We start from the raw sequence: 55,865 nt of genomic DNA, 5'->3' as shown, positions 1-55,865 counted from the left end.
CCCGCAGCGCGTCCGCGACGTTCTGGAAGGCGGTGATCACCGTCGCCTTGTACTGCGCCTGCGCCTCCGTCAGCGATTCCTCGGCGGCGCGCTGGCGCCGGAACAGGGTGCCGGCATCGAAGATCGGCGCCGTCGCCTGCCCGATGATCGTGAAGAACGCCGCGCCCGGACTGGTCACCTGCGCGATCCGCGTGGCGCTGGAGCCGCCCGTGGCGGTCAGGCTGAACTGCGGCAGGCGGTTCGCCACCGCGACGCCGACATTGGCGCTCGCCTGCTGCACCAGGGCCTCCGCCGCCTTCACGTCGGGCCGCTGCTGCACGAGCCGCGAGGGCAGGCTCACCGGAAGCCGGGTCGGCAGGCGCAGGGCGGCGAGGTCGAAGGTCTCGGAGACCTCGTCGGAGGGCAGGCGTCCTGCCAGCGCGGTCAGCAGGTTGCGCTGCTGGGCGAGCGCCTTCTCCAGCGGCGGCAGCAGCTGCTGCGACAGCGCCAGCGCCGCCTGCTGCTGCACCACGTCGGCCCCGGCGATCTGACCCAGCGACAGCTGCTTGTTGTAGAGCTGCAGCACCTCGGTCTGCGCCTGGATCACCTTGCGGGTCGCGTCGATCTGCGCGCGCAGGGACGCTTCCTGGATCGCGGCGGCGACGACGTTGGCGGTCAGGCTCAGGTAGGCCGCTTCCAGCTGGAACCGCTGGTTCTCGGTGGTGGCCTCCAGGGACTCGATCTGCCGGCGGTTCCCGCCGAACACGTCGGGATTGTACGAGACCACCGCCTGCGGCGTGGACAGGCTGTAGAGATACTGGTTCTGGTTGTTGAGGGGCGATTGCAGGTCGAGGCCGGGCGCCTGCGCCCCCTGGATCTGCGGCGTCGCGGTCAGGCTCGGGTAGAGCGTGCCCTTCTGGGCGAGCACGTTCTGCTGCGCCACCCGCAGGGAGGCCTGCGCCGCCTCCAGCGTCGGGTTGTTGGCGAGCGCCTGCTCGACGAGGCGGTTCAGCGCCTTCGAGTGGAACAGGGTCCACCACGAGCCAGGAATATCGGCGCCGGAGACGAAGCTCTGGTCGGCCGAGCCGCCCTGCCGGGTCCGGATCTTGTCGGCCGCGGAGGGATTCTGCAGCGGTTCCTTGGTGTAGCGGCCGACCGGCGGAGCCTCGGGCGCCACGTAGTTCGGGCCGACCGCGCAGGCCGACAGGCCGAGGGAGGCCGCCAGCCACGCGGTCGCCCGTCCGCACCGTCTCGGCGCAAAGCTCACCATCCCGCCCCCGAAAAGCTCACCTCGGTAGAGCGGCGCGACCCGCTGCCAAGTCAATCCGACCGTTCCCAGATGGCGCGCGCGGCGAGGCCTTTGTGGCGCCCCTGCAACGGGCGGGGCCACGACGGCCTCGCCGCGCGCGCTCCTGAGCCGGCTCACGCGGCGGCCCGGTGCGCGGGCCGCGCCTTGGCGTCCGGGTTCGGGCGACGCCGGGAGAACAGGGAGATCAGCACCGGGACGATCACGAGGATCAGGTTCGGCGCCAGGATGATGCCGCCCACCACCACGAGCGCCAGCGGCTTCTGCACCTGCGAGCCGATGCCGGTGGAGACCGCGGCCGGCAGCAGGCCGACGCAGGCCGCCACGCAGGTCATCATCACCGGGCGCATGCGCACCACGGCGGCGTGCCAGACCGCCTCCTGCGGCTTCCAGCCCTCGTCGAGCAGCTGGTTGTAGTAGGCGAGCAGGATCACGCCCTCCATGGTCGAGATCCCGAACAGCGCGATGAAGCCGATCGCCGCCGAGATCGAGAACGGCGTGCCGGTCAGCGCCAGGGCGAAGATGCCGCCGATCATCGCCATCGGGATGACCGACAGGGTCAGCAGCATGTCGGCCACCGACGAGAAGTTGATGTAGAGCAGCAGCGCGATCAGCAGCAGCGTGATCGGCACCACGAGGCTGAGGCGAGCGGCCGCCTCCTTCAGGTTGGTGAACTGCCCGACCCATTCCAGCCGGTAGCCCGGCGGCAGGTCGACCGCATCGGCGACCTTGCGCTGGGCCTCCAGCACGGCGCTGCCGAGGTCGCGGCCGCGCACTGAGAACTTCACCGGGATATAGCGCTGCTGGTCCTCGCGGTAGATGAACGAGGCGCCGGAGACGAGGTCGACGTCGGCGATCTCGGAGAGCGGCACCTGGATCACGCCGCCGTTGGGGTTCTGGGCGCCGACCGCGATGTTGCGGATGCCCGCGAGCGAGGAGCGGTACTCCTTGGCGAGCCGCACCCGCATCGGGAAGTGGCGGTCGGAGCCGTACTCGTAGAGGTCGCCCGCGGTCTGGCCGCCGATCGCCGCCTGGATCGTGGTGTTCACGTCGCCGATCGACAGGCCGTAGCGCGCGGCCTTGTGGCGGTCGACGTCGATCCGCACCGTCGGCTGGCCGAGGGATTCGAACACCGACAGGTCGGTGACGCCCGGGACGGTGGCGAGCGCGGCCTTGACGGCGTTGGCGGTCTTGGTGAGCTGGGCGAGGTCGTTGCCGTAGATCTTGACCGAGTTCTCGCCCTTCACGCCCGAGGCCGCTTCCTGGACGTTGTCCTCGATATACTGCGAGAAGTTGAACTCGATGCCGGGGAATTCCGCCTCCAGCTTCTTGCTGAGGTCCTGGATCAGCGTCTCCTTGTCGAGGCCCTTGCGCCACTGGTCGATCGGCTTGAGCGGCGCCAGGATCTCGACGTTGAAGAAGCCGGTGGCGTCGGTGCCGTCGTTCGGGCGGCCCTGGTGCGACAGGACGGTGGTGACCTCCGGAACCTCCTGGAAGATCTTGCGCATGCGCTGGACGTAGGCGTTGCCGGCCTCCAGCGAGATCGAGGACGGCATCGTCCCGCGCACGTAGAGGTTGCCCTCCTCGAGACGCGGCAGGAACTCGAGGCCGAGATTGCGGGCCGTGAGGCCCGAAACCAGGAGCACCGCCAGCATCACGGCGATCGCCAGGACGCGGTTGCGCAGGCCGAAGCGCAGAGCCGCCTCGTGGCCGACGCGCAGCACCCGCACGATCAGGGTGTCGCGCTCCTCGAGCTTCTTCGGCAGCATCAGGGCCGAGAGCGCGGGCGAGACCGTGAAGGTCGCGAGCAGGCCGCCCAGCAGCGCGTACGCGTAGGTCTTGGCCATCGGCCCGAAGATGTGGCCCTCGACACCGGTCATCGTGAACAGCGGCAGGAAGCCGACGATGATGATGGTCGCCGAGAAGAAGATCGCCCGGTTCACCTCGCGGCCGGCGACCGCGATGGTGCCGAGCCGGCCCGTCAGGCCGCTGGGCGGAGCCTCGCCCTTCACGTGGTCGGGCTCGGCGATGTGGCGGAAGACGTTCTCCACCATGATCACGGTCGCGTCGACGATCAGGCCGAAATCGATCGCGCCGAGCGACAGGAGGTTGGCCGAGTCGCCGCGCACAACCAGGATCAGGATCGCGAAGCCGAGCGCGAACGGGATCGTGGCCGCCACGATGATCGCGCTGGTGAGCGAGCCGAGGAACAGCCACTGCACCACGAAGACCAGCACCACGCCGAAGACGAGGTTGTGCATCACCGTGTGGGTGGTGGTGTGGATCAGGCCCGAGCGGTCGTAGATCCGCTCGATCTTCACGTCGGGCGGCAGGATCGTGGAGCTGTTGATCTTGTCGATCTCGGCCTCGACCCGCTCCAGCGTCGGCAGGCTCTTGCCGCCGCGGGTCATGAGCACGATGCCCTCGACGATGTCGGGCTGGTTGTCGTGGCCGACGATGCCGAGGCGCGGGGCGTTCGACACGCGCACCTCCGCCACGTCCCGCACCAGCACCGGGGTGCCGTTGACGAGGCTGATCATCGTGTCCCGGATGTCGTCCATGTCGCGGATCAGGCCGATGCCGCGCACCACCGCCGATTGCTGCCCGACGTTCAGCGTCTGGCCGCCGACGTTGATCGAGGCGTTGTTCAGCGCGTTGGTCAGTTGCACCAGGGTCAGGCCCTGGGCCTGGAGGCGGTTCAGGTCGACCGCGACCTCGTACTCCTTGGCCTTGCCGCCGAAGGCCGTGACGTCGACGACGCCGGGGATCGCCTTGAACCGGCGCTGCAGCACCCAGTCCTGCAGGGTCTTCATGTCCATGGGCGAGTAGCCGGCCGGGCCGACGAGCTTGTAGCGCATGATCTCGCCCACCGGGCTCGTCGGCGAGATCTGCGGCGTGGCGCCGTTGGGCAGCGTCGGGGCCTGCGACAGGCGGTTGAGGACCCGCTGCAGCGCCTGCTCGTACGTGTACTCGTAGTTGAACTGGACCTTCACGTCCGAGAGGCCGAACAGCGAGATTGTCCGGACCACCTGGGCGTTCGGGATGCCGGCGAGCGCCACCTCCAGGGGAATGGTGATGTAGCGCTCGATCTCGTCGGCCGACTGGCCCGGGTTCTGGGTGATCACGTCGACGAGCGGCGGGACCGGATCCGGGTAGGCCTCGATGTTGAGCTGCGTGTAGGCGCCGTAGCCGACGCCGAGCATCACGACGAACAGCAGCACCACCAGCACGCGCTGGCGCAGCGAGAAGGCGATCAGGGCGTTCATCGGACCGGATCCCCGCTCAGGACGCCTTGTCGCCGGTGGCCGCCCGGTCGATGAACAGGGCCCCCCGGGTGACGACCTGCTCGCCCGCGCGCAGGCCCTGCACGACCTGGGCGTTGTCGCCGTTGATCAGGCCGAGCTTGATGTCGCGCGCCTCCACGGCGCCGTCCGGCCGGGCCACCCAGACGTGGGTGCGGTCGCCCTCGTACACGATGGCGGCCACCGGCACGCTCGGGCTCGGCTCGCCCTTGCCGGTGATGATCGTGTAGGTGGCGAACATCTCCGGCCGCAGCACCCGGTCCGGGTTGTCGACCTCGCTGCGCACGGCGAGCCGCCGCGTCGCCGGGTCGAGGCTGGAGGCCATGTAGTTCACCCGGGCCTTGAACACCCGCGCGCCGAAGCCCGCCACCTTCGCCTCGACCTCCTGGCCGATGCGGATCTTCGGGATCTCGCTCTCGCGGACGTTGGCCACGAGCCAGACCGTCGACAGGTCGCCGATCACGAAGACCGGGTCGCTGGAGGCGGAGAGGTACTGTCCGATGCCGACCTTGCGCTGGACGATCGTGCCGGCGATCGGCGCCCGGATCTGCGTCTCGGCGCTCATCGTGCCCTTCTTCTCGAAGGCGGCGATCTCGGCGTCGGTCTTGCCCAACAGGCGCAGGCGGCTCTTCACCGCGTCGAGGGCGCCCTCGGCGGTCTTCAGGTCGCTCTGGGCGGCGATGACGTCGTTCTGCGCCGACTGGTAGTCCTTCAGCGCCGTCGCGTGGGCCTGGAACAGCTCCTGCTGGCGCTGCGCGATGGTCTGGTCGAGCTTCAGGAGCGCCTGCTGCTTCTGGAGGTTGTTCACGGCCGCCTGATAGTCGTTCTGCGCCTGGACCATGTCGGTGGCCTCGAGCGTCAGCAGCACGTCGCCGGCCTTCACGTCGTCGCCGGCGCGGACCAGGACCTTCGTCACCCGGCCGGCATAGGGCGAGACCACCGGGACGTTGTCGTCCTCGTTGAGGGCGATGCGTCCCTCGGCCGTGCCCTCGGGCCGGAACACGAGGTTGGCGACCGGCAGGATCTCGAAGGCGGCGCGCTGCTCCTTGGACGGCCGGAACACCCGCTCCACCGGACCGGCCTTCTCGACGTCGATGCCCGGGTCGGGGTTGCCCGGGGCGAACAGCCCGGTCACCGCCGCGACGAGGTGCGCGACGGTCTCGCGGGTCCGGTCGGGAAACGCGAAGGCGGCGCCGAGGGCGAGCGCGAGCAGCACGACGGCGACCAGCAGGCCGGGCCACCGGCGCCCGCGCGCGGGCACGGTGACGGCCTCGTCCTGGTCCAGCGGATTTCGGGCGTCCATGCGGATGATCTTCTAGGTCCGGGCCGAGAGTCCGGGCTGCGTGACGAGAGTACGATTCGTGACCGGGCGACGCCTACATCAATGCGGTCGCTGGTGCTTTTCTATGGCGCGCCGCGGGAAGATTCCGGCGGTCCCGCGTGCCTAGAGCAAAGCTTGTCAGACAGGCAATCGATCCGGCGCCCCGGTCGCGAAACCGTGTGGCCCCGTCTTCCTTTGACGGGATTTGTTACAATATGACAACGCTCGCGGGTCCAGGCCCGCGCGATCCCGCACCTGCCACCGAAGAACCCGTCATGTCCGATACGAGCAACGCTTCCGTCCCGGCCGCTCCCGGTTCAGCCGCCGGCAAGATCCCGGTCACCGTGCTCACCGGCTATCTCGGCGCGGGCAAGACCACGCTCCTCAACCGGATCCTCACCGAGAACCACGGCAAGCGCTACGCCGTGATCGTCAACGAGTTCGGCGAGATCGGCATCGACAACGACCTCGTCGTCGGCGCGGACGAGGAGGTGTTCGAGATGAACAACGGCTGCGTCTGCTGCACGGTGCGCGGCGACCTGATCCGGATCATGGACGGGCTGGTCAAGCGCCGGGGCAAGTTCGACGCGATCATCGTCGAGACCACCGGGCTCGCCGACCCGGCCCCCGTGGCGCAGACCTTCTTCGTCGACCAGGATGTCGGCGAGGCCGCCCGCCTCGACGCCGTGGTGACGGTGGCCGACGCCAAGTGGCTGTCCGACCGCCTGAAGGACGCGCCCGAGGCGAAGAACCAGATCGCCTTCGCGGACGTGATCCTGCTCAACAAGAGCGACCTCGTCTCCCCGGCCGACCTCGACCGCGTCGAGGCCGAGATCCGCACGATCAACCCGCTGGCCAAGCTCCACCGGACGCAGAACTGCGCGGTGCCCCTCGACGCCGTGCTCGAGCGCAACGCCTTCGACCTCGACCGCATCCTCGACGTCGAGCCCGACTTCCTGGAGGCGGGTCACCACCACCACCACGATTCCGACATCCGCTCGGTCTCGGCGAAGATCGAGGGCGCGGTCGACCCGGACAAGTTCATGCCGTGGATCTCGAACCTGACCCAGTCGCAGGGGCCGGACATCCTGCGGTGCAAGGGGATCGTGGCCTTCCCGGACGAGCCGAAGCGCTTCGTCTTCCAGGGCGTGCACATGATCCTCGACGGCGACGTGCAGGGCGACTGGGGCAAGGACGAGGAGCGGGTCTCGCGGGTGGTGTTCATCGGCCGCAACCTCGATCCGGCGGCGATCAAGGAGGGCTTCGAGGCCTGCCGCGCCTGAACCGGCGGTGCGCCGCCGAGGGGCGCGGCGCGCCGGGAAGGCGATTCTCAACGTTTGGATGGCATCACCGACGGCGCGGGCCAGCGTAACCGGCCCGCGGAGCCCGCGTATCCATGGCCCACACCGCAGCGCCCGCAGGCCCGGTCCCGTCCGGGTCGGTGGGCGGAGTCCCGCTCATCGCGGCCGTCGAGGGGCTGGCCAAGGCGCTGTTCGCGGCGTTCATCTTCTTCGCCTGCTTCGCCTTCTCGGAAACCTCCCCCTACGACGCGGTCGCGATCCCCACGATCCTGCTCTGGCTCTGCCTCGGCGTGCGGCTGCACCGCGGGGCGGTGCCCCTGGTGGCGCTCCTCCTGCTCTACCTCGCGGCCATCGTCACCGCGCTGCTGCCGTACCTGAACGAGGACTTCCCGGTCACCTGGACCGTGCAGCTGATCTACCTCTCGATCACCTGCATCTTCTTCGCCATGTTCTTCGCGGACGACACGCACGCCCGGATGGAGCTGGCGCTCAAGGCCTACACGGCGAGCTGCGTGTTCTCGGCGGCGCTGGGCATCGTCGGCTACCTGCAATGGCTCGGGATCGAGGACCTGTTCTACAAGTACGACCGGGCCTCGGGCACCTTCCAGGACCCGAACGTCTTCGGCTCGTTCCTGACGCTGGGCGCCCTCTACCTGATGCACGGCCTGCTCACCGGCTCCACCCGCCGGCCGCTCGTGTCCCTCGCCGGCCTGCTGGTCATCGTGGCCGGCATCTTCCTGTCGTTCTCGCGCGGGTCCTGGGGCGGGAGCGTCGTCGCGGTGCTCCTGATGGTGGGATCGATCTATGCCGGCAGCGCCTCCCCGCGCCTGCGCCGCCGCATCGTGCTCCTGACCCTCGCGACCCTCGTCCTCGGCACCGCCGCGGTGATCGGGCTGCTCTCGGTCGACCACGTCCACAAGATGTTCGAGACCCGGGCGGCGCTGACCCAGGACTACGACCAGGGCGAGACCGGGCGCTTCGGCAACCAGATCCGCGGCTTCGCCATGCTGCTGGAGCGGCCGTTCGGGATGGGGCCGATGCACTGGCGGCTGACCTTCGGGCTCGAACCGCACAACTCCTACATCGGCTCCTTCGCCAACGGCGGCTGGCTCGGGGGCGCGGTGTTCATCGGCCTCGTGGCGGCGACCGGCCTCGTCGGGTTCCGGCTCCTGGCCCGGCCGTCGCCGGTCCGGGCGCACGCCCAGATCGTCTGGCCGGCGCTGCTGATGTTCTTCCTGCAGGCGGTCCAGATCGACATCGAGAAGTGGCGCCACGTCTACATGATGCTGGGCATGGTCTGGGCGCTGGAGGCCGCGCGGTTGCGCGCGGGCACGCCGCCGCAGGCGGGCGCGCTTGAAACGCGGCGCTAGGCGCGGCATCGCTCGGTGGCGGCCGAGCTGCCGATCGGCACCCGGAGACGGTACGTGAACACACAGCCGGACAGCGAGCGCGACCGGCTCGCGGCCCTCGAGGCCCTCGCGATCCTCGGGACCCCGTCCGAGCCGCATTTCGAGGCCGTCTGCCGGACGGCCCGCCGCCTGTTCGGTGTGCGCACCGCGTTCGTGGCCTTCCTCGACGACACGCATCAGTGGCTCAAGACCCCCTGCGCGGAGGTGCCGACCACGCTGCGGCGGGCGGAGACCTTCTGCCAGCACACGATCCGCAGCGACGCCCTCGTGGTGGTCCCCGATGCCCGGCTCGACGCGCGCTTCCGCGACCTGACCATCGCCGCCGCACCGGGCGGGATCCGGTTCTACGCGGGCATCGCGCTGAGTCTCCAGCCGGGCCTCCGGATCGGGACCCTCTGCCTCGCCGATCCCCGGCCCCGCTTCGATTTCTCCCCCGAGGACGCGGCTGCCCTCCGCGACCTCGCCGAGGTCGTCGTGGCGCATCTGCGCCTCACGGAGGCCAATGTCCGGCGCGACCGGGAGATCGCGCAGGCGGCGATCCGCGAGGCGGTCATCCGGGAGCAGCACCGGGAGATCAACGCGCGGGCCCGCGCCCAGGAGGCGGCGAACCACCAGCTCACCATGGCCGAGCAGCTCGCCAGCGTCGGGAACTGGCGCATCGAGCTCGGGGACGGGCAGCCGGTCTGGTCGGCCAGCCTCTACGCCATCGCGGGCCGCGACCCCGCGACCCCGCCGCCGCACCTCGACGTCTTCGCGGAGATCTACCATCCCGACGACCGTGCCCGGCTGGAGGCGATCGTCGCCGACGCGGTCGCCCGTCGGACCCGGTTCGATTTCGAGGCCCGGCTGCTGCGGCCGGACGGCGAACTCCGCGACGTCGTCGTGCGCGGCATGGCCCGGGGGGAGGGGGCGAGCGCCGGCCTCTTCGGCGTGCTGATCGACGTGACCGAGCGCCGGCGCGCCGAGGACGAGGTGCGCCGCAGCGAGCTGCGCTACCGGGGCCTCGCCGAGGCTCTGCCGCTCCTCGTCTGGACCATGCGGGTCGGGGACGGCCAGGCGACCTACGTGAACGCGCAGTTCCAGGCCTATTACGGGCCGATCGGGCCCGAGCGCGCGGAGCGCCTCGTCCGGAATCACCCGGAGGATGCCGCCGCCATGGAAGCGGCCTGGATCCGGGCCGTCGAGACCGGCACGGGATACAGCGGCCAGTGGCGGATCCGCCGTCACGACGGCGTCTACCGGTGGCACAAGCTCTCGCTGATCCCGATCCGCCTCGATCCGGCGGACGGCGCGGTGGCGGAGTGGCTCGGTACCGCGCTCGACGTCGACGACATCGTCACGGCGCGGCTCGCCGTCGAGGAGGCCCGCGGCCTGCTGGACATCGCCCTCGACGCCGCTGAGGCCGGCACCTGGGACTGGGACATGCGCACGGGGCTCGCCGTCCTCAGCCCGGAAAGCGCGCGGATGCACGGTCTGCCGGATACCGGCGGTGCCCACACGATCTCGGCGTCCGCGTGGACGGCGCTGATCGATCCCGACGACGTGGCCGATGTCTGGACCGAGATCCGGCGGGCGGTCGAGTCCGGCACCCCCTACGCGGCCGAGTTCCGGGTCGGCGCGCGCTGGCTCTACGCGCGGGGCCGGACGCTCTCCGGAGCCGACGGCCAGCCGCAGCGCATGGTCGGCCTCCATCTCGACATCACCGAGCGCAAGGCGGTCGAGGCGGCCCTGCGCACCGCCACGCGGGACGCCGAGGCGGCCCGCACCGAGGCGGAGCGGGCGAGCGCGGCCAAGAGCGAGTTCCTCGCCGCCATGAGCCACGAGATCCGCACCCCGCTGAACGGCATCCTGGGCTACGCCGATCTGCTCCTCGACGGCGACGCGATCCAGAACGAGGACCGGCGCCGCCTGGAGCTGATCCAGAGCTCCGGCGCGGCCCTGCTGACGGTCGTCAACGACATCCTCGACTTCTCGAAGATCGAGGCGGGCGAGCTGACCCTGGATCCGGTCACCTTCCCGCTGGTCTCGATCGTCGACGGCACGGTCTCGATCGTGCGGGGCAGCGCGCTCCGCAGCGGCCTCGCCATCGAGGCCCGGATCGACCCGGCCCTGCCGACCTTCGTGGTCGGCGATGCCGGGCGCCTGCGTCAGGTGCTGCTCAACCTGCTGAACAACGCCGTGAAGTTCACGCCCGAGGGCTCGGTCACGGTGATCGTGGAGCGGGAGGACGCCGGCGGCGCGCCCGGCGGGCGGCCCGGCGACACGGTCCGGTTCTCGGTGGTCGATACCGGCATCGGCATCGCGCCGGCGCAGCAGGACCGGCTGTTCAAGCGGTTCAGCCAGGTCGACGGCTCGATCAGCCGGCGCTTCGGCGGCACCGGCCTCGGCCTCGCGATCTCCCGGCACCTCGTGACGCTCATGGGCGGCGAGATCGGGGTCGAGAGCCGCGAGGGGGCGGGCTCGACCTTCTGGTTCCGGCTGGTGCTGCCCCGCGCCGAGCAGGGCGCCGCGGCCTCGGGCGCCGCGGCCGACGCGGGTGCGCCGCCGCGGCCGCCGCCGGCCGCGGCTCCGGCGGACGGGGATGCCCGGGGGGCGCCGCTGCGGCTGCTGCTCGTCGAGGACGTGCCGCTCAACCAGGAGCTCGCCTGCGCGGTGCTCGAATCCCAGGGCTACGCGGTGGACGTGGCCGGAGACGGCGCCGAGGCGATCACGGCCGTCGGGTCGTCCGTCGCGGCCGGCCGGGCCTACGATCTCGTGCTGATGGACGTCCAGATGCCCCGCGTCGACGGGCTCACGGCCACGCGCCGCATCCGCGCCCTGGCGCCGCCCGCCTGCGACATCCCGATCGTCGCCATGACCGCCAACGTCCTGCCGTCGCAGATCGAGGAGCTGCGCGAGGCCGGGATGGACGATTACGTCGGCAAGCCGTTCCGGCGGGCCGACCTCTTCGCCACGATCAGCCGCTGGACGGCGCCGGGCGCGCGGCGGCCGGCGCGGGCCGAGGAGCCGCGCCGCCTGCCGCAGGTGGATTCGGCGGTGCTCGACGCGGCTGTGCTGACCGAGATGGAGGCGAGCTTCGGGGCCGACCGCGTCGGGGCGCTGCTCGATCTCCTGGCCAACGAGCTGTCCGAACGGTTCCGGCCGAGCGAGACCGACCGCCTGCAGATCGCCCACGACGCGCACGCCCTGGTGGCGGCGGCCGGGCTCCTGGGCTTCGTCGGGCTGTCGAGCCTCTGCCGCGAGGTGGAGGCCGCCGCCCACGCCGGCGCCGACCTGATGCCGCTGATCCGGCGCCTGGAGATCCAGCGAGCGACCGCGCTCCGCGCCATCCGGCAGCTGCGCGCGGCCTGACCCGGTGCGGCGCCCGCCGGCGCCGCACCGCTCTCAGGGGCCTTCCGCCGCGTCGGTCTCGGGCAGCGGGTCGCCGGTCCAGGTCGTCGCGAAGGCGGCGAGCTCCCGCGCGTCGGCGAAGGCCGCCACGGTGACCTCGCGCGCGGCCGGCTCCGCGCCCGGATAGGGCGCCAGCAGGACGCGCACCCGGGCGAGCCGGCCGCCGGGTGCCTTCTCGGCGATCCAGGCCTGCGCCTCCGGCGTGAAGCGCTCCGGGCCGTCGAGGGCCCGGGCGTCGGTGCGCAGCACGACCACGTAGGTGCCGAGGCTCGGATCGGCCTCCTGCACCGCCTTGACGATGTCGATCACGGGTTCTCCGCGAAGTCGTTGAGCTGGACCTGGGCCTGCGCCGAGGTGAAGTTCGGGATGTCGGCGAAGATCTCCTCGCCGTGGGCGGCCACGGCCTTCTTGAAGGCGTCGACCGATTCGAAGGTGAGCAGGGCCATCACCTGGAACGGGGCGGCGCCGCCGTCCGGCGTGCCGGCGCCCTTGACGACCTTCGCGTCGTGGAGGCCGAGGGACGACCAGCGCTCGCGCACCAGCGGCATGTGGTGGCCGAGATAGTAGCCCATGTCGAAGCTCGGGCCGGCCGGGTACATCACGCTTACCAGGATCATGGTGTTTCCTTCCTGTGGCGCGCCCGGTCGATCCGGGCGCCCGTCCTCGGTTCGTACGGCGACGGTCAGTGCAGCTTCACCCGCGGCTCGGTGCGCCGGGTGAGCGCGCGGGCCAGGGTGTCGAGGGCGGTCTTGGCCGTGCCGTGCAGCGCCCGCTCGTGCATCTTGTAGAGCGAGCGGTACATCATCCGGGCGAACAGACCGGCGATGAGCATGTTCTTGCCGCGGACGAAGCCCATCAGGCTGCCCACGGTCGAGTACTCGCCGAGGGAGACCAGCGAGCCGAAATCCTTGTACCGGAACGGCTTCAGCGGCTTGCCGTCGATCTTCGCCTGGATCTGGCCGATCAGGTGGCTCGCCTGCTGGTGGGCCGCCTGCGCGCGCGGCGGCACCGGCGTGTCGGATCCGGCCTCCACCAGGTAGGCGCAGTCGCCGATGGCGAAGATGTCGGGATCGCGGGTCGTCTGCAGCGTCGGCGTCACCACCAGCTGGTTGGTCCGCGTCGTCTCCAGGCCGCCGATGCCCTGCAGGAAGGGCGGCGCCTTCACGCCCGCCGCCCAGACGACCAGCTCGGACGGGATGAAGGTGCCGTCGGCGAGCTGCACGCCGTCAGCGCGCACCTCGGTGACCCGCGCCTTCACGCGCACGTCGACGCCGATCTTGCTGAGGAGCTGCATCACCTCCGCCGAGAGGCGCTGCGGCACCGCCGGCAGGATCCGGTCGGCGGCCTCGACCAGGGTGATGCGGATGTCCTTGCCCGGGTCGATCTTGTCGAGCCCGGTGGAGACGACGTGGCGCAGGGTCCGGTGCAGCTCGGCGGCGAGCTCCGTCCCGGTCGCGCCCGCGCCGATCACCGTGACGTGGAGCTGCCCGGGCCGGACCGGGCCGGCCTGCGTGTGCGCCCGCAGAGAGGCGTTCACCAGACGCTGGTGGAAGCGCACCGCCTGGTCCTGGGTGTCGAGGGCGATGGCGTGCTCGGCGACGCCCGGCGTGCCGAAATCGTTGGTGGTGGAGCCCACCGCCATCACCAGCGTGTCGTAGGGGACGGCGCGCTCGGGCGTGACCTCGCGCCCTTCCGCGTCGTAGCTCGCGGCGAGCTGGATCGTGCGCGCCTCCCGGTCGAGCCCGGTCATCCGCCCGATCCGGTAGCGGAAGCCGTGCATGTGGGCGTGGTGCAGGTAATCCACCGCGTGGTGGCCGACGTCGAGGCTGCCGGCCGCCACCTCGTGGAGCAGCGGCTTCCAGATATGCGTCCGGGCGCGGTCCACGAGGGTGACGTGCGCGCGCTTGCCGCGCCCGAGCTTGTCGCCGAGCTTCGTGACCAGCTGCAGTCCGGCGGCGCCGCCGCCGACCACCACGACGCGATGAAGGCCCGACTCGTTCTCGACGGATGCCATCGACACTCTTTCTCCCCCCGGACCGGGATCAGTCGCCGGCCTCCTTACACGGCCTGGGTTGCCGAATACCACATCGCCGGCCGCGACCCCCGGTCACGAGTGCGACGTCGCGCACCGGGCGGGCGGCGCGCGGAGCCCGGTCACCCCTGCGGGGCGCCCGGCTGGCGCAGCGGGTGTGCCTCCGCGACCGCCGGCAGGGCGAGGCAGGCCTCGGCGATTCGCGCGACCGTCGGGTAGGCCGCCGTGTCGATGCCGAAGATGCCCGTCCCGACCCAGAGGCTGACTAGGCAGAGGTCGGCGTGACTCACCGAATCGCCCTGGCAGAACCGGCCCGTTCCCGGCTCGGTGGCGAGGCGCGTCTCCAGGGTCCGGAGGCCGGTCTCGAAGGCGTTGCGGAGGAAGTCCAGCATGCGCTCCCGTGGCAGGCCGTAATGCTCCATCAGGAAGGTGCGCACCCGGGGCACGTAGAGCGGGTGGGTGTCGCACGCGACCACCTGCGCCAGCGAGCGGGCCCGGGCCCGCGCCCGGGGCTCCTCGGGCAGCAGGCGGACGCCGTCCCGCGTCTCCTCCAGGTAGTCGAGGATCGCCAGCGACTGGGTGAGCGGCGGGCCGTCGCCGTCGAACAGCGCCGGCACCGCGCCCTGCGGGTTGATCCTGCGGAACTCCGGCTTGTGCTGGTCGCCCGCGTCGAGGTCGATGAAGGTCTCCTCGTACGCGATGCCCTTCAGCTTCAGGGCGATCCGCACCCGGAAAGCCGCGGCCGAGCGCCAGTTGCCGTACATGTGCATGGGTGAGCGATCTCCGACGGGGCCGGACGAGCACAGCCGAGTTTGCGGCGGGCCGCAAGGGGGGCGCGGGGGGGGCGCGGGCGCGGCGGCCCCCGGGGGCGACAAGCGGTCCCGCCGGGCCCATATCGGTCTCCCGCACCGGAGAGCCCGCACGATGGCCGATCAGACCGACGCCCGCCGCTTCATTCCCCTGAACATCGCGGTCCTGACCGTCTCCGACACGCGCCGTCCGGAGGACGACCGCTCGGGCGACACCCTGACCCAGCGCCTCACCGAGGCGGGGCACAGTCTGGCGGCCCGGTCCATCGTTCCGGACGAGATCCCGGCGATCCGCGAGCGGGTGGAGGCGTGGCTGCGCGATCCCGGCGTCGACGTGGTGATCACCACCGGCGGGACCGGCTTCACCGGCCGCGACGTCACCCCCGAGGCGCTGGAGCCGCTGTTCGAGAAGCGCATGGACGGCTTCTCGGCCGTGTTCCACCGGATCTCGTACGACAAGATCGGCACCTCGACCCTGCAATCCCGCGCCACCGCGGGGGTCGCGCGGGCGACCTACGTGTTCGTGCTGCCGGGCTCGCCCGGCGCCTGCCGCGACGCCTGGGACGGGATCCTGGCCCAGCAGCTCGACTACCGGCACCGGCCCTGCAACTTCGTCGAGATCATGCCGCGCCTCGACGAGCACCTGCGGCGCGGCGCGAGCCTCACCGTGTGAGGCGGCGCTAGGCCAGATTCCCCTCCTTGCGGCGCAGGACAGAGTGCTTGCGGCCGTAGAAGAAGTACACGACGAGGCCGATCGCCATCCAGATCACCAGCCGCAGCCACGTGTCGAGGGGCAGGCCGATCATCAGGAGCAGGCAGGACAGGATGCCCAGGATCGGCACGACCGGCACGGCGGGCGCCCGGAACGGCCGCTTCATGTGGCGCTCGGCGCGCCGCAGGTAGAGCACCGAGCCGCAGACGAGGATGAAGGCGGCGAGCGTGCCGATGCTGACCATCTCGCCGAGGATGTGGATCGGCACCAGGGCCGCCACCACGGCGACCGCGGCCCCGATGAGCGCCTGGCTGCGATACGGCGTCTGGTAGGTCGGGTGGACGTGGGAGAACATCTTCGGCAGCAGGCCGTCCTGGGCCATGGTGAAGAAGATCCGGCTCTGGCCGTAGAGCAGGACGAGGATCACCGTGGTCAGCCCGGTCAGCGCCCCGAGCTTGATCAGGAGGGCGAACCAGCCGATGCCGATCATGTCGACGCCCTTGGCGATCGGGTCCGGGACGTTCAGCTCCTTGTAGGGCACGAGCCCGGTGAGCACGGCGGCGACGAGCACGTACAGGATCGTGCAGACCGCCAGCGAGCCCAGGATGCCGATCGGCATGTCCTTCTGGGGTCTGCGCGCCTCCTGGGCGGCGGTCGAGACCGCGTCGAAGCCGATGAACGCGAAAAACACCACGCCCGCGCCGCGCAGGACGCCGCTGGTGCCGAAATGTCCGAAGGTCCCGTCGTTCTCGGGGATCAGCGGGCTCCAGTTGGCGGCGTTCACATGGCTCCAGCCGAGAACGATGAAGGCGATCACGACGGTGAGCTTCACCGCGACCATGACGTTGTTGAAGCGCGCCGATTCCTTCGTGCCCCGCATCAGCAGGATCGTGATCAGCGCCACGATCAGCACGGCCGGCAGGTTGAACAGGGCGGTCCCGCCGCCCTCGATCGGCGTGCCCGGCGCGTTGGCGAACTGCGCGGGGATCACGATGCCGACACTCTTGAGGATGCTGGTCATGTAGCCCGACCAGCCGACCGCCACGGTGGCGGCGCCCATGGCGTATTCGAGGATCAGGTCCCAGCCGATCAGCCACGCGAAGAACTCGCCGAGCGTCGCGTAGGTGTAGGTGTAGCTCGAGCCGGCGACCGGGATCAGCGCGGCCATCTCGGAGTAGCAGAGGCCGACGAAGGCGCAGGCGATGCCGCCGAGCACGAAGGACAGCATGATCCCCGGCCCGGCATACTGGGCCGCGGCGGTGCCGGTGAGGACGAAGATGCCGGCGCCGATGATCGCCCCGATACCCATCGCGGTGATCGAGAGGGCGCCGAGCGACTTCGAGAGCTGCTGCTCGCCCTCGCCGCTCTCGACGATGTCGTCGACCGACTTCCGCCCCATCAGGCCCGACGAATCCATGGCACCATCCTTCCAAGTCGGGGAGATTCAGCGCGCGTCGACACGGCCGGAGGCGGCGCCGTTTCTGCCGCGCTTCCAGAGTTGTAGCGGCAGATCGACCGACAACAACGTGAGCCGGCGCAAGATTCGCACGGTCGCGATTCTTCCGGTCAGGCGCGCTCGATCCGGGCGATCAGCGGCCTGACCTTGAGGCGGCCCGCGAACGCGCCCTCGGCCCGCAGGGCCTCGCGCCGGACGACGTCGCCGGCCCGGGCCTGCCGGGCGCCGGCGACGGTCTCCGTGCGCCTGACGAGGCGGCCGAGCCAACCCCCGGCCGGGCGGTGCAGGCGGCCGAGCGCCGTCTCCGGCCGCGCCGTCCCGACGAAGCGGTCGAGGGTGCGGATCCAGCCCTCGGCCGGGACGTCGCCCGCCTCCAGGCACAGGATCCAGTCCCGCCGGGCCGCGACGGCGCCCGCCGCGTAGGGATTGCCGCCCCGGTGCAGCACGAGGGTCGCACCCGTGGCCTCCGCGACGGCCGCCACGGCCTCGCTCTCGCGGCCCGCGACGATCACCGCGTCGCCGACGAGGCCGCCGGCCACGCCGGAGACGAGCACGCTGAGCGTGTCGGCCAGGCGATCGATCGCGTCCGGCTCGGCCGGGTCGGCCAGATAGGTCACGGCGGAGAGCATGAGCGCGCGCATAGACGATTCTGCGGCGCCGTAAACTGCCCTGCCGTCTCCGCGCGGACGCGCCGCTGCCCGGACGGGCCACGGAGCCGGATTTGCCTGAAAAAGAGGCGATCGCCGGCGGTTTGTTCGTTGTATGTTCCGATCGGTTTCCGGAGTGGGGCGAGTCGGGATGGTGGACACGCGCGACGGAACCGCGTCCGGGACCGTGACGCGACTCGGCCCGAGCGCCGCGGATCCGGCCGCCCGGCGCGGGCGCGGCGCGACGGCCAACCCGACCGGCCGGTACGAATCTGCCCGGCGCGAGGCGTTCCACGACGGGACCTGGACGGCGGACCCTCCGGCGCCCCTGCGCACGCAGGTCACGCCGGAGCGGTCCGCCCGGATCATCGCGCGCAACGGCTCGCCCGACATCCCGTTCGATCGGTCGATCAACCCGTACCGGGGCTGCGAGCACGGCTGCATCTACTGCTACGCGCGCCCCACCCATGCCTGGCTCGGCCTTTCGCCGGGGCTCGATTTCGAGTCGCGGATCTTCACCAAGCCGGACGCCGCCCGGCTCCTCGCCCGCGAGATCGCCGCGCCGGGCTACCGGCCAGAGACGATCGCCCTCGGCACCGCCACGGATCCCTATCAGCCGGTCGAGCGGGAGCACCGGCTCACCCGCGGGGTGCTGGAGGTGCTGCGAGAGGCCCGCCATCCCGTCAGCATCACCACCAAGTCGGACCTCGTGCTGCGCGACCTCGACCTTCTGGCCGAGATGGCGGCGGACGACCTCGTGCTGGCGGCGATCTCGCTGCCGACGCTGGATCCGGACCTCGCCCGCCGCCTCGACCCGCGGGCGCCGCGGCCGGACAAGCGGCTCGCGGCGATGCGGGCGCTGAGCGCGGCGGGAGTGCCCGTCATGGTCAACGTCTCGCCGATCATCCCCGGCCTGACCGATCACGAGATCGAGTCGATCCTGGCCGAGGCGCGCGCGCACGGGGCGAGCCGCATCGGCCACGCGCTGCTGCGCCTCCCCGGCGAAGTCGCCGACCTCGTGGCCGACTGGTTCGCCGAGCACTATCCGGAGCGCCGGGCGCGGACCTTCGCACTCCTGCGGGACGCCCGGGGCGGGCGCGAGAACGACCCGCGCTTCGGCCACCGCTTCCGCGGGGAGGGGGCCTACGCGGCGATGATCGGCCAGCGGGTCCGACTCGCCGGCACCCGTCTCGGCTTCGCCTTCGGACGGATGGATCTGAACCGCGACGCGTTCCGCAAGCCCGGCTCGCAGCTTGTGCTGCTCTGAAACGCGACCGACGCGGTGTCGCCCGCGCGCGAGGCGGCGGATCTGCCCGATTACCATATCTCCTCGATAAATTCAGTAGTTGTTCCATGATCGTCGTCAATATATTAAATAGGAGTTATATTTGTTCCGCGGTTGTGAATGTTTTTTATAGCGCGATGTTCTATGATGCATAACCTAGGAACGTAAGGTTGACATCTGTTGTTTTGTGAGTCAAATGCCGGGAATGATGAGCTTTTGTGGTGCATAATGAGTCCGCAAGGATTAATATATTGTATTAATGCAAGATACTGAGGTCGATGCTGTGCGTAGAAAAGGGATTGTGTTCGGCGTTTGTGTCCTCCGATCGCGCCTCTGTACCGCGCGCGCGGTGATCCGGTCGCGGGCGAGCCGCGCTCCGCGGCCCTGCCCGATGCGGCCGGTCGCGGCTGCTGGCCTCCCTTGAGGCGGTGGAGTCTCCGGACGCCGACCTCGATGCCGACCGGGCGCGCTTCCTGTCCGATGACCGGACCGGGATCGCCGGCGAGCCCGCGACCTCGCCGCGCCCTCCGGGCGAACCGGGCCGGCGCCGCGTCGGGGTGCCCCTGGGGGCCGGCCGTCCCCGGATCGCGCGGTCACAGCCCCCGGGGGCCGTCGTGTCGCTCAGCCTTTCCGGCGACCGAGGCCGACCGGCCGCCCTGCTCGAACCGGGCAGCCCGGCGGCGGGCCGCATGTCTCGACGCACTGCGAAGAGAGAACTCAACCCTCATGCTGCGTCTTCCGCGTCCTTCAATCGGCACGATCCTGTGCGCGATCCTGTTCTCACTCAGCGCCCTACTGCTGGCCGCGGGCGCCCGGACGGCACACGATGCCCGCGCGCAGGAGCGGGAGAGCCGCCGCGTGGTCGCGCTCACGGAAGGCAGCCGGATCCTCCTCGAGGTCCTGCTCGCCGTGCGCCTCGAGCGGGCACGGACTCTGCAAGCGCTGATCGCCGCGGGCAGGATCCCGCCCGCCGACGCGGCCCTGATCGCCCGGCAGCGCGCGACCCGGACCGAACGGCTGGAGGCTCTCCTGATCCTGGTGCGCGCGATCGACACCGCCGCGGTGGCGAAGACGGTCGATCCGCTCCGACGCGCGCACGAGGCCGTCACCGGCCTGTCCGCGCGGATCGACGCGGCCCTCTCGGTCCCGATCGCGGAGCGCGCCGCCGCGACGGCGGAGGTCGCCGCGACCGCTTTCCGGGATCTGCTCGACGCGCTCTCGGCGACCAGCGGGGCCGTCGACGTCACGATCCCGCGCCGCGACGCGGCGCTGGCCCGCGCCCTGGACATCAAGCGTGCCGCCTGGATCACGCGGGTCGCGATCGGCGGCAACGTGGCGCGGGCCGAGACGGCCGTGACGCGGGGGACGGGCTGGTCCGAGGAGGAGCGCCTCGCCGAGGCCGAGGAGCGCGGCCGCGTCGCGGCGAGCTGGGCGAACCTCGTCGAACACATGGACGACACGCTGCCGCGGGAGGTCCAGGACGCCTTCGTGAGGGCGGGCGCCAGCAACTTCGAGGGCGAGGTCGCGGCGCGGCGGCAGGCCCTGCGGGCGGCCCTGAGCCGGGGCCAGTCGCCGGGCGTCGCGATCCAGGACCTGCGTGACCGCAACACGCGGGAGGTCAACACCATCGCCGACCTCGCCCAGGCGGCGCTGAACGCGATGGTCGCCCGCGCGCAGGCGCTCGCCGCGGAGGCGGAGGCGACGCTGCTCCACACCAGCCTGTTCCTGGCCGCCTCGGTGGTGCTCGCCGGTGTCGGCGCCGTCACGGTCTTCCGCCGCGTGCTCGGACCGCTGCGGGCCATGATCCGGGCGATGCGGGCGCTCGCCTCCGGGAACGTCGCCGTGGAGATCCCGGCCCGCGGACGGCGGGACGAGATCGGCGCGATGGCGGCGGCCGTGCAGGTCTTCCGCGACAACCTCGTCCGCACCCGCGCCCTGGAGGCGGACGCGGCCGAGGCGGCGCGCGCCGCAGAGGCGCAGCGCCGGACGATGACGCACACGCTGGCGCAGACCTTCGAGGCGGCGGTGGCCGGCATCGTCGGGCAGGTCTCCGCAGCCGCGACCGAGCTGCAGACCACGGCCTGGCAGATGACCACGACCGCCCAGGAGACCGCCAGCCAGTCCGATACCGTGGCCGCCGCCGCCGAGGAGGCCTCTGCCGGCGTCAGGACCGCCGCCGCCGCGGTGGAGGAGCTCGGCACCTCCGTCCAGGAGATCGGCCGGCAGGTCCAGGGCTCGTCCGAACTGGCCCGGATCGCGGTCGGCGAGGCCGACCAGACGGCCGCCCTGGTGGCGGCGCTCAACGCGTCCGTCGCCCGGGTCGACGCCGTCGTCGAACTGATCGCCGGCATCGCCGCTCAGACGAACCTGCTCGCGCTCAACGCCACGATCGAGGCGGCGCGGGCCGGTCAGGCCGGGCGCGGCTTCGCGGTGGTCGCCACCGAGGTCAAGGAGCTGGCCGCTCAGACCGGCCGCGCCACCGACGAGATCGGCCGGCAGATCGGCGAGATCCGGACCGTGACCGGTCAGGCGGTGCGGGCGATCGGCACGATCACCGGCCGGATCGGCGAGATCGACACCGTGGCCGCCGCCATCGCGGCCGCGGTGGAGCAGCAGGGGGCGGCCACGCGGGAGATCGTCCGCAACGTCGCCCAGGCCAGTGTTGGCACGCAGGAGGTGACCGGCAACATCGCCGGGGTGGCGCAGGCGGCCGACCAGACCGGGCGCGCGGCCGACCACGTGCTCACGGCCGCCACCGCGCTCACGCGTCAGTCGGAGGAACTCGCCGCGGAGGTCCACCGCTTCCTGGCGGGCGTCCGGGCCGCGTGACCCGTCTTGCCCGGCTCAGTCGAACCCGCGGGTGAAGCTGAGCCGGTGATGCGCGCTGCGCCCGAGCTGCGTCAGGCCGGCGCGGTGGACGGCCGTCCCGTAGCCGACGTTCCGCTCCCAGCCGTAGCCGGGATGGCGCCGGGCGAGGCGCCGCATCAGCTGGTCCCGGAGCACCTTGGCGACGATCGAGGCGGCGGCGATCTGCGGCACGAGGTGGTCGCCGCCGATCACGGCGCGGCCGGGCAGGCCCGGCAGGGCGTCGCGCCCGTCGACCAGCACGGGCGCGGCGAGGCCGAGCCGCGCCACCGCCCGCGCCATGGCGTCGAGGGTCGCGCCGCGGATGTTGATCCGGTCGATCAGGGCGCGCGATCCCGCCGCTACCGCGACCCGCGCGTGGGCGCGGATCAGGGGCGCCAGCCGCTCCCGCACCGGCTCGGGAACGCGCTTGCTGTCGTCGAGGGCCGCGAGCAGGTCGGGCGGGATCGCCGTCGGATCGAACCAGACCGCGGCCACCACCACCGGTCCGCAGAGCGCGCCGCGCCCGACCTCGTCGCAGCCGATCGCCGCCGGATACGCGGCGGCCCGGGCGGGATCGAACGGGCCAGCGCCCGGGGACCGGGTCCTGACGGACGCGCGCGGTCCGGCGGTCGATCCAGTGGGCGGTCCGGCGTGCGGCTTGGCGTGCGGCTTGGCGAACGATTTGGCGGACGGCATCGCGCCGTCCTGCCATCCCGCGCGGGCGCCGTCACGCGTCAGGCGGCGTCCCGGGTGCTCCGGGCACCGCCATGCGCCTCGACGATGTTGCCGAAGAACTGCCGGGCGCTCACGTTCCAGCCGCAGCGCAGCGCCTCGGCCCGGCACTCGGCGCGCGACAGGCGCAAAGCCGCCAGCGCGGCGACCCGCAGATCCGGGTCGAGCACCCCGACCCGGGTGCCGCCGACGACGTCGTTGGGGCCCGGCACCGGGAAGGCCGCCACCGGGAGGCCGCTGGCCAGCGCCTCCAGGAGCACGATGCCGAACGTGTCGGTGAGGCTCGGGAAGACGAAGACGTCGCAGGCCGCGTAGACGGCCGAGAGGTCCGCGCCGGTGCGGGTGCCGAGGAAGCGGGCCTCCGGCGCGAGCGCCTGCAGCCGCGCGCGGTCCGGCCCGTCGCCGACCACCACTTTCGTGCCGGGCAGATCGAGGCTCAGGAAGGCCGCGACGTTCTTCTCCACCGCCAGCCGCCCGACGTAGAGGAACAGCGGCCCCGGCAGGCCGGCGAGTTCCGCCGGCGCGGGCGTCCCGGGCTCGGCCGGCCGGAACCGCTCCGTGTCCACGCCCCGAGTCCAGCGCATCAGGCGGCCGAAGCCCCGCGCCGCGAGCTCGCCCTGGAGCGAGGCGGTGCTGACCATCGTCCCCCGGGCGGCGCCGTGGAACCGGCGCAGATACGCGTAGGACCACGCCTCCGGCACCGGGGCGCGGGCGGCGAGGTATTCCGGGAAGCGCGTGTGGTAGCTCGTCGTGAAGGGCAGGCCGTGCGCGAGGCAGTGCCGGCGCGCCGCGAGGCCCACCGGCCCCTCCGTGGCGATGTGCACGTGGCTCGGCCGCTCGGCCCGCCAGCGCGCCGCCACCCGCTCGCGCCCGGCATAGGCGAGGCGGATCTCGGGGTAGCCCGGCAGCGGCAGCGAGCGGAAATCCGCCACCGACAGCAGGGCCGTGGCGAAGCCGTGCTCCGGCGCGCGGCGGACCATCTGCTCGAGGGAGCGCACGACGCCGTTCACCTGGGGGTGCCACGCGTCGCTGGCGATCAGGAGCTTCACGGCGGCGCCCTCACGCCACCGCGCGCCGGCCCGGCAGGGTCTGCGGCACGATCTCGGCCGCCCGCGCCCGCAGGAGGCTCGGGTAGTGCAGCACCTCGATGCGGCCGTCGTAGTGCTCCACGAGCCCCGTGCAGGATTCCACCCAGTCGCCGGTGTTGAGGTAGCGCAGGTCGCCGATCGGCCGGTCGGCCGCGTGGTGGATGTGGCCGCAGATCACCCCGTCGGCGCCCTGGCGGCGCGCCTCCTCGGCCAGGATCGTCTCGAAGCGGCCGATGAAGCTCACGGCGTTCTTGACGCGCAGCTTCGCCCAGGCGGAGAGCGACCAGTAGGACAGGCCGAGACGCCGCCGCACCTTGTTGATCAGCGTGTTGAGCGAGAGCGCCAGCGTGTAGGCGCCGTCGCCCAGATGGGCGAGCCACGGCGAGTGGCGCACGACCATGTCGAACTGGTCGCCGTGGATGACGAGGTAGCGCTTGCCGTCGGCCGCCTCGTGGATCGCGGTCTCGGCCAGCTCGATGCCGCCGAAGCTCGTGCCCACGTAGTCGCGCAGGAACTCGTCGTGGTTACCCGGCAGGTAGACGATCCGCGCGCCCTTGCGGACCTTGCGCAGGAGCTTCTGCACGACGTCGTTGTGCTCCTGCGGCCAGTACCAGCCCGAGCGCAGCTGCCAGCCGTCCACGATGTCGCCGACGAGGTAGATCGTGTCGGCGTCGTAGTCCTTCAGGAACGACAGCAGCAGGCCGGCCTGGCAGCCGCGCGTGCCGAGATGCAGGTCGGACAGGAACAGCGTCCGCACGCGGACCGGCATCTCCTCAACCTCGGCCACGGCACCCTCTCCCGGCGGCTGTACGGTGCCGGGATCCAGAGCGCGATCCGATCTCAGTTTGATGACGCGGGTTCGGACGGGGCGGAAAGACTTCGGTGTGCGGTGCCGCGAAGCCTCTCAACCGGAGCTCGACTTCGTTGCGTCGCACAAAAAATTTTTTTGGCAAGTTCCGGAAGTTTTTCCGGTTTTCCTTTCGAGCTTCACCGCCTCATAATACCAAGAACCGGCCGCTCGGCACGAGCACGGCCGGACCTTGACAGGAAGGCGGCGAGGACGGCCCTGGAGCCGTTGGACGGGACGGCAATTCGGAGGCGACCGGCGCGCGGGGGCGCGCCGCGACGCGAGCGGCGTGAGGCCGCCTGCCGCTCCGCGGAGACCCCCCGATCACGGCAGAGGATGGCGTTCGAGGGGGTGCGGCGCGAGCCGCTTTCGACGGCGCCGGACCGACTCCCTGAGGACGCTTGGACAACCCGGCGCGGGTTCACGCCCGCGCGCAATGGACTTTTCGGAGGAAACATCATGGCCGCAACCCGGCGCCCCGGTCGCAACCACCTCTTCATCCCGGGCCCCACCAACATCCCGGAGCGCGTCCTGCGCGCCATGCACGTGCCGTCGGAGGATCACCGGTCGCCGAGCTTCCCCGAGCTGGTGAAGCCACTGCTGCAGGACTCCAAGATGGTGTTCGGCTCGACCAACGGGACGGTCATCCTGTTCCCGTCCTCGGGCACCGGCATCTGGGAATCGGCCCTGTCCAACACCCTCTGCCGCGGCGACAAGGTGCTCACCGCCCGCTACGGCCAGTTCAGCCACCTCTGGGTCGACATGGCCCAGCGCCTCGGCCTCGACGTGATCGTCCAGGAGGAGGAGTGGGGCGCGGGCGCCGACCCGCAGAAGATCGAGGAGGCGCTGCGCGCCGACAAGGACCACGCCATCAAGGCCGTGATGGTCGTCCACAACGAGACCGCCACGGGCGTCACCAGCGACATCGGCGCGGTGCGCAAGGCGATCGACGCCGCCGGCCACCCGGCGCTGCTGTTCGTGGACGGCATCTCGTCGATCGGCTCGCTGCCGTTCAAGATGGACGAGTGGGGCGTCGACTGCGCCATCGCGGGCTCGCAGAAGGGCTTCATGCTCCCGGCCGGCCTCGGCCTGATCTGCATCAGCCCGAAGGCGCTCAAGATCGCCGAGGGCGGCACCGGCCGCAACGACCGGCTCGGCCACGCCTACTTCGCCTGGAAGGACCAGCTGGCCGCCAACGCCACCGGCTACTTCCCCTACACCCCCGTCCTGCCGCTGCTCTACGGCCTGCGCGAGGCGCTGGCGATCGTGAAGGAGGAGGGGCTGGAGAACGTCTACCACCGCCATCACGTGCTCGCCGAGGCGACCCGTCAGGCCGTGGCGGCCTGGGGCCTCAAGCCCTGCGCCAAGGAGCCCAAGTGGAACTCCGACACGGTCACGGCGATCGTGGTGCCGGAGGGTGCCGACGCCGCCAAGGTGATCACCCACGCCTACGAGCGCTACAACCTGTCGCTCGGTGCCGGCCTGTCGAAAGTCGCCGGCAAGGTGTTCCGCATCGGCCACCTCGGCGACCTGAACGAGCTGTCGCTGCTGGGCGCCATCGCGGGCGCCGAGATGGCCATGCTCGATTGCGGCATCAAGGTCACGCCGGGCTCGGGCGTCGCCGCCGCCTCCAGCTACCTGCGCGAGAATCCGCTGCATAAGGCGTGAACTGCGCACGCGATCGGGGCGGGACCGGGTTGCCGGGCCCGCCCCGACGCGCAAGTAAGAACAAGACTATCGAGGAAACCGCCCGTCGTTCGAGAGGGGTCCTATGACCAAGAAGATCGTGTTCCTGGATCGTGAGTCCCTCGATGCCAGGGTCCGACCGTTCAACTTCCCCCACGAATACGTCGAGCACGAGTCGACCTGGACGCCGGAAGAGATCGTCTCGCGGCTCCAGGGGGCGGAGATCGCGCTGATCAACAAGGTTCCGATGCGGGCCGAGACGCTGAAGCAGCTCCCCGACCTGAAGCTGATCGCGGTCGCCGCCACCGGCACCGACGTGGTCGACAAGGCCCAGGCCAAGGCCCAGGGGGTCACGGTCGTCAACATCCGCAACTACGCGTTCAACACCGTGCCGGAGCACGTGGTCGGGCTGATGTTCGCCCTGCGGCGGGCGATCGTGCCCTACGCCAACTCGGTGCGGCGCGGCGACTGGGCGAAGTCCAAGCAGTTCTGCTACTTCGATTACCCGATCTACGACATCGCCGGCTCGACCCTCGGCATCGTCGGCTACGGGGCGCTGGGCAAGTCGATCGCCAAGCGCGCCGAGGCGCTCGGCATGAAGGTCATCGCCTACGACGTGTTCCCGCAGGACGGGCTCGTGGATTTCGAGACGATCCTCACCCAGTCCGACGTGATCACGCTGCACGTGCCGCTGACCCCGGACACCAAGGGGATGATCGGCGCCGCCGAGCTCAAGAAGATGAAGAAGAGCGCCATCCTCATCAACACGGCCCGGGGCGGGCTGGTGGACGAGGCGGCTCTGCTCGAAGCGCTCAGGGACGGCACCATCGCGGGCGCCGGCTTCGACGTGGTGGCGCAGGAGCCGCCCAAGGACGGCAACATCCTGTGCGAGGCCGACCTGCCGAACCTGATCGTCACGCCGCACGTCGCCTGGGCGAGCAAGGAGGCGATGCAGATCCTGGCCGACCAACTCGTCGACAACGTCGAGGCGTTCGTGGCGGGCAAGCCGCAGAACGTGGTCGAGAGCTGAGGGCGGCGCGCAGCGCGCCATCATTCCGGGGCGCCGCGGGCGGGCTCGGAACCCAGTGTCGCCGACGGTGTCGGCAGAGAACCACCTGAGCGTCTCGATTCCGGGTCCCGCCTCGCGGACCCGGAATGACGGGGTGGAGTGTTCACGTCGATGATGCCCACCCTGGGCCGAGGTAGAGAATGACCAAGAAGCTGCTGTTCCTGTTCGACACCGATGCCGTGCCGAACGTGTTCGACACGGTCGTCGGCTACGACGGCGGCGCGGACCACATCACCGGCTACGGCGGCGTGAATCCCGACAATGTCGGCGCGCTCGTGGACGGCACGATCTACACCCGCGGCGGTTCCGAGAAGAAGTCGACGGCGATCTTCGTCGGCGGCGGCAGCATGGCGGCCGGCGAGGAACTGTTCACCGCCGTCAAGAAGCGCTTCTTCGGCCCGTTCCGGGTCTCGGTGATGCTCGATTCCAACGGCTCCAACACCACGGCCGCCGCGGGCGTCGCGCTGGTGGCCAAGGCCGCCGGCTCGCTCCAGGGCAAGAAGGCCGTCGTGCTGGCGGGCACCGGCCCGGTCGGCATGCGCTCGGCCGCCCTGCTCGCCGGCGAGGGCGCCGAGGTCACCATCGCGGGCCGCGCCCTCGACAAGACCCAGGCCGCCGCGGACCAGATCAACAAGCGCTTCAAGGTCAACGTGAAGGCCGCCGCGACCCCCGACGAGGCCTCCCGCGTCGCCCTGGTGAAGGGCACCAACCTCGTGTTCACGGCCGGCGCGATCGGCGTCGAGCTGCTGCCCGAATCCGCCTGGGCGCAGGAATCGTCCATCGAGTTCGTCGCCGACTACAACGCCCAGCCTCCGACGGGCATCGGCGGCATCGACGTGATGGACAAGGGCAAGGACCGCAACGGCAAGCAGGCCTTCGGCGCGCTCGGCATCGGCGGGCTGAAGCTCAAGCTCCACCGGGCCTGCGTCGGCCAGCTCTTCGAGAGCACCGACAAGGTGCTCGACGCCGAGGAGATCTACGCCCTCGCCAAGACGATGGCTTGAGGAGGCGCCGGTGACCGAGACGCATCGCCCCGAGAGCGACAGCATCGAGACGTTCCTGACGGAGCTGGCGAGCGCCGCCCCGACCCCCGGGGGCGGCGGCGCGGCGGCGATCTCCGGCGCCATGGGCGCGGCCCTGGTGTCGATGGTCTGCAACCTCACCATCGGCAAGAAGAAGTACGTCGAGGTCGAGGCCGAGCTGAAGGACGTCCTGGCCAAGTCCGAGGGCCTGCGGGTCGTGCTGACCGGCATGATCGGCGAGGACGTCCAGGCCTTCGACGCCGTGATGGGCGCTTACGGGATGCCCAAGAACACCGACGACGAGAAGTCGGCCCGCGCGGAGAGGATCCAGGCGGCGCTCAAGACCGCCTGCGACGTGCCGCTCGCCTGCTGCCGGGCCTGCCGCGCGGTGATCGACCTCGCGGCGATCACCGCCGACAAGGGCAATCTCAACGTCGTGTCGGACGCCGGCGTGGCGGTGCTCTCCGCCTATGCCGGCCTGCGCAGCGCGGCGCTCAACGTCTACGTCAACGCCAAGGGTCTCGAGGACCGCGACTTCGCCGACGAGCGGCTGAAGGAGCTCGAGGAGCTGCTCGGCGAGGCCGGTGCGCTGACCGAGAAGGTCTACGGGATCGTGAAGGCCAAGGTGAACTGAGAGGGACGCCCTCCGTCCCTGGCAGGGGGAGGGCGCGTGCCCGCTGCGGCGGCGCCAAGCTGGACAGCGTGTCCGGTTGATCCCGTCGACGCCGCCGTCTCCGCGAGCGAAGCGAAGCAATCCCGTCGGCGGTACGATCTCAGAAGTCGCGCTGCCCTGGGCCACTTCGGTGCGCTCGCGATGACGGAGCGGGCGCCTTCGAACGAAGCGTTCTGAAGAAAAGTCCGTCGGATCGACAATCGAGGCCGGGTGCATCATGCCCCGGCCTCGTTGTTTTTCTGTATGTTGCGTCGCAATATCGAATACGATCCGTGCTGCGGATGCGAAAAAGCCGTCGTCAAGCCCGAGATCAAAAAATTTGACGGGCGTAATCTTTCGACTCAACTAAAGTAGATGGCGTCAACGGCGGCAACGAACCGCGGAGGAGGCGCCGAATGGACGTCCACGAGTATCAGGCCAAGGAGCTGCTCGCGAGCTTCGGCGTGGCCGTCCCGAAAGGCGCGATCGCCTTCAGCCCGGACCAAGCGGTCTACGCGGCGACCGAACTCGGCGGCTCGTTCTGGGCCGTGAAGGCGCAGATCCACGCGGGCGCCCGCGGCAAGGCCGGCGGCATCAAGCTGTGCCGGACCTACAACGAGGTCCGCGACGCCGCCAAGGACCTCCTCGGCAAGCGCCTCGTCACGCACCAGACCGGGCCCGAGGGCAAGCCGGTGCAGCGCGTCTACGTCGAGACCGCGGACCCGTTCGAGCGCGAGCTCTACCTCGGCTACGTGCTGGACCGGAAGGCCGAGCGCGTCCGGGTCATCGCCAGCCAGCGCGGCGGCATGGACATCGAGGAGATCGCCGCCAAGGAGCCGGATTCGCTCATCCAGGTGGTGGTCGAGCCGGCGGTCGGCCTGCAGCAGTTCCAGGCGCGGGAGATCGCCTTCCAGCTCGGGCTGAACATCAAGCAGGTCTCGGCCGCGGTGAAGACGATCATGAACGCCTACCGGGCGTTCCGCGACTGCGACGGCACCATGCTGGAGATCAACCCGCTCGTCGTGACCAAGGACGACCGGGTGCTGGCGCTCGACGCCAAGATGAGCTTCGACGACAACGCCCTGTTCCGCCGGCCGGGCATCGCCGACATGCACGACCCGTCGCAGGGCGACCCCCGCGAGGCCCAGGCCGCCGAGCACAACCTCAGCTACATCGGCCTCGAGGGCGAGATCGGCTGCATCGTCAACGGCGCGGGGCTGGCCATGGCCACCATGGACATGATCAAGCACGCGGGCGGCGAGCCGGCGAACTTTTTGGATGTCGGCGGCGGTGCGTCCCCTGAGCGGGTGGCGACGGCCTTCCGGCTCGTGCTCTCCGACCGCAACGTGAAGGCGATCCTGGTCAACATCTTCGCCGGCATCAACCGCTGCGACTGGGTCGCCGAGGGCGTCGTCCAGGCCGCCCGCGAGGTGAAGATCGACGTGCCGCTGGTGGTCCGGCTCGCCGGCACGAACGTGGAGGCGGGCAAGAAGATCCTGGCCGAGAGCGGCCTGGATCTCATCACCGCCGACACCCTGGCGGAGGCGGCCAAGAAGGCGGTCGACGCCTGCGCCGCCGCCAAGACCCAGCACTGAGAGGGGAGACCGCGCCATGAGCATCCTCATCGACGAGACCACCCCGATCATCGTCCAGGGCATCACGGGCGACAAGGGCACCTTCCACGCCAAGGAGATGCTCGACTACGGCACGAACGTCGTCGGCGGCGTCACCCCGGGCAAGGGTGGGCGCACCCATCTCGGCCTGCCGGTGTTCAACACCGTCAAGGAAGCGGTGGCGGCGACCGGGGCCACGACCTCGATCACCTTCGTGGCGCCCCCCTTCGCGGCCGACGCGATCATGGAGGCGGCCGATGCCGGGCTGCGGCTGGTCTGCTCGATCACCGACGGGATCCCCGCCCAGGACATGATGCGGGTGAAGCGCTACCTCTACCGCTATCCCAAGGAGAAGCGGACGATGGTGGTCGGCCCGAACTGCGCCGGCATCATCTCGCCCGGCAAGGCCATGCTCGGCATCATGCCCGGCCACATCTACCTCCCGGGCAATGTCGGGGTGATCTCGCGCTCGGGCACGCTCGGCTACGAGGCGGCCTCCCAGCTCAAGGAGCTGGGGCTCGGGATCTCGACCTCGGTGGGCATCGGCGGCGACCCGATCAACGGCTCGTCCTTCCTCGACCACCTCGCCCTGTTCGAGACTGACCCGGACACCGACGCGGTGCTGATGATCGGCGAGATCGGCGGCCCGCAGGAGGCCGAGGCCTCGGCCTGGATCCGCGAGAACATGTCGAAGCCGGTGATCGGGTTCGTGGCCGGACTCACGGCTCCGAAGGGGCGCCGCATGGGGCACGCCGGCGCGATCATCTCGGCGGCCGGCGACAGCGCCGCCGAGAAGGCCGAGATCATGCGCTCGTACGGGCTGACCGTAGCGCCGGATCCGGGCTCGTTCGGCCAGACGGTGGCCGACGTGCTCGCCCGGGCGGCGTAGCCGCGCTGCACCCCTTCCCCCTCTGCGGGGGAGGGTGCCCCCGGATGCGCGGCGGGAGAGGGGCAGCGCGACGGTGCGGGCTTTCAGCTCCCGTCGCGACCTCTCCGGAAATGGCGCTCCCCTCTCCCGACCCCCGCTGACGCGGGGGCCACCCTCCCCCGCAGAGAGGGGAGGGGGCGCGTCGCGCCTCGTCCTTCAAGAAAGAGCGCCACGAGGTGGCCCCATGACCCGCACGCTTCACGCAACCCCCGGTCTCGTCGATGCCACGGCCTTCGCGCCGCCGGTGATCGTCGGCACGTCGTCGGAGCAGGCGCTGGACATCCTGTTCCAGGCGCTGCTCGACGTCGCCCGCCGGCACGACCCCGACCTCGAGGCGGTCCTGCACGGCACGGCCGACATCTCGCGCTTCTCGCCGCAGATGCTCGCACGCGCGCTGCAGGTTCAGGGCATCTGGTTCCAGCTGATCTCCATCGCCGAGCAGAACGCCGCGATGCGCCGCCGCCGGCACGTCGAGCGCACGGAGGGGCGGGCCGCGCTCAGCGGCTCGTTCGCGAAGGTCTTCGCTGACGCGCGCAAACAGGGGGTGCCGCCCGAGAAGATCCAGGCGCTGCTCACCGACCTGCGCATCCGCCCGACGCTGACCGCCCATCCCACCGAGGGCAAGCGCGTCACGGTGCTGGAGAAGTTCCGCCGGATCTACCTCGTGCTGCGCGAGCTGGAGATGCCGCGCTGGACCGATCGCGAGCGCAACGGGCTCATGAACGAGCTGCGCGACCAGATCGAGCTGGTCTGGATGACGGGCGAGCTGCACCTGGAGAAGGCGACCGTCGAGCGGGAGGTGGCCTGGGGCCTGCACTTCTTCGACGAGACCCTGTTCGAGATGCTGCCCGAGACCCTGGAGGCGCTGCACGAGGCGCTGGCCGAGACCTATCCGGGCACGGAGTTCAGGGTGCCGCCGTTCTTCCAGTTCGGCTCGTGGATCGGCGGCGACCGGGACGGCAACCCCTACGTCACCGCCGCGGTCACGCGGCAGACCCTGCACCGCAACGCGCTCGCCTCGCTCACCCGTTACCGCGACCGCGTGCGCGAGTTGGGCCGGACCCTGTCGCTCACCGAGCGCTCGCTGCCGCTGCCCGAGGGCTTCCGCGCGGAGCTCGACCGGCAGCTCGCCGAGAGCGGCCAAGCCCGCGCCATCACCCGGCGCAACCCGGGCGAGCCCTACCGACAGTACCTGTCCTGCGTCCTGCGCAAGATCGAGGCGACGGTCGCCCGCAACGAGGGCGAGCACCCGTCCGGTCCCGATTATGCCAGCGCGGACGGGCTGATCGAGGATCTGCGCACCCTGGAGCGCGGCCTGACCGAGGCCAAGTGCGGGGCGCTGGCGCGCGATCTCGTCCGCCCGGTGCGGCGGATGGTCGAGATCTTCCGGTTCTCGACGGTCCGTCTCGACCTGCGCGAGAACACCACCCGGACCACCGACACGCTCCACGCCCTCTGGCGCCAGCGCAACGGCGACGGCGAGCCGCCGGCCCTCGGCTCGGCCGCGTGGCGCCAGTGGCTCGACGCGGAGCTCGCCCGGCCGCGTGATCCCGAGCGGTCCTTCGAGGATCTGCCCGACGCCGCCCGCGAGACGCTCGCCACCTTCGCCCTCGTGGCCGAGATGCGCGAGGCCCTCGACCGCGAGGCGTTCGGCGCCTTCGTGCTGTCGATGACCCGCTCGGTGGAGGACGTGCTCGGCGCGTACCTGCTGGCCAAGGAGGCGGGGGTGTTCCTCGACGCCGCCGGCACGGAGATCTGCCCGCTGCCGATCGTGCCCCTGTTCGAGACCATCGACGACCTGCGCGCCGCCCCGGCGATCATGCGGGCGCTGCTCGGGACGCCGGTGGTGCGCCGCTCGACCCGCTGGCAGGGCGGGGTGCAGGAGGTGATGATCGGCTACTCCGACTCCAACAAGGACGGCGGCTTCGTCGCCGCCAACTGGGAGCTCTACAAGGCGCAGAGCAAGCTGACCCGCCTCGGCGAGGAGCTCGGCGTCGGGATCGCCTTCTTCCACGGGCGCGGCGGCTCGGTGAGCCGCGGGGGCGTGCCGACTCACCGGGGCATCATGGCCCAGCCGCCGGGCTCCATCCGCGGCCGGTTCCGCACCACCGAGCAGGGCGAGGTCGTCTCGTTCAAGTACGCCAACCGCGGCACCGCCGCCTACCAGATGGAACTGCTGGCGGCCTCGGTGTTCGAGCACGCGCTGGCGGGCGACGGCGAGCGGGCGGGGCCGGGCCACGACGACGCCCTGGAGGCATTGGCCGGCGCCTCGCGGGCGGCCTACGTCCAGCTGCTCCAGACCGACGGCCTCGTCGACTACTTCCAGGCGGCGAGCCCGCTGGACGAGATCGCGCTCCTCAACATCGGCTCCCGCCCGGCCCGCCGCTTCGGCGCGCGCGCGCTCTCGGACCTCCGGGCGATCCCCTGGGTGTTCGCGTGGTCGCAGAACCGGCACGTGATCACCGGCTGGTACGGGGTCGGATCGGGGCTCGCGAGCTTCATCGACGTGCGCGGTCGGGACGGCGAGGCGGCGCTCAAGCGGCTGTTCACCGAATCCCGCATCCTCCGCCTCGTCCTCGACGAGGTCGAGAAGACGCTGATGATGGTCGATCTCGACATCGCCCGCGCCTACGCGGGCCTCGTCCCGGACCCGGGAACCCGGGACCGGATCTTCTCGATGATCGAGGCCGAGTACGCGCTCACCCGCGAGATGGTGCTGCGGGTGAGCGGCGGCACGGAGCTGGCCGAGCGCTTCCCGCTGTTCCGGGACCGCCTGAAGGGCCGGCTCCCGACCATCAACCAAGTGAGCCGCGAGCAGGTCGAGCTGCTCGCCCGCTACCGCGCGGAGACCGACGAGGATCGGCGCGAGGCGGTGAAGTCGGCCCTGCTCCTGTCCATCAACTGCATCGCGGTCGGCTTCGGGGCGACCGGGTAGGCGAGGGCAGAACGTGCGCCCTCTCCCGCTCGGGAGGGGGAACCCGCGCTGCGGCCGGACGCCGGTGGAACCGGTCCATTCGCGCGTCCGCGCTCTGTCAGAGCGTCCGGCGCGCGCCATTTGCCGCCGGTGAACGGGATCGCATCCCGCAACGGCACCAGAACCGTCACCAGGAGAGAGAACCCAAGATGAGCTTCACCCTGATCCAGCAGGCCAAGCCGCGCCTGCACCGCTCCGAACTCGCCGTGCCCGGCTCGAACCCGACCTTCATGGAGAAGTCGGCTTCCTCGGCGGCGGACGTGATCTTCCTCGACCTCGAGGACGCGGTCGCCCCCGACGACAAGGAGAAGGCCCGCACCAACATCATCCAGGCGCTGAACGACCTGGATTGGGGCAACAAGACCATGATGATCCGCATCAACGGTCTCGACACCCACTACATGTACCGCGACGTGGTCGACATCGTCGAAGCCTGCCCGCGGCTCGACATGGTGCTGATCCCCAAGGTCGGCGTGCCGGCCGACGTCTACGCCATCGACGTGCTGGTCACGCAGATCGAGCAGGCCAAGAAGCGCGAGAAGCAGATCGGCTTCGAGGTGCTGATCGAGACGGCGCTCGGCATGGCCAACGTCGAGGCGATTGCCCAGTCCTCCAAGCGCCTGGAGGCGATGTCCTTCGGCGTCGCCGACTACGCCGCCTCGACCCGCGCCCGCTCAACCGTGATCGGCGGCGTGAACCCCGACTTCTCGGTGCTCACCGACAAGGACGAGTCCGGCAGCCGCCAGACCCACTGGCAGGACCCGTGGCTGTTCGCCCAGAACCGCATGCTGGTGGCCTGTCGCGCCTACGGTCTGCGTCCGATCGACGGACCGTTCGGCGACTTCTCGGATCCGGACGGCTACCGCTCGGCCGCCCGCCGCTGCGCCGCCCTCGGCTTCGAGGGCAAATGGGCGATCCACCCGAGCCAGATCGAGCTCGCCAACGAGGTGTTCACCCCCTCGGAGGCCGAGGTCACCAAGGCCCGCCGCATCCTCGAGGCCATGGAAGAGGCCGCCAAGGCCGGCCGCGGCGCCGTGTCCCTGGACGGTCGCCTCATCGACATCGCCTCGATCCGCATGGCCGAGGCGCTGATCGAGAAGGCGAACGCCATGAAGGGCTGAGGCCGCCCGCGGGCGCGCCGAGCTTCGACGCGCCCGAGGCCGGGGCTCTCTGGGAGGCGGACCGCGGTCACGTCCGCGATCCGCCCGACACGTTCGGTTGAGGGTGGAGAAGGCCCCGGAGCGGGCGCGTCCCTCACCTGTCCCTTCGGGCGAAGGGACCAACTCTGCGGCGCGGCGGCCGCGACGGCCCTAGAACGGCCGATCGTCCGGCAGCCGCGCCGCAGCCATCTCGTCCGGCGTCGGATCCCGGTGAACCACGATCCCGGTCGACCGATCCGCCGCGATCAGCCCGAGCCGGGCGAAGCCGTCGAGCCACCCATCCATCGGCCAGAGCCCGTGACGGTCGCGAAAGCGGGCCGCGTTGGCGACGATGTCGCGGAAATGCTGCAGCGGCGGGTCGTAGCCCGGATGGTGCTGGTGGTAGGCCCGGGGCCCGCCGAGGAACAGGATCGGCACGCCGGCCCGCTCGGCCCGGAAGGCGAGGTCGGTATCCTCCGCGCCGTAGCCCGAGAAGGTCTCGTCGAAGCCGCCGAGCCGGTCGTAGGTCGCGGCCCGCACCGCGAAGGCGAGGGACCAGAACAGGCCGGGCTGCGGCGCCGGGGCCACCGCACCGGCCGGCGGGAAGACCCGCACGGGGTGCGGCCGGCCGAGCCGCTCCAGATCCGCCGCGCGCCACCCGTCCGTGACCGCACCGGCCGGCAGATAGCCGATCTCGCAGCAGATCAGGCCGTCCCGCTCGGCCACCGCCCGCGACAGGCCGGCGACGAGCCCCGCCGAGGGGATGCAGTCCACGTCGAGGAAGATCAGCGTGTCGGCACCGGCCGCCCGGCGCCCGGCATTGCGCGCCGCGGCGAGCGGCAGGCCGGCATGCGGGAACGGCACGCGCTCCACCGGGAAGGGCAGGTCCGGATAGGGCGCCGCGTCGCCGCCGATCTCGACGACGACGCAGCGATCGGGCGGATCGCCGCGGCCCAGGCCTTCGAGCAGGCGGGTCAGGTGCGCGCGCCGGCCCTTGTTGAGGGTGATGACCGCGACGCTCACGGGGCTGCTCCGGCGCTCAGGACGTCGATCCGGTAATCGGCGGTCCGCACCTGCGCCCGGACTTGGGCGAAGGGCGCGGACAGCCGGATGAACGCCTCGGCGGCACCGTCGCCCGACAGCGGGTAGTCGGTCTCGCCCAGCCAGTGCACCAGCACGATGTCGCCGTCCGGCTCGATCGTCTCGCCGGCCCGGCGGACGAGCGCGGCGAAATCCGACGGCGCCAGGAAGTACAGGAACTCGGAAAGAACGATCAGGTCGAACCGTTCCGCGGGCCAGTCCGCAGGCATCGCGCCTTGCCGGACCTCGACATGGGGGCGATCCGCGCAGCGCGCCCGTGCGGCCTCCACGGCGGCCGGGACCAGATCGGTGGACAGGAGTCGATCGCAGCGCTCAGCCAGGGCGTGCGTGAAGACGCCGATGGAGCAGGCCGGCTCGAACCCGGCCCGGTAGCGCGCCCTCGGCAGCGCCGCCAGCGTCGCCGCGTACTTGTCGCGCTCGTAGGACGACGTGGTGAAGCGCCAGGGATCCGGGTCGCTGGCGTAGATGCCGAGGAAGTAATCCTCCGGGAGGGTCTGGGTCCGCCGGGTCATGCGGGCACGGCGACGAAGCGTTCGTAGGGGCCGCAGAGCCGGTCGATCATGGCGGGCTCGAGACGGAAGCCCTCGGGATCGTCCGCGATCAGGTTCGTGGTCTGCGATTCGTGGGCCGCGACGGCGCGGGCCTTGGTTTCGCGATAGGCGGAGACGTCGAGGCGCAGGCCGGCCGGGCTCGGCCCGACCTCGGTCTCGGGCGGCAGGGTCCAGCCCCAGACGGGGTACTCGTAGACCCGCACGCCCGGCATCCGCGGCCGGGCGAGGGCGACGATCGCGGCGGCCGCCTTGTGATCGCAGTGGGGATCGTGACGCCACGTGACGAAGACCGCGCCGGCCCCGATCGCCGCGGCCGCGCTGGCCACCGCGGACGCGGCCGCCTCGGCCTCCGGCCCGTCGCTCGGGACGTGCGCGTCCGGCAGGCGCAGGAAGGTGACGGCGTCGGGCCCGAGGCCGAGGACGGCCACGGCCCGCCGGGTTTCCGCCTCGCGCAGGGCGCGCAGCTTCTCCGGTGGGTAGAGGCGGGAATGCGTGTGCGAGCCGCAGCCGTCGCTGACCACGACGAGGTGCACGGGCCGTCCCGACGCCCGGGCGGCGGCGATCAGCCCGCCGCATCCGAGGCTCTCGTCGTCGGGATGGGGCGCGACGACCACGAGCCCCCGGCTCCCCAGGAGGGCGTCGAGGCTCGCCACGGGCAGCGCGTCGGCGGCGGCCAGGAAGGCGTCGGCGCGCATCAGTGGCCTCCGATCCGGTCGGGGGCCGAGGGAGAGCGCTGGTCGCACCGCGACGGACTGCAGACGGGATCGATCACGGGACGCTCCAGGGACGGTGCGCGGGTTCGGGCGTCCCCGGTTCTCGGGTGCGGCGCATGAACGCGCCATGAGCGGCGCGTTCGGGAAGGCCGGCGGGTGTTAGCGGTCGTTCTCGGTCGTCAGATCGTCGGCGCGGGTGCCCTCGTCGACGCCCCGGCCGGCAGCGAGGTGGACGCCGGGCGTCGGCGCGTCGCTGAACACCGCCCCGGCCGCGCCGAGAGCGCTGCGCAGGGCCTCGACCTGCCCGCTGGGCGCATCGCTGTAGCCGCCCTCGAAGTCGCGCACGAATCGCTCGTCCAGGCCGACCTTGCCGGCGAGATCGGCCTCCGACCAGCCGAGCAGCCCGCGGGCCGCCCGCGACTGCGCCGGGGTCATGGCGAGCGCCCGGCTCCCGCTCTGCGCCCCCTCGTCCGATCCTGCCAAGGTCATCCTCCTGCTTCGCGATCATCAACAACGATTGCGGTCCCGGATCGTTTCCGGGCGGTCTTCGGCCGAGCGCGACCATAATTGTGCTGAAATCCTGTCGCATCCGCCAGGGCGCAAGGATTCGGAGCGGCCTCGCGAGGGGCCGGACCGCGCGGCCGGCGCGGCGCTTCCGGACCGGGGTGACCTGCGCGCGGCGCGCGCGACATGGGGACTGGACGATGAGAGGGGTGCTGATCGCGAGCTTGGCCTGTGCCGTGCTGGCCATGGACCTGTCCGCGGCGACGCAGGCGCAGGCGCAGATGGGCGGCTCGCCCACGGGCTTCGGCCGGGGCAACCGCCGGCCGGGCGGCGAGGAGGAGAAGAAGCCCCAGTACGTGCCGGGGACCAAGGCCAGCGAGAAGATGTTCCCGCTGGATTCGACCTGGACCGCCGTGAGCCTGAACGGCAAGCCGTTCACGGGCGGCGACCGGCCGAGCTTCATCATCGACAAGCAGTACCGCGCCCGCGGCTACGGCGGCTGCAACACCTTCGCGGCCACCGCGTTCCCGCTCAAGGAGCAGCACATCGCCGTCGGCCCGCTCGCGCTGACCAAGAAGAGCTGCGACAAGGGCCTCGCGGCCACCGAGCAGGCCTTCTTCATCGCCCTGCGCACCTCGGCGGTGTGGGACATGGTCGGCTCGCAGCTGGTGCTCAAGAGCCCGAACGGCGAGCTGAAGTTCGACCGGGCCCTTTAAGGTCCGGTTCACCACGCCGGACGAAGGCGGCCGCCGATTCAGACGCCCTTGAGAGGCGTCGAGGCTCACTCCTCGCGGATCGAGGAGGCCACGGATGCCAGTCGGGATCGGGATCGGACGCGGGGACTCCCTGCGTCCCGCGGTGACGCGGACCTCGCGCTTCTCGGGGCCCGAGGGGTTCCACCCCGGCGCCCTCTGGCTCGCCACGGCGGTCCCCGTCGCGGCGACGCTTCTCCTGCTCGTCCGGCTCGCCGCCTGAGGCGGATACCGCTCCGCGCGGGCCGCCCGTCACCGGGAGCCGGTCGTGTCCCGCGACTGGCCGGTTCCAGAGGGGCGACGCGGTTCCGGCGCCGTCTCCGACCGCAGCATGACCGGCGGGAACAGGGCGGCCAGACCTGCGGCCACGCCGTACAGGACGGGATCGGCGTTCGGGCCCGCTTCGGGCGGACGCAGATCGCTCGTCAGCCCCGTGCGCCTGCGGGCATCGCGCGCGTTCGCGAGCATCTGTCCGCGTCCCCTTGTTCACCTGTTCGCGAACGATCAATGCCGCGTTCCGCGTTTCGTTGCCGCGGACGCGGAATTTCGCCCGGGGAGCGGTCGCGGCGGGATCTCAGCCGCGGCGCCGGAGGACCGTCAGGGGCCGGCCCTCGGACAGCGGGCAGGCGGCCGGGACGACCTCGACGATCGACGCGCTCGGGCAGCGCGCCCGGCAGCCCTGGGCCGCCGCGATCTGGTCGCCGCCACAGGCATCGGCGAAGCAGAAGGTCCCGAGATCCTCGCAGGTCGCCCGGAACCGCCCGAGCGGTCCGGCCTCCCGCAGATCCGCGGCCCTGGCCCCCTGTGTCAGCAGGAGCGCCGTCAGACCGATCAGGGCCGGGAGCCGTGCCATCTCTGTTTCCCATCCGGGTCGCGACCGCTTGCGGAGCCAGCCTAGCATTGGCAGCCTGGGCGCGCCGTACCATTCCCGCGACAGGCGCTGCGCGTCATCCGTCGCGATCCCGGCCGCGCCGCGCGGTCGGGACGACCACTCCCTCCGAAAGGCCGCCATGCCGCTCTACGCCCTCGACGATCACGTCCCCGACCTCGCCGACCCTGACCGGGTCTGGATCGCGCCCGACGCGCAGGTGGTCGGCCGCGTGCATCTCGGCCTCGATGTCGGGATCTGGTTCGGCGCGGCCCTGCGCGGCGACAACGAGCCGATCCGCATCGGCGACCGCACCAACGTCCAGGAAGGCGTGATCATGCACGTCGATCCCGGCTTTCCCCTCGACATCGGGACCGACGTCACGATCGGGCACGGCGCGATCGTGCACGGCTGCACCATCGGGGACGGCAGCCTCGTCGGCATGGGGGCGACGGTTTTGAACGGGGCCCGGATCGGCCGCGGCTGCCTCGTCGGCGCCAACGCGCTGGTCACCGAGGGCAAGGAATTCCCGGATCACAGCCTGATCGTCGGGGCGCCGGCGAAGGCCGTGCGCACCCTCGACGAGGCCGCGATCGAGGGCCTGCGGCAGGCCGCCCAGCGCTACGTGGAGAATGCCCGGCGCTACCGGGCGGGCCTGCGCCGCATCGACGGCTGACGGGTACGGGCCGCTCCCCGGGCGGGAGCGGCCGGGCCGCCCTTACTTCTTGGCCTTGCCGCGCTCGATCGCCTCCTCGATCAGCCGGTGGGCCTCTTCCTTGTCGCCCCAGCGGACGAACTTGACCCACTTGCCGGGCTCCAGGTCCTTGTAGTGCTCGAAGAAGTGCTGGATCTGCTGGATCGTGATCTCGGGCAGGTCGGTGTAGTTCTCGACGCGGTCGTAGCGCTTGGTCAGGTGGCGCGAGGGCACCGCGATGATCTTCTCGTCCTCGCCGCCCTCGTCCTGCATCACCATGACGCCCACGGGACGCGCGCTGATGATCGCGCCCGGCAGCACGGCGCGGGTGTTGGCCACCAGCACGTCGCAGGGATCGCCGTCGCCCGACAGGGTGTGGGGGATGAAGCCGTAATTCCCGGGGTAGAACATCGGGGTGTACAGGAACCGGTCGACGACCAGCGCGCCGGATTCCTTGTCCATCTCGTACTTGATCGGCTCGCCGCCGAGCGGCACCTCGACGATCACGTTGACGTCGTGCGGCGGCTTCTTGCCGAGCGGGATGGCGTCGATCTTCATGGCGTGTCGCTTCCGGAATGCGGTCTCGTCCGCTTCCCGGCTCTCTTAGAGGCGCGGCTTGGCAAAGCAAATCAGTCGATGGTGCGGCCCGGCAACGAGCGCTGGAAAACGTTAGCCGAAGAGATAGCCGACCTTGGGGAGCGGGAGGCCCGCCACCCGGTCCAGCACCCGCGGACCGGCGACGCCGCCGAGCCCCTCGTAGAAGGCGCTGGCGCGGGCGTTGTCCTCCAAGCTCCACACGCCGAGCCGCGTGAGGCCGTGATCCGCGAGGTCGTTGCGCACCGCCCGGAACAGGCGCCGGCCCAGGCCGACGCCCTGGTACTCCGGAAGCAGGTAGAGCTCGTCGATCTCGGCCTCGGTCCCGAGCGACCGGCTGCGCGTCCGCCCGTAGGCCGCGTAGCCGACGACGAGTTCGCCCGTCTCGACCACCGCGATCGGCCGCCCGCGGCGCAGGGCGCCCCGCCACCACGCCCGGTCCCGGGTGGCGATCAGCCGCTCCAGGGCGACGCCGGGGATGATGCCGCGATAGGCCTCGCGCCAGGACGCATCGAACACCTTGGACAAGCCGCCGAGATCGGCCTCGCGGGCCCGGCGGATGCTCGTGGTGCGCGTGCTCATGGGCTTCGGGCCTCCGATCGTCCGACCGGCGGATAACTCGCGCGGCCCGCGCAGGTTCGGTGCCGATCCGGGCGGAGTGAAGGCAAGAATGGCGCCGGATCGCGCCGGCTCCGGGGCGTTGCCCGCCCGCCGGTCACCTGCCGGCCGGCGAATTGCGGGGTGGGCGGGTGGCTGGTAGAGCCCGGGCTCGTTCCCTCGGCAGCACGGCCTTGTTCAACCGCTTCCTCAAGCCCGAGACGCGCTACGCGCGGCGCATGGCCCGGATCGCCCGCTTCGAGCGGCCGATCGCCGGCCCCGGCGACCGGCTGATGGCCTGGGCCAACATGCTGCTGATGGACCACGGGGTCTTCCGCCTCGCCTACCTCAATCGGCACCGGGTCGGGTCCGGCGCCCTCTGGCGCTCGGCCCAGCCCGGTCCCCACCAGCTCGCCCGCTTCCGGGCCGAGGGGGTGCGGACGATCATCTCCCTGCGCGGCGGGCGCGAGCACGGGTCCTGGCCGCTCCAGCGCGAGGCCTGCGAGCGCCACGGGCTCAAGCTCGTCGAGTTCGTGCTCCGCTCGCGGGAGGCGCCCGACCGGGCCACCATCCTCGGCGCGAAGGCGTTCTTCGCCGGCATCGAGTACCCGGCCGTGATGCACTGCAAGTCCGGCGCCGACCGGGCCGGCCTCGCCTCGGCCCTGTACCTGATCCTGCACGAGGGCCGCCCGGTGGCCGAGGCCGCGCGGCAGCTCTCCGCCCGCTACGGCCATCTCCGCTTCGCCAAGACCGGCATCCTCGACGCGTTCTTCGCCCGGTACCGCGCCGAGGGCGAGGCGAAGGGCCTCGACTTCCTGACCTGGGTCGAGACCGTCTACGATCCCGAGGCGCTCAAGCGCGACTTCCGGCCGGGCTTCTGGTCGGATCTGGCGGCCGACCGGGTGCTCCGGCGGGAGTGAGGGCTCACTCCGCCGCCGGCCGCGCCGCCTCCCGGAACGGGTGGGCCGGGTAGGTGCCGATCACCCGCAGCTCGCGCGAGAAGAAGCCGAGCTCGTCGAGCGCGCGGCTGAGGCCCGGATCCTCCGGGTGGCCGTCGACCTCGGCGTAGAACTGCGTGGCGGTGAACTCGCCGTCGACCATGTAGCTCTCGAGCTTCGACATGTTGACGCCGTTGGTCGCGAAGCCGCCGAGCGCCTTGTAGAGGGCGGCCGGGATGTTGCGGACGCGGAACACGAAGCTCGTCACGCAGGGCTCGGTGCCCTGGGCGACCGGCACGGGCTCGGGGGAGAAGACCACGAACCGGGTGGTGTTGTGCGCCTCGTCCTCGACGTCGCGCTCCAGGATGTCGAGGCCGTAGACCTCGGCGGCGAGCGCGGGCGCCAGGGCCGCCCGGCTCGGGTCGCCGATCTCGGCGATCTCGCGGGCCGCCCCGGCGGTGTCGCCGGCGACCACGGCCTTCAGGCCCATCCGCCGGATGATCCGGCGGCACTGGCCCAGCGCGTGGACGTGGCTGTGGACGCTCCTCAGCGACTCGCGCTTCGTGCCCGGCAGGACCATCAGCTGGAAGTGGATCGGCAGGAAGTGCTCGGCCACGATGTGCAGCGGCGAGATCGGGATCAGGTGGTGGATGTCGGCGACCCGGCCCGCGATCGAGTTCTCGATCGGGATCATCGCCCGCTGGGCGCGCCCCTCCGTCACCGCCGCGAAGGCGTCCTCGAAGGTCGGGCAGGGGAGGGGTGTCCAGTCCGGGTAGGCCTCCGCGCAGATGATGTGCGAGTTGGCCCCGGGCTCACCCTGGTAGGCGATGGTGCGATCGGTCATGGCGGCGCGGATTCGTTCGGCGTGTCAGTTCAGGCGCCGGCCCTGCAGCAGGGCGCGGGCCCGTTCCAGGTCGGCGGGGGTGTCGACGCCGAGCGGCAGGTCGTCGACGATGGCGGCATCGATGCGCATGCCGGCCTCGAGGGCCCGCAGCTGCTCCAGCTTCTCCCGCACCTCCAGCTCGCCGGGCGGCAGGGCCACGAATCGGCTCAGCGCCGTGCGCCGGTAGGCGTACAGGCCGATATGGTGCCAGAGGGGCCCGTCGCCCCAGGGCGCGCGGGCGCGGGTGAAGTAGAGGGCGCGCAGTCGCCCGGGACCGACCGCGTGGCCGACGAGCTTGACCACGTTGGGGTTGTCGGCCTCGTGCGGATCGGTGATCGGCGCGCACAGGGTGACGATGTCGACGGTGCGGTCGGCGAGCGGCACGATAGCGGCGCCGATGATCGCCGGGTCGATGGTCGGCAGGTCGCCCTGCACGTTGACGACCACGTCGTGGCGCCCCTCCGGATCGACGATCTCCAGCGCCTCGGCGAGCCGGTCGGATCCCGACGGATGGTCGGCCCGGGTCATCACCGCGAGGCCGCCCGCGGCCTCGACCGTGCGGGCGATCTCCGCCGTGTCTGTGGCGACCACCACGGGGCCGATGCCGGCCTCCACGGCCCGGCGCCAGACATGGACGATCATGGCCTCGCCGGCGATGTCGGCCAGCGGCTTGTTCGGCAGGCGGGTCGCGGCGAGGCGCGCCGGGATCAGGACCAGGGGATCGGACATCGAGATTCGGATCCGGATGCGCGGGTCGAGCGGCCGCGGCGGGAGGCGGCCGGCTGCTTAACAGGCCGGCCCCCGGTTGTCGTCCCCGGAAACGGGCCGGTCGAGGGCCGGGCAGAGGGCCGGGCAGAGGGCCGGGATGCGGCCGGACCGCGGTGGAGAAAAGGTGCCACCTGGTGACAAGCTGGGCAATTCGGTGGAACAATCCTGCGCTGGAGCGACGCGGAACGCCCCTGCGGCATTGTCAGGAACCGCCCGGAACCGCTAAGGCAACCTCGAAATCTTCCAATGTCCGGTGTCCGAGCCCGCTCGCCCGTGTCAGGCGCGCGATCGGCACGGCCGAGTTGCGAGAAGAGCATGAACTCGTTCGAGGTGAACAAGGTCCTGGGTGCAGTCCTCGGCGCCCTTCTGTTCGCGGCCGGATCGGGTTTCGTCGCCGAATTGATCTATCACCCGAAGCCGGCGGGCAAAGCCGGCTACGACCTGCCCGAGCCGCAGCCTGAGGCCGCCACCGCGGCGCCCGAGGCCAAGGTCGAGCCGATCGCCGTCCGCCTCGCCAGCGCCAACGTCGAGAAGGGCGAGGCCGGCACCAAGGCCTGCCACGCCTGCCACAGCTTCGAGAAGGGCGGCCCCAACAAGGTCGGTCCCGACCTGTACGGCATCGTCGAGCGGCCGAAGGGCGCGCATGCGGGCTTCGACTACTCGGCGGCCATGAAGGAGAAGGGCGGCACCTGGACCTACGCCGACCTCGACGAGTTCCTCACGAGCCCGAAGGCCTACGTGAAGGGCACCAAGATGGCCTACGCCGGCATCGCCGCGCCGCAGGAGCGGGCCAACGTCATCGCCTACCTGCGGACGCTCGCCGAATCGCCGAAGCCGCTGCCGGCCGTCGAGAAGAGCGACGCCGCGCCGGCGGCCGCGCCCGCCGCGGCCAAGCCCGAAGACAAGCCCGCAGCCGACAAGCCGTCTGCCGACAAGCCTGCCGCCGGCAAGGCGTCCGAGGGCAAGGACAGCCCGGCCAAGCCCGCCGATACCGGCACCGCCAAGCCGGTCGAGGCGAAGTCGCCCGGCAGCCCGCGCACGACCGGCGAGTCGAGCGACCGCAACGCGCCGGCCCCGCCGGCCAGCGCCCACGACAGCGACCAGCAGGGCCAGCCCTCGAGCCTGATCCCCGCCGAGCCGACCGCGCCGACGGCGCCGGCCGCCAAGGAGCCGCCCGCGCAGGCCAATCCCGAGGCCGTCGACCGGGCGAAGGATCTCGAGGTCGGCGGCCCGACCAAGGATCTGAACGCGCCGCTGCCGACCCCGCAGCCGCTGCCGAAGGAGTAGGCGGCACCTCCGGGTCCGGGTCCGGGGCCGGGGACGGTCCCGCCCCTCGCGTGTCTGGCGCGTTCCGCCGGCATGGCTCCGGGCGCGGCCCTTGCTCTAAGGCGGCCGCGCCCCGGCATCCTGCCGGATCGAGAACCGCGTAGGACCCCTTGGCTGATCGAAGTCCCGATGTGGCGGAGCGCCGGGCACCCCTGCCGCTCCTGGTCGCCGTGACCATGACCGGAACGGTGGCGCTGCACATCTTCGTGCCGGCGCTGGCGGCGGCGGCCGTCGACCTCGGCACCAACGCCGCCGGCGCCCAGCTGACGATCACCGTCTACCTGATCGGGCTCGCGGGCGGTCAGCTCCTCTACGGGCCGCTCTCGGACCGGTACGGGCGGCGCCCGATCCTGATCGGGGGACTCGGCCTCTACCTCGCCGGGCTGCTGCTCGCGATCCCCGCGCCGAATATCGGCGTCCTGCTCGTCGCCCGTGTCCTGCAGTCGCTCGGCGCCTGCGGCTCGCTGGTGATCGGCCGGGCGATGGTCCGCGACGTCTCGACCCGCGAGGACGCGGCCCGGAAGCTCGCGATCCTCACCACCGCGATGACGCTCACGCCCGCGCTGGCCCCGGCGATCGGCGGCGTGGTGAACGAGGCCTTCGGCTGGCGCGCGGTGTTCGTGGTGCTGGCCGGCCTCGTCGCCGTGCTGGGCGCGCTCGTGGTCTTCACCCTGCCCGAGACCAACCGCCACAAGGTCGCGCTGCCGGGCTTCGTCGCCGTTCTGTCCGGCTACCTGCGGCTGGTGCGCGTCCCGGTGTTCCGCGCCTACCTGGTGGCGGGGGCCTGCGGCGGCACCAGCCTCTACGCCTTCCTGGCCGTAGCGCCGTTCCTCCTCGTGGACCGGCTCGGGCGCTCCTCGCAGGAGGTCGGGTTCGATTGCCTGATCGTCGTGTTCGGCATGGTCGGCGGGGCCGTCCTGGCGAGCCGGCTCGCCGCCCGGGTGCCGATCCGCAGGGCGGCGCGGAGCGGCAACCTCCTCTGCATCGGCGCGGCGCTGTCGCTGCTGCTCGTGGACCGCACCGGCATGCTCGGCGTGGTCAGCCTGATCGTGCCGCTCTTCGCCTACGCGGTGGGCGTCGGCCTGCTCAGCCCCAACGCGGTGGCGGGGCTGATGAACGTCGACCCGCACGCGGCCGGCTCGGCGTCCAGCCTCTACGGCTTCACGCAGATGACCTTCGGGGCGCTGTTCACGGTCGCCGCCTCCGCGTGGCCCGCGACCTCGGCGACGCCGGTGGCGCTCGCCCTGCTCGCGGCCGGCCTGATCGCCGCGCTGGCGCTCCGGCGGGCCTGACGGGACCGCGCGCGACGGCGGCGCGGGACCGTCTCCGTCACCGCGTCGGGCCGAGCGCCTCCACGGCGCCCGACGCGCCGGCGCCGAAACCGTCGGCCAGTTCCAGCCACAGCAGGCGCGCCGGGTCGACCGGCCCCGGCAGCGTCAGGCGCCCGGGCGGGACCGGCGTGAAGCCGAAGCGGGCGTAGTAGGGCGCGTCGCCGACGAGGATCACCAGGCCCTCGCCCGCCCGCCGCGCCCCGTCGATCGCCGCGCGGGTCAGGGTGCCGCCGATGCCGCGGCCCTCGAAGCTCGGGTCGACCGCCAGGGGGCCGAGCATCACGAACGGGGTCGCCCCGGTCCGCACCGGACCCATCCGGACCGAGCCGACGAGGAAGCTGCCGACCGAGGCGGTGATGCCGAGGTCGATCCGCTCGGCCGCGCCCTCGCGGAGGCGGTAGGCGGTGCGGGCGAAGCGGCCGGGGCCGAAGGCCCGGGCATGGAGGCGCTCGATGGCGGGGGCATCCTCCGGCCGCTCCGGCCGGATGACGAGGGACAGATCGGTCACGGGGTGCTCGCGGGTCGGACGGCCGCCGCGTAGCAGCGCCGGGCCGGACCCGCAAACCGTCGCGCTACTCGGCGGCGGCCAGCGCGGGCCGTTCGCCGCCCTGCGTCAGCCTCAGGAAGCCCAGGGCCGAGAGCCAGATCACCGCGCCGCAGGCGGAGGCGACGCCGAGGACCAGCGCGAAGCCGCCGCGGTCGTGCAGGAGGGCGATCGCCGGCACCACGAAGCCGCTCGCCGTGAAGCCCACGAAGTACCGCACGCTGTAGGCGCGAGCCCGGTAGGCGGGCGGGACGTAGCGGGCGATCATCGCGTCGTTGATCACCACCTGCCCGTAGATCGCCGTCATGGCGAGGACGAGCCCGGCGAGCAGCGGCAGGCCGGTGGAGACGGCCGCGATCCCGAGCCCCAGCGGCTGCAGCACCGAGAGCGCCACGAACAGGGACGGCAGGCTGTAGCGGTCGATCAGCCGGCCCATGGCGAGCTGCATCAGCGCCCCGAACAGGAAGACGCCCGTGGCGAGGGAGCCGGTCAGCGCCAGCGGCAGCGCCTGCCCGACGCCCTCGTCGATCACCTTGGGCAGGCTGATCGTTGTCAGGTTGAAGGTCAGGCCGCCCGCGAAGATCGACAGGGCGAACATCGCCATGAGGGCCCAGGGCCGGGTCACCGGGATCACCGCCGCGCCGCCGGCCTTCCTTCCCGCGGCGTCGCCGTCGCCCGGGACCAGCGCCACGAACGCCGCCCCGCACGCGAGGCAGACGAGGCCGGGAACGACGAAGGCCGCGCGCCAGCCGATCGTGGCGGCGAGCAGCGCGGTGAGGCCGGAGGCGGCGGCCGCGCCGAAATTGCCCCAGACGCCGTTGATGCCGAGATCGTGCCCGAGCCGGCGGGCATGGGTCACCAGCATGGCCGAGCCGACCGGGTGGTAGATCGCCGAGGCGAGCCCGAGGACGCAGAGCCAGAGGGCGAAGCCGAGCGGCGTCGAGGCGCTCGCGACGCCGAGGCAGGACAGGCCGTAGCCGAAGAAGAACACCGCCAGCATGTTGCGCCGCCCGAACCGGTCGGCGAGCGAGCCCATGGGCAGCGAGCACAGGCCGAAGGCCACGAAGGCGCCGGTGGCGAGCCCGATCAGCTCGCCGTAGCCGAGCCCGGTCTGGGCCGCGATGGCGATGACCGCGGTCGGGTAGATCAGCAGCACGAAGTGGTCGAGGGCGTGCGCGACGTTCACGAAGCGCAGGGTGCGGCGGGACAGTGTATCCGAATCCATCGCGGCGTATCCTCCGGGACGGCCCCCTGATAGCCTGACCCGATGGCGGTGTTGGGCCGGATATGTACGCGAACGGGCCAATGTTGACGGGACCGCGCGCCGCCGCGGGGCGGTCGACGGAGGCGGCCGACTATCAGGACGTACCCCGCCCGGTCGCGGTGATGCCCAAGACCTACGCGGCCGGGATGCATCTCGACCGGCACTTCCATCCCCGCGCGCAGCTGCTCTACGCCACGTCCGGGCTGATGATGGCCTTCGCGGAGGACGGCACCTGGGTCGTTCCCGAGGGGCACGCCCTGTGGATCCCGCCGCGGCTGCCGCACGCGGTCGCGACCCACGGCGCGGTCTCGATGTGCTCGGCCTATCTCGATCCCGCCGCGGTCCGGTCCTTCCCGGCGAGTTGCCGGGTGATCGCGGTGTCGCGGCTCCTGGCCTCGGCGCTCACGGCGCTGGCGGAGGAGCCGGTGCTCTACGCGGTCGACGGCCGCGGCGGCCACCTCGCCGCCCTGGTGCTCGACGAGATCGGCCGGGCCCCCGCGACGCCGCTCGCGCTGCCGCTCCCGCGCGACCCGCGCCTGCGCCGCGTCTGCCTCGCGCTGATCGAGGATCCGGCCTCGGAGGCCGATCTGGACGCCTGGGCCGACCGGGCCGGCGCGAGCCGCCGCACGCTCACGCGCGGCTTCCGTGCGGAAACGGGCCTCAGCTTCGGCGACTGGCGGGCCCGGGCCCGCGTGATCCGGGCGCTGGCGCTCGCGGCCGAGGGGCGGCCGCCGCGGGCGGTCGCGGCGGCGGTGGGCTACCGGAGCGCGCAGGCCCTGCGGACGACCGTGGCGCGGGTGCTCGGCCCGGAGCGCCCGCTCCGCGGCGCCGGGCCAGCTTGAGCGCCGCCTAGGCCGCCTGCCGGGGCTTCTCGAACAGCTCGTCGGCCGGGCCGAAGAACTCGAACTTCACCCGCTCGGCCGGGACGCCGCGGCGCAGCAGGCCGGTGGCGAGATCCCGCAGGAACGGCTTGGGACCGCACAGATAGTAGGTCGCTCGGTCGTGCGGCGTGTGCTCGACGAGCCAGTCCGCCGTGATCAGGCCCTGGACGTCGTAGTGCTCACCCGGCCGGTCCGCGGCTTCGGGCTCCGCGTAGAAGGTCACGAGCCGCGCGTTGCGGGCCCGCGCCGCGAGCGCCCGGGCGTGGTCGCGCAGGGCGTGCACGCGGCCGAACAGGGCGCCGTGCACGTACCAGGTCGGCCGGTCCGGGCTGTCCGCCGCGATGGTCTCGAGCATGCTGATCATCGGGGTCAGCCCGACGCCGCCGCTGACCAGCACCACGGGCGCGTCGCCCTCCGCGTCGAGGCTGAAATCGCCCGCCGGGGCTGCGACCTTCAGCACGGTGCCGGGATGTGCGTGGTCGTGCAGCCAGTTCGAGGCGATCCCGGCCGGCCGGCCCGGCGCCGCCTCGCGCTTGACGGTGATGCGGTAGGCCCGGTCGCTCGGCGCGCAGGACACCGAGTAGTTCCGCTTCAGCACGCCGCGGCCCGGCAGGTCCAGGAGGAAGCCGAGATACTGGCCCGGCCGATGCCGCAGCACCGGGCCGCCATCGGCCGGGACCAGGACGAAGGAGCGGATCGTCTCGCTCTCCTGGGTCACGCTCTCGACCACGAAGTCGCGCCAGCCGTTCCAGCCGCCCGGCTCGGAGGCGTGGTCGCGGTAGATCGCGGCCTCCCGGCCGATCAGCAGTTCCGCCAGGAACCAGTACGCCTCCCCCCAGGCCGCGGCGATCTCCGGCGTGGCGGCCTCACCGAGGACGTCCCCGATCGCGCCGAGGAGCGCGTCGGCGACGTGGGGATAGTGCTCCGGCAGGATGTTCAGGGCGACGTGCTTCTGCGCGATGCGCTCCACCGCTCCGGCCAGCACACCGAGATTGTCGATGTTGCGGGCGTAGGCGAGCACGGCCTGGGCCAGGGCCTTCGGCTGCGCGCCGGTCTCGCCGTGATGGGACTGGTTGAAGAGGTCGCGGATCTCGGCGTTCTCGAACAGGCGCTCGTACATGCGCTTCGTGATGGTGAGGCCGTGGGCCTCCAGGGCCGGCACGGTGGCCTTGATGAGAGCGACGGTGGCAGGGGAGAGGGGCGCGGGCATGGCACGGCTCAAAAGGTGCATACGTCATGCATCTTCTAGCGCGCCCCTCGAAAAGGTGCAATCAAAATGTATCTTATGGGGCGGCGATCGGCCCCGCGTCGGCGGTGGTGCCGCTCCTCCGCAGGGCGTACGGACGCGGCTCGCGGCGCGCACCGCCCCACGGCAGAGATCGTCTTCTGGAGTTGAGATGCGCCTGACCCGCTACACGGATTACGCGCTGCGCACGCTGATCTACGTCGGGCTCCACGAGCCCGAGCAGAGCTCCATCGCCGCGATCGCCCGCGCCTACGGCATCTCGGAGAATCACCTGACCAAGGTGGTCCACCAGCTGGGACGGCTGGGCCTGATCCGGACGATCCGCGGCCGGGGCGGCGGCCTCCGCCTGGCGATGCCGCCGGGGGAGATCGTCGTCGGTGCGGTGGTGCGCCAGACCGAGGACGACCTGGCGCTGGTCGAGTGCTTCGGCGGCGGCGCCTGCGCCATCACGGCCCCGTGCCGGCTCCGGCGGGTGCTGGGGGAGGCTCTGGCGGCGTTCCTCGCCGTCCTCGACCGCTACACCCTGGCGGATCTGCTCGGCTCGCCGGACGGCGACGCGATCGCGGCGCTGCTGGGCCTCGCCGGGCCTCCGGGCGGCGAGCCGCCGATGCCGGCCGGTGCCGCGGGCCTGCCGGAGGCCTGACGGCCCGCGCGCCGCGCGGTCAGGTCGCCCGGGCCGAGAAATCGATCCGCGGGTCGATCCAGACGTAGATCAGGTCGGACAGCAGGTTCACCGCGAGCCCGAGCAGCGAGAAGATGTAGAGCGTGGCGAACACCACCGGATAGTCGCGCCCGACGATCGCCCGGAACGACAGCTCGCCCAGGCCGTCGAGGGAGAAGATCGTCTCGATCAGCAGCGAACCGGTGAAGAAGGCCGAGATGAAGGCGCCCGGAAAGCCCGCGATCACGATCAGCATGGCGTTGCGGAACACGTGCCCGTAGAGCACGCGCCGCTCGGAGAGCCCCTTCATCCGTGCGGTCAGCACGTACTGCTTGCGGATCTCGTCGAGGAACGAGTTCTTGGTGAGCAGGGTCGAGGTGGCGAAGGCGCCGATCACCAGGGCTGTCAGCGGCAGCACCATGTGCCACGCGTAGTCGGTCACCTTGTGCCAGGGCGAGAAGCTCTCCCACCCCTCGCTGGTCAGCCCGCGCAGCGGGAACCACTGGTAGAACGAGCCGCCGGCGAACAGGATGATGAGCATCAGCCCGAACATGAAACCCGGGATCGCGTAGCCGATGATCACCACGAAGGAGGTCGCGCGGTCGAAGCGCGTGCCGTCCGCCACGGCCTTGCGGATGCCCAGCGGGATCGAGATCGCGTAGGACAGCAGCGTCATCCACAGGCCCAGCGAGATCGAGACCGGCAGGCGCTCCTTGATCAGCTGGATGACCGTGACGTCGCGGAAGTAGCTGCGGCCGAAATCGAACCGGACATAGTCCCACAGCATCTTGGCGAAGCGCTCGGGCGCCGGCCTGTCGAAGCCGAACTGCTTCTCGAGCTTGGCGATGAATTCCGGGCTCAACCCCTGGGCGCCGCGGTAGCGGGAACTGGCGTCTCCGCCGCCGCCCGACGGCCGGCTGGCGCCGCCGAGGTCGCCCGAGCCGCCGGTGACGCGGGACATGGCCCCGTCGCGCTGGCCCTGGAGCTGCGACAGCACCCGCTCCACCGGTCCGCCGGGGGCGAACTGCACGATGGTGAAGGTGATCAGCATGATCCCGAACAGGGTCGGGATCATCAGGCCGATGCGGCGCAGGATGTAGGCGAGCATGGCGTCAGTCCCGCCCGATCCGCTTGGCCTTGTCGGCGTCGAACCACCACGTCCCAGGGGCGCCGAGGTCGTATTTCGGCGGGGTCGCCGGGCGGCCGTACACGTCCCAGAGGGCGAGGCGGTGGGTCGAGGCGTACCACATCGGCACCCAGTAGCGCCCGGCCCGCAGGACCCGGTCGAGGGCCCGGCAGGCGGTGGTCAGGTCCGCCCGCGACGTCGCGTCGGCGACGGCGGTGAGCAGCGCGTCGATCGCCGGGCTCGCGATTCCCGCGAGGTTGTTCGAGCCCGCGGTCCCGGCGGAGCGGGACCCGTAGGTCTCGCGCAGCTCCGCGCCGGGGGTGAGCCCGCTGCTGTAGCGGCGCGGCGTGACGTCGAAGTCGAAATCCTTCAGCCGCGCTTGGTACTGGGACGGGTCGACCGTGCGCAGGCTCGCCCTGATGCCGAGCAGTCCGAGGTTGCGGATGAAGGGCTGCGTGACCGCCTGGAAGACCGGATCCTCGTCGAGGAACTCGAGGGTCAGGGGCTGGCCGCCGGGCAGCAGCAGGTTGCCGCCCTGGCGGGTGCAGCCGGCCTCCCGCAGGAGCGCGTCGGCGCGCTTCAGCAGCGCCCGGTCCTGGCCGGACCCGTCGGAGACCGGCGGCGCCCAGGCCTCGCCGAACACCTCGGGCGGCAGGTCCTTGAACGGCTCCAGCAGGGCGAGTTCCTCGGCCGAGGGCTTGCCGGTCGCCTTGAGGTCGGAATTCTCGAAGAACGAGGCCGTGCGCGCGTAGGCGCCGTACATCAGGTTGCGGTTCGACCACTCGAAATCGAAGCACAGGCCGATCGCCTCGCGCACCCGCGGGTCGCGGAACGCCGCGCGGCGGGTGTTGATCCACCAGCCCTGCGTGCCGCTCGGCCGCGCGTCCGGCACCGTCTCGCGGACGACGCGACCCTCGTTCATCGCCGGGAAGTCGTAGCCGGTGGCCCAGACCCGGGCGGTGAACTCCTCGCGGAACGTGAAGGCGCCGCTCTTGAACGCCTCGAACGCCACGGTGCGGTCGCGGAAATACTCGTAGCGGATCGCGTCGAAATTGTTCTGGCCGACATTCACCGGCAGTTCGGCGGCCCAGTAATCCGGGACGCGCTCCAGGCCGATGGACCGGCCCGCGTCGACGGCGCCGACCCGGTAGGGACCGGAGCCGAGGGGCGCCTCCAGGGTCGAGGCCTCGAAGTCCCGGCCGGCGTAGTAGGCGGCGGAGAAGAGCGGCAGCTGCGCGACGAACAGCGGCAGGTCCCGGGCGCGGCCCGGCTCGAAGGTCACCACGAGCCGCCCGTCGCCCTCGGCCCGGGCGTCGGTCATGGGACGGATGACCTCGGCGATCTCGGGATGGCCCTTGTCGCGCAGGAGCTTGAGGCTGAAGGCCGCGTCCCGCGCGGTCAGCGGCGAGCCGTCGTGGAACCGCGCCTGCGGGCGCAGCGCGAAGGTGTACGTCAGGCCGTCCGGACTGACCGTGACGGCGCGCGCGACCAGCCCGTAGAGGGCGTCCGGCTCGTCGAGGGCCCGGACCATCAGACTGTCGAAGGTCAGGTTCATGCCGGCGGCCCCGTCGCCGCGCAGCACGTAGATGTTGAGCGTGTTGAAGGTGTTGAGCGACTGGTTGCCGGTCGTCGCGGCGAGCTGCGCCGAGAAGCGCCCGCCGCGGGGCGCCATCGGATTGACGTAGTCGAAATGCGCGAAGTCGGGACCGTATTTCAGCTCGCCGAAGCTGGACAGGCCGTGGCGCTCCGCCCCCTCGGCCGCGCGGGCGCGGCGCCACGGCGGCATCGCCGCGAGGGCGCCGGCCCCGAGGACCAGGCCGCGCCGGGTCGGCATCCCGGGCGCCCCCGTCAACGGGGCGCCCCGGTCTTGGCCGCGAGCTTCTCGTCGTACCACCACGTCGTCGGGAAGCCGGAACTGGCGTAGACCGGCAGGATCGCCGGGTGGCCGAACCGGTTCCAGCGCAGCGTCCGCTGCTGGTCGGAGGACCATTGCGGGACGACGTAGTCGTGGGCGAGGAGCACCCGGTCGAGGGCGCGCGTCGCCGCGATCACGGTGTGCCGGTCCTTGGCGAAGATCACCTTCTCGATCAGGGCGTCGATGCCGGGATCCTTGATCCCGATCAGGTTGCGCGAGCCGGGCTTGTCGGCCGCCGCCGAGCCCCAGTACTCGCGCTGCTCGTTGCCGGGCGAGAGCGACTCGCCCCACGACGCCGTGGTGACGTCGAAGTCGAAGTTGCGGATGCGGTTCTGGTACTGCGCCTGGTCGATCACCCGGAGGGTGGAGTCGATGCCGATCAGCTTCAGCTGCGCCGCGAACGGCAGGATGACCCGCTCGAAGGTGTTCTGGAACTCCAGGAACTCGACGGTCAGCGGCTCGCCGGTGGCCTTGCTGACCATCTTGCCGCCGCGCAGCTCGTAGCCGGCCTCGCGCAGCAGGCCGACGGCCTCGCGGAGGTTCTTGCGCACGGCCTCGGGGCCGTCGTTGACCGGGTTGGCGTAGGGGGTGGTGAAGACCGAGGCCGGGACCTTGTCCTTGACGCTCTCGAGGATCGCCTTCTCCTCGCCCTCGGGCAGGCCGGAGGAGGCCAGCTCCGAGCCGAAGAAGTAGGAGTTGATCCGCTTGTACAGGCCGTAGAACAGGGCCTTGTTCATCTCCTCGTAGTTCAGCGCGAGGTTGAAGGCCCGGCGGACGCGCGGATCCTTGAACTTGTCCCGGCGCGTGTTGAACGCGAAGGCCTGCATGATGCCCATGCCGCGCTCGGGGAACGCCTCCTTGATCAGCCGGCCCTCCTTCACGGCCGGGAAATCCTCGTAGGCGGTCGCCCAGTTCCGGGCGATGTTCTCCACCCGGAAGTCGTAGAGGTCGCCCTTCAGCGCCTCGACCAGCACGGTGCCGTCGCGGAAATACTCGTAGCGCTCGGTGTCGAAGTTGTAGCGCCCGGCGTTCACCGGCAGGTCCTTGCCCCAGTAGTCGGGC

The 55,865-nt window shown here is 71.6% G+C and carries 50 protein-coding genes (2 of these 50 only partly in view); 22 read left to right on the top strand and 28 right to left on the bottom strand.

Annotated features, from left to right (window positions below; translation table 11 throughout):
* From J3A75_RS24840 to J3A75_RS24830, 3 genes are all read right to left on the bottom strand, one after another.
* Window positions 1-1,249 carry the 5' portion of an efflux transporter outer membrane subunit gene (locus J3A75_RS24840; protein ID WP_029360236.1) on the bottom strand. 287 nt of this gene lie to the left of the window's left edge, so the window shows 1,249 of its 1,536 coding nt (coding positions 1-1,249); the start codon lies at window positions 1,247-1,249; its stop codon lies off the left edge, out of view.
* 152 nt (window positions 1,250-1,401) lie between these two features.
* On the bottom strand, window positions 1,402-4,551 hold the full coding sequence (locus J3A75_RS24835; protein WP_070999999.1) for an efflux RND transporter permease subunit: 3,150 nt from the start codon (window positions 4,549-4,551) through the stop codon (window positions 1,402-1,404).
* Window positions 4,552-4,567: 16 nt separating this feature from the next.
* Window positions 4,568-5,890, bottom strand: a complete 1,323-nt coding sequence (locus J3A75_RS24830) for an efflux RND transporter periplasmic adaptor subunit (RefSeq protein WP_012320621.1) — start codon at window positions 5,888-5,890, stop codon at window positions 4,568-4,570.
* Between the two features lie 293 nt (window positions 5,891-6,183).
* On the opposite strand from J3A75_RS24830, the gene J3A75_RS24825 reads away from it, so the two are divergent.
* From J3A75_RS24825 to J3A75_RS24815, 3 genes are all read left to right on the top strand, one after another.
* Window positions 6,184-7,191 (top strand): CobW family GTP-binding protein, encoded by a 1,008-nt coding sequence (locus tag J3A75_RS24825; RefSeq protein ID WP_012320620.1) that lies wholly within the window; start codon window positions 6,184-6,186, stop codon window positions 7,189-7,191.
* A gap of 113 nt (window positions 7,192-7,304) precedes the next feature.
* Window positions 7,305-8,579: an O-antigen ligase family protein gene (locus J3A75_RS24820; RefSeq protein WP_070999998.1), complete on the top strand. Its 1,275-nt coding sequence runs from the start codon at window positions 7,305-7,307 to the stop codon at window positions 8,577-8,579.
* Window positions 8,580-8,633: 54 nt separating this feature from the next.
* Window positions 8,634-11,969 carry a GAF domain-containing hybrid sensor histidine kinase/response regulator gene (locus J3A75_RS24815; RefSeq protein WP_071000722.1) on the top strand — a complete coding sequence of 1,112 codons (3,336 nt, stop codon included), beginning with the start codon at window positions 8,634-8,636 and terminating at the stop codon, window positions 11,967-11,969.
* Between the two features lie 33 nt (window positions 11,970-12,002).
* Here the strand turns inward: J3A75_RS24815 and J3A75_RS24810 are convergent, their stop codons facing one another.
* The 4 genes from J3A75_RS24810 to maiA form a co-directional block, all read right to left on the bottom strand.
* On the bottom strand, window positions 12,003-12,317 hold the full coding sequence (locus J3A75_RS24810; protein WP_024829175.1) for a hypothetical protein: 315 nt from the start codon (window positions 12,315-12,317) through the stop codon (window positions 12,003-12,005).
* On the bottom strand, window positions 12,314-12,625 hold the full coding sequence (locus tag J3A75_RS24805) for an EthD family reductase (protein ID WP_012320616.1): 312 nt from the start codon (window positions 12,623-12,625) through the stop codon (window positions 12,314-12,316). The genes J3A75_RS24810 and J3A75_RS24805 overlap by 4 nt, the downstream gene beginning before the upstream one ends.
* A 65-nt stretch (window positions 12,626-12,690) precedes the next feature.
* On the bottom strand, window positions 12,691-14,022 hold the full coding sequence (locus J3A75_RS24800; protein ID WP_024829176.1) for an NAD(P)/FAD-dependent oxidoreductase: 1,332 nt from the start codon (window positions 14,020-14,022) through the stop codon (window positions 12,691-12,693).
* Window positions 14,023-14,162: 140 nt separating this feature from the next.
* Window positions 14,163-14,810 carry a maleylacetoacetate isomerase gene (maiA, locus tag J3A75_RS24795; protein WP_029359836.1) on the bottom strand — a complete coding sequence of 216 codons (648 nt, stop codon included), beginning with the start codon at window positions 14,808-14,810 and terminating at the stop codon, window positions 14,163-14,165.
* A gap of 154 nt (window positions 14,811-14,964) precedes the next feature.
* Between maiA and moaB the strand changes: the two genes are divergently transcribed.
* On the top strand, window positions 14,965-15,522 hold the full coding sequence (gene moaB / locus J3A75_RS24790) for a molybdenum cofactor biosynthesis protein B (RefSeq protein WP_012320613.1): 558 nt from the start codon (window positions 14,965-14,967) through the stop codon (window positions 15,520-15,522).
* Between the two features lie 7 nt (window positions 15,523-15,529).
* Here moaB and J3A75_RS24785 read toward each other — a convergent pair whose 3' ends face one another.
* Window positions 15,530-16,978: an amino acid permease gene (locus tag J3A75_RS24785; RefSeq protein WP_070999997.1), complete on the bottom strand. Its 1,449-nt coding sequence runs from the start codon at window positions 16,976-16,978 to the stop codon at window positions 15,530-15,532.
* Window positions 16,979-17,127: 149 nt separating this feature from the next.
* Window positions 17,128-17,658 (bottom strand): hypothetical protein, encoded by a 531-nt coding sequence (locus tag J3A75_RS24780; protein WP_012320611.1) that lies wholly within the window; start codon window positions 17,656-17,658, stop codon window positions 17,128-17,130.
* A 157-nt stretch (window positions 17,659-17,815) separates the two neighbouring features.
* Here J3A75_RS24780 and J3A75_RS24775 point away from each other — a divergent pair, with 157 nt between their 5' ends.
* Together J3A75_RS24775 and J3A75_RS24770 are read left to right on the top strand one after the other, a co-directional pair.
* The gene (locus tag J3A75_RS24775) at window positions 17,816-18,931 is read left to right on the top strand and encodes a PA0069 family radical SAM protein (protein ID WP_070999996.1); all 1,116 of its coding nucleotides are present in this window, start codon (window positions 17,816-17,818) and stop codon (window positions 18,929-18,931) included.
* A gap of 744 nt (window positions 18,932-19,675) precedes the next feature.
* Window positions 19,676-21,778 carry a methyl-accepting chemotaxis protein gene (locus J3A75_RS24770; RefSeq protein ID WP_070999995.1) on the top strand — a complete coding sequence of 701 codons (2,103 nt, stop codon included), beginning with the start codon at window positions 19,676-19,678 and terminating at the stop codon, window positions 21,776-21,778.
* A gap of 15 nt (window positions 21,779-21,793) precedes the next feature.
* Here the strand turns inward: J3A75_RS24770 and J3A75_RS24765 are convergent, their stop codons facing one another.
* The 3 genes from J3A75_RS24765 to J3A75_RS24755 are packed head-to-tail and all read right to left on the bottom strand — an operon-like array spanning window position 21,794 to window position 24,403.
* Window positions 21,794-22,492, bottom strand: a complete 699-nt coding sequence (locus J3A75_RS24765) for a ribonuclease HII (protein ID WP_012320608.1) — start codon at window positions 22,490-22,492, stop codon at window positions 21,794-21,796.
* A gap of 38 nt (window positions 22,493-22,530) precedes the next feature.
* The gene (locus J3A75_RS24760; RefSeq protein ID WP_209650799.1) at window positions 22,531-23,577 is read right to left on the bottom strand and encodes a glycosyltransferase family 1 protein; all 1,047 of its coding nucleotides are present in this window, start codon (window positions 23,575-23,577) and stop codon (window positions 22,531-22,533) included.
* Between the two features lie 10 nt (window positions 23,578-23,587).
* Entirely contained in the window at window positions 23,588-24,403 is an 816-nt protein-coding gene (locus J3A75_RS24755; RefSeq protein ID WP_024829183.1) for a UDP-2,3-diacylglucosamine diphosphatase, read from the bottom strand.
* Window positions 24,404-24,922: 519 nt separating this feature from the next.
* Here J3A75_RS24755 and J3A75_RS24750 point away from each other — a divergent pair.
* The 8 genes from J3A75_RS24750 (at window position 24,923) to J3A75_RS24715 (ending at window position 35,528) form a co-directional block, all read left to right on the top strand.
* Window positions 24,923-26,131 carry an aminotransferase class V-fold PLP-dependent enzyme gene (locus J3A75_RS24750; RefSeq protein WP_012320605.1) on the top strand — a complete coding sequence of 403 codons (1,209 nt, stop codon included), beginning with the start codon at window positions 24,923-24,925 and terminating at the stop codon, window positions 26,129-26,131.
* 103 nt (window positions 26,132-26,234) lie between these two features.
* The gene (locus J3A75_RS24745) at window positions 26,235-27,179 is read left to right on the top strand and encodes a D-2-hydroxyacid dehydrogenase (RefSeq protein WP_012320604.1); all 945 of its coding nucleotides are present in this window, start codon (window positions 26,235-26,237) and stop codon (window positions 27,177-27,179) included.
* Between the two features lie 179 nt (window positions 27,180-27,358).
* Window positions 27,359-28,222: an NADP-dependent methylenetetrahydromethanopterin/methylenetetrahydrofolate dehydrogenase gene (locus J3A75_RS24740; RefSeq protein ID WP_012320603.1), complete on the top strand. Its 864-nt coding sequence runs from the start codon at window positions 27,359-27,361 to the stop codon at window positions 28,220-28,222.
* A 10-nt stretch (window positions 28,223-28,232) separates the two neighbouring features.
* Window positions 28,233-28,874, top strand: a complete 642-nt coding sequence (gene fchA, locus J3A75_RS24735) for a methenyltetrahydrofolate cyclohydrolase (RefSeq protein ID WP_070999994.1) — start codon at window positions 28,233-28,235, stop codon at window positions 28,872-28,874.
* Between the two features lie 434 nt (window positions 28,875-29,308).
* Window positions 29,309-30,487 (top strand): malate--CoA ligase subunit beta, encoded by a 1,179-nt coding sequence (locus tag J3A75_RS24730; protein WP_012320601.1) that lies wholly within the window; start codon window positions 29,309-29,311, stop codon window positions 30,485-30,487.
* A gap of 16 nt (window positions 30,488-30,503) precedes the next feature.
* The gene (gene sucD / locus J3A75_RS24725) at window positions 30,504-31,394 is read left to right on the top strand and encodes a succinate--CoA ligase subunit alpha (protein WP_010687110.1); all 891 of its coding nucleotides are present in this window, start codon (window positions 30,504-30,506) and stop codon (window positions 31,392-31,394) included.
* Window positions 31,395-31,617: 223 nt separating this feature from the next.
* Window positions 31,618-34,368, top strand: coding sequence for a phosphoenolpyruvate carboxylase (locus J3A75_RS24720; RefSeq protein ID WP_070999993.1), 2,751 nt, complete (start codon window positions 31,618-31,620; stop codon window positions 34,366-34,368).
* 188 nt (window positions 34,369-34,556) lie between these two features.
* A complete protein-coding gene (locus tag J3A75_RS24715) occupies window positions 34,557-35,528 on the top strand; it encodes an HpcH/HpaI aldolase/citrate lyase family protein (RefSeq protein WP_012320599.1) in 972 nt (323 codons plus the stop codon).
* A 189-nt stretch (window positions 35,529-35,717) separates the two neighbouring features.
* Here the strand turns inward: J3A75_RS24715 and J3A75_RS24710 are convergent, their stop codons facing one another.
* From J3A75_RS24710 to J3A75_RS24695, 4 genes are all read right to left on the bottom strand, one after another.
* Complete coding sequence (locus J3A75_RS24710) at window positions 35,718-36,569, bottom strand: glycosyltransferase family 2 protein (RefSeq protein WP_012320598.1); 852 nt, start codon at window positions 36,567-36,569, stop codon at window positions 35,718-35,720.
* Window positions 36,566-37,159, bottom strand: a complete 594-nt coding sequence (locus J3A75_RS24705; RefSeq protein ID WP_029359844.1) for an SAM-dependent methyltransferase — start codon at window positions 37,157-37,159, stop codon at window positions 36,566-36,568. The genes J3A75_RS24710 and J3A75_RS24705 overlap by 4 nt, the downstream gene beginning before the upstream one ends.
* Window positions 37,156-37,893: a PIG-L deacetylase family protein gene (locus J3A75_RS24700; protein WP_012320596.1), complete on the bottom strand. Its 738-nt coding sequence runs from the start codon at window positions 37,891-37,893 to the stop codon at window positions 37,156-37,158. The genes J3A75_RS24705 and J3A75_RS24700 overlap by 4 nt, the downstream gene beginning before the upstream one ends.
* Window positions 37,894-38,070: 177 nt before the next feature.
* Complete coding sequence (locus J3A75_RS24695) at window positions 38,071-38,394, bottom strand: XRE family transcriptional regulator (RefSeq protein ID WP_024829187.1); 324 nt, start codon at window positions 38,392-38,394, stop codon at window positions 38,071-38,073.
* Window positions 38,395-38,615: 221 nt separating this feature from the next.
* Here J3A75_RS24695 and J3A75_RS24690 point away from each other — a divergent pair, with 221 nt between their 5' ends.
* Both J3A75_RS24690 and J3A75_RS24685 read left to right on the top strand, forming a co-directional pair.
* Window positions 38,616-39,131: an META domain-containing protein gene (locus J3A75_RS24690; RefSeq protein WP_012320594.1), complete on the top strand. Its 516-nt coding sequence runs from the start codon at window positions 38,616-38,618 to the stop codon at window positions 39,129-39,131.
* A gap of 94 nt (window positions 39,132-39,225) precedes the next feature.
* On the top strand, window positions 39,226-39,390 hold the full coding sequence (locus J3A75_RS24685) for a hypothetical protein (RefSeq protein ID WP_165851008.1): 165 nt from the start codon (window positions 39,226-39,228) through the stop codon (window positions 39,388-39,390).
* 29 nt (window positions 39,391-39,419) lie between these two features.
* Here J3A75_RS24685 and J3A75_RS24680 read toward each other — a convergent pair whose 3' ends face one another.
* Together J3A75_RS24680 and J3A75_RS24675 are read right to left on the bottom strand one after the other, a co-directional pair.
* Window positions 39,420-39,635: a hypothetical protein gene (locus tag J3A75_RS24680; RefSeq protein WP_029359845.1), complete on the bottom strand. Its 216-nt coding sequence runs from the start codon at window positions 39,633-39,635 to the stop codon at window positions 39,420-39,422.
* A 106-nt stretch (window positions 39,636-39,741) separates the two neighbouring features.
* The gene (locus J3A75_RS24675; RefSeq protein ID WP_012320591.1) at window positions 39,742-40,020 is read right to left on the bottom strand and encodes a hypothetical protein; all 279 of its coding nucleotides are present in this window, start codon (window positions 40,018-40,020) and stop codon (window positions 39,742-39,744) included.
* A gap of 157 nt (window positions 40,021-40,177) precedes the next feature.
* On the opposite strand from J3A75_RS24675, the gene J3A75_RS24670 reads away from it, so the two are divergent.
* Entirely contained in the window at window positions 40,178-40,711 is a 534-nt protein-coding gene (locus tag J3A75_RS24670; RefSeq protein ID WP_024829190.1) for a gamma carbonic anhydrase family protein, read from the top strand.
* A gap of 42 nt (window positions 40,712-40,753) precedes the next feature.
* Here J3A75_RS24670 and ppa read toward each other — a convergent pair whose 3' ends face one another.
* Both ppa and J3A75_RS24660 read right to left on the bottom strand, forming a co-directional pair.
* Entirely contained in the window at window positions 40,754-41,287 is a 534-nt protein-coding gene (gene ppa / locus J3A75_RS24665) for an inorganic diphosphatase (RefSeq protein ID WP_012320589.1), read from the bottom strand.
* 111 nt (window positions 41,288-41,398) lie between these two features.
* Entirely contained in the window at window positions 41,399-41,905 is a 507-nt protein-coding gene (locus J3A75_RS24660; protein WP_012320588.1) for a GNAT family N-acetyltransferase, read from the bottom strand.
* Between the two features lie 209 nt (window positions 41,906-42,114).
* On the opposite strand from J3A75_RS24660, the gene J3A75_RS24655 reads away from it, so the two are divergent.
* The gene (locus tag J3A75_RS24655) at window positions 42,115-42,840 is read left to right on the top strand and encodes a tyrosine-protein phosphatase (RefSeq protein ID WP_012320587.1); all 726 of its coding nucleotides are present in this window, start codon (window positions 42,115-42,117) and stop codon (window positions 42,838-42,840) included.
* 4 nt (window positions 42,841-42,844) lie between these two features.
* Here J3A75_RS24655 and J3A75_RS24650 read toward each other — a convergent pair whose 3' ends face one another.
* Entirely contained in the window at window positions 42,845-43,702 is an 858-nt protein-coding gene (locus J3A75_RS24650; RefSeq protein ID WP_012320586.1) for a prephenate dehydratase, read from the bottom strand.
* A gap of 24 nt (window positions 43,703-43,726) precedes the next feature.
* On the bottom strand, window positions 43,727-44,470 hold the full coding sequence (locus J3A75_RS24645) for a 3-deoxy-manno-octulosonate cytidylyltransferase (protein WP_012320585.1): 744 nt from the start codon (window positions 44,468-44,470) through the stop codon (window positions 43,727-43,729).
* Window positions 44,471-44,824: 354 nt separating this feature from the next.
* Between J3A75_RS24645 and J3A75_RS24640 the strand changes: the two genes are divergently transcribed.
* Complete coding sequence (locus J3A75_RS24640; protein ID WP_083374386.1) at window positions 44,825-45,796, top strand: c-type cytochrome; 972 nt, start codon at window positions 44,825-44,827, stop codon at window positions 45,794-45,796.
* 170 nt (window positions 45,797-45,966) lie between these two features.
* The gene (locus tag J3A75_RS24635) at window positions 45,967-47,127 is read left to right on the top strand and encodes a multidrug effflux MFS transporter (protein WP_029359847.1); all 1,161 of its coding nucleotides are present in this window, start codon (window positions 45,967-45,969) and stop codon (window positions 47,125-47,127) included.
* 37 nt (window positions 47,128-47,164) lie between these two features.
* Here J3A75_RS24635 and J3A75_RS24630 read toward each other — a convergent pair whose 3' ends face one another.
* Together J3A75_RS24630 and J3A75_RS24625 are read right to left on the bottom strand one after the other, a co-directional pair.
* On the bottom strand, window positions 47,165-47,674 hold the full coding sequence (locus tag J3A75_RS24630; RefSeq protein ID WP_012320582.1) for a GNAT family N-acetyltransferase: 510 nt from the start codon (window positions 47,672-47,674) through the stop codon (window positions 47,165-47,167).
* Between the two features lie 64 nt (window positions 47,675-47,738).
* Entirely contained in the window at window positions 47,739-48,935 is a 1,197-nt protein-coding gene (locus J3A75_RS24625) for an MFS transporter (protein ID WP_059408566.1), read from the bottom strand.
* 80 nt (window positions 48,936-49,015) lie between these two features.
* Between J3A75_RS24625 and J3A75_RS24620 the strand changes: the two genes are divergently transcribed.
* Window positions 49,016-49,816, top strand: a complete 801-nt coding sequence (locus J3A75_RS24620) for a helix-turn-helix domain-containing protein (RefSeq protein WP_245295812.1) — start codon at window positions 49,016-49,018, stop codon at window positions 49,814-49,816.
* A 7-nt stretch (window positions 49,817-49,823) separates the two neighbouring features.
* Here the strand turns inward: J3A75_RS24620 and hmpA are convergent, their stop codons facing one another.
* A complete protein-coding gene (hmpA, locus tag J3A75_RS24615; RefSeq protein WP_070999991.1) occupies window positions 49,824-51,065 on the bottom strand; it encodes an NO-inducible flavohemoprotein in 1,242 nt (413 codons plus the stop codon).
* A gap of 187 nt (window positions 51,066-51,252) precedes the next feature.
* On the opposite strand from hmpA, the gene J3A75_RS24610 reads away from it, so the two are divergent.
* A complete protein-coding gene (locus tag J3A75_RS24610) occupies window positions 51,253-51,744 on the top strand; it encodes an Rrf2 family transcriptional regulator (RefSeq protein ID WP_012320578.1) in 492 nt (163 codons plus the stop codon).
* A 19-nt stretch (window positions 51,745-51,763) separates the two neighbouring features.
* Here the strand turns inward: J3A75_RS24610 and J3A75_RS24605 are convergent, their stop codons facing one another.
* The 3 genes in view from J3A75_RS24605 to J3A75_RS24595 are tightly spaced (at most 14 nt apart) and all read right to left on the bottom strand, a layout consistent with a single transcriptional unit that may run on beyond the window.
* Entirely contained in the window at window positions 51,764-52,870 is a 1,107-nt protein-coding gene (locus J3A75_RS24605) for a microcin C ABC transporter permease YejB (protein WP_012320577.1), read from the bottom strand.
* A gap of 4 nt (window positions 52,871-52,874) precedes the next feature.
* Window positions 52,875-54,722, bottom strand: coding sequence for an extracellular solute-binding protein (locus J3A75_RS24600; protein ID WP_043343275.1), 1,848 nt, complete (start codon window positions 54,720-54,722; stop codon window positions 52,875-52,877).
* Window positions 54,723-54,736: 14 nt separating this feature from the next.
* Window positions 54,737-55,865: the 3' portion of an extracellular solute-binding protein gene (locus J3A75_RS24595; RefSeq protein ID WP_024829199.1), read on the bottom strand. It continues 797 nt past the right edge of the window; 1,129 of the gene's 1,926 nt are visible here — the last part of the coding sequence; the start codon falls outside the window, past its right edge — the gene reads right to left on this strand; it ends in the stop codon at window positions 54,737-54,739.

Source organism: Methylobacterium sp. PvP105 (assembly GCF_017876975.1).
Classification (GTDB): Bacteria; Pseudomonadota; Alphaproteobacteria; order Rhizobiales; family Beijerinckiaceae; genus Methylobacterium; species Methylobacterium radiotolerans.
Note: the sequence above shows the minus strand (reverse complement) of the source record. Positions and strands in the feature narration are given on the sequence as shown.

Excerpts from the sequence above, each read along its gene's own strand:
- J3A75_RS24835 (WP_070999999.1), bottom strand. The coding sequence starts at position 4,551 with ATGAACGCCCTGATCGCCTTCTCGCTGCGCCAGCGCGTGCTGGTGGTG.
- J3A75_RS24830 (WP_012320621.1), bottom strand. The coding sequence starts at position 5,890 with ATGGACGCCCGAAATCCGCTGGACCAGGACGAGGCCGTCACCGTGCCC.
- J3A75_RS24825 (WP_012320620.1), top strand. The coding sequence starts at position 6,184 with ATGTCCGATACGAGCAACGCTTCCGTCCCGGCCGCTCCCGGTTCAGCC.
- J3A75_RS24820 (WP_070999998.1), top strand. The coding sequence starts at position 7,305 with ATGGCCCACACCGCAGCGCCCGCAGGCCCGGTCCCGTCCGGGTCGGTG.
- J3A75_RS24805 (WP_012320616.1), bottom strand. The coding sequence starts at position 12,625 with ATGATCCTGGTAAGCGTGATGTACCCGGCCGGCCCGAGCTTCGACATG.
- J3A75_RS24800 (WP_024829176.1), bottom strand. The coding sequence starts at position 14,022 with ATGGCATCCGTCGAGAACGAGTCGGGCCTTCATCGCGTCGTGGTGGTC.
- maiA (WP_029359836.1), bottom strand. The coding sequence starts at position 14,810 with ATGCACATGTACGGCAACTGGCGCTCGGCCGCGGCTTTCCGGGTGCGG.
- moaB (WP_012320613.1), top strand. The coding sequence starts at position 14,965 with ATGGCCGATCAGACCGACGCCCGCCGCTTCATTCCCCTGAACATCGCG.
- J3A75_RS24785 (WP_070999997.1), bottom strand. The coding sequence starts at position 16,978 with ATGGATTCGTCGGGCCTGATGGGGCGGAAGTCGGTCGACGACATCGTC.
- J3A75_RS24780 (WP_012320611.1), bottom strand. The coding sequence starts at position 17,658 with ATGCGCGCGCTCATGCTCTCCGCCGTGACCTATCTGGCCGACCCGGCC.
- J3A75_RS24775 (WP_070999996.1), top strand. The coding sequence starts at position 17,816 with ATGGTGGACACGCGCGACGGAACCGCGTCCGGGACCGTGACGCGACTC.
- J3A75_RS24770 (WP_070999995.1), top strand. The coding sequence starts at position 19,676 with ATGCTGCGTCTTCCGCGTCCTTCAATCGGCACGATCCTGTGCGCGATC.
- J3A75_RS24765 (WP_012320608.1), bottom strand. The coding sequence starts at position 22,492 with ATGCCGTCCGCCAAATCGTTCGCCAAGCCGCACGCCAAGCCGCACGCC.
- J3A75_RS24750 (WP_012320605.1), top strand. The coding sequence starts at position 24,923 with ATGGCCGCAACCCGGCGCCCCGGTCGCAACCACCTCTTCATCCCGGGC.
- J3A75_RS24745 (WP_012320604.1), top strand. The coding sequence starts at position 26,235 with ATGACCAAGAAGATCGTGTTCCTGGATCGTGAGTCCCTCGATGCCAGG.
- J3A75_RS24740 (WP_012320603.1), top strand. The coding sequence starts at position 27,359 with ATGACCAAGAAGCTGCTGTTCCTGTTCGACACCGATGCCGTGCCGAAC.
- J3A75_RS24730 (WP_012320601.1), top strand. The coding sequence starts at position 29,309 with ATGGACGTCCACGAGTATCAGGCCAAGGAGCTGCTCGCGAGCTTCGGC.
- sucD (WP_010687110.1), top strand. The coding sequence starts at position 30,504 with ATGAGCATCCTCATCGACGAGACCACCCCGATCATCGTCCAGGGCATC.
- J3A75_RS24720 (WP_070999993.1), top strand. The coding sequence starts at position 31,618 with ATGACCCGCACGCTTCACGCAACCCCCGGTCTCGTCGATGCCACGGCC.
- J3A75_RS24715 (WP_012320599.1), top strand. The coding sequence starts at position 34,557 with ATGAGCTTCACCCTGATCCAGCAGGCCAAGCCGCGCCTGCACCGCTCC.
- J3A75_RS24705 (WP_029359844.1), bottom strand. The coding sequence starts at position 37,159 with ATGACCCGGCGGACCCAGACCCTCCCGGAGGATTACTTCCTCGGCATC.
- J3A75_RS24700 (WP_012320596.1), bottom strand. The coding sequence starts at position 37,893 with ATGCGCGCCGACGCCTTCCTGGCCGCCGCCGACGCGCTGCCCGTGGCG.
- J3A75_RS24690 (WP_012320594.1), top strand. The coding sequence starts at position 38,616 with ATGAGAGGGGTGCTGATCGCGAGCTTGGCCTGTGCCGTGCTGGCCATG.
- J3A75_RS24685 (WP_165851008.1), top strand. The coding sequence starts at position 39,226 with ATGCCAGTCGGGATCGGGATCGGACGCGGGGACTCCCTGCGTCCCGCG.
- J3A75_RS24680 (WP_029359845.1), bottom strand. The coding sequence starts at position 39,635 with ATGCTCGCGAACGCGCGCGATGCCCGCAGGCGCACGGGGCTGACGAGC.
- J3A75_RS24675 (WP_012320591.1), bottom strand. The coding sequence starts at position 40,020 with ATGGCACGGCTCCCGGCCCTGATCGGTCTGACGGCGCTCCTGCTGACA.
- J3A75_RS24670 (WP_024829190.1), top strand. The coding sequence starts at position 40,178 with ATGCCGCTCTACGCCCTCGACGATCACGTCCCCGACCTCGCCGACCCT.
- ppa (WP_012320589.1), bottom strand. The coding sequence starts at position 41,287 with ATGAAGATCGACGCCATCCCGCTCGGCAAGAAGCCGCCGCACGACGTC.
- J3A75_RS24660 (WP_012320588.1), bottom strand. The coding sequence starts at position 41,905 with ATGAGCACGCGCACCACGAGCATCCGCCGGGCCCGCGAGGCCGATCTC.
- J3A75_RS24650 (WP_012320586.1), bottom strand. The coding sequence starts at position 43,702 with ATGACCGATCGCACCATCGCCTACCAGGGTGAGCCCGGGGCCAACTCG.
- J3A75_RS24645 (WP_012320585.1), bottom strand. The coding sequence starts at position 44,470 with ATGTCCGATCCCCTGGTCCTGATCCCGGCGCGCCTCGCCGCGACCCGC.
- J3A75_RS24640 (WP_083374386.1), top strand. The coding sequence starts at position 44,825 with ATGAACTCGTTCGAGGTGAACAAGGTCCTGGGTGCAGTCCTCGGCGCC.
- J3A75_RS24625 (WP_059408566.1), bottom strand. The coding sequence starts at position 48,935 with ATGGATTCGGATACACTGTCCCGCCGCACCCTGCGCTTCGTGAACGTC.
- J3A75_RS24620 (WP_245295812.1), top strand. The coding sequence starts at position 49,016 with ATGTTGACGGGACCGCGCGCCGCCGCGGGGCGGTCGACGGAGGCGGCC.
- hmpA (WP_070999991.1), bottom strand. The coding sequence starts at position 51,065 with ATGCCCGCGCCCCTCTCCCCTGCCACCGTCGCTCTCATCAAGGCCACC.
- J3A75_RS24610 (WP_012320578.1), top strand. The coding sequence starts at position 51,253 with ATGCGCCTGACCCGCTACACGGATTACGCGCTGCGCACGCTGATCTAC.
- J3A75_RS24605 (WP_012320577.1), bottom strand. The coding sequence starts at position 52,870 with ATGCTCGCCTACATCCTGCGCCGCATCGGCCTGATGATCCCGACCCTG.
- J3A75_RS24600 (WP_043343275.1), bottom strand. The coding sequence starts at position 54,722 with ATGCCGACCCGGCGCGGCCTGGTCCTCGGGGCCGGCGCCCTCGCGGCG.